Here is a 57,671-nt window from a genome sequence, read left to right as displayed (position 1 = left end):
GACACGCAAACAGAAACAATATCACATAATTCATAAAACCTCTCCCCAATCCTGAGAATTTATATTTTTTAACACCTCCAAATTATAATATATTTTCACATATAACCTCCTAATATTATGTTAAAAATATATAGGATAATAAAAAAGGCCTCTACTTTTTAGTCAAAGTTAGAGGTCTTTTTATGTATAAGAAACTTCTATTCGAAAATTTCGATTCCGGTAATTTCATCTAAAGATGGACGTTCAATTCGTTCTTCGGAGATAATTTCATACATATAAGCGGCATCTTGTTTTTTCGTTGAATCTTTGATATCTGTCACGCGTACTTTTAAAATTTTATTTCCATAATACAGCGTTAATTCATCACCTAATTTAACAGTCGAACTTGATTTGGCGATTTTTCCGTTAATTTCAATACGACCTTTATCCGCTACTTCCTTCGCCAACGTTCGACGTTTCACTAAACGTGAAACTTTTAAATATTTATCTAAACGCATCGTTTACATCTCCTTCTCTTCATTCACCATTAACGACTAATTTTCCTTTTTAGGGGGAACATAAATCGTTGTTAAATTATCTAATTTAAAGTTGTGATCTAATTCGTAAAGCTTCACCCATTTCAGTTCCTGTAAAGAACTTCCCGCTGCCTTCACAATACAAACTTCATATTCGTCATCATAAACTTCCATCAAATCTAATTTTAAGTTAGAGGCTGTTAACTGGTCAAATACCTGTGGAATAATCAGGTGTTGCTTAGGAGCAATCGCTTCATAATCAAAATCTAAGGCATCCATCACTTGTAATCCCTCAATCGGGTCAATGGCAAGTGCCGCAAACATCGGATCTAAGAAACTCTGCCCTCCTAATACAACAGCATCTGCCTCATCCACTAATCGCTTGACTGCATATTCCGCAACACATGGATGACCTGGAGTCGCATAAATCAAATCTCCCTTTTTAGCTTCTTCCTTAATCGTCTCAATAATTTCTTCATAAACAGCCTCAAATGTTTCATGCTTCATATAAACATCATCGAAGGCACGATAAGCAATTTGATTTTCCTCTAAAAAATTAATCATCGGGTGTTCCGCTGTTCTTAAAAATAAAGGTAACCCAGATGTTAACTTTGCCACGACTCCTCGTGTTAGCTGAGAATCATCCCCAGCTCCTAATCCTACAATATAAATCATTGACTACCTCTCCTTCTGTTTAACTTAACACTTCATCTTCTACTAATATTGGTCATAATTCAGACCTTTATTCAATTTCCGTTTGAACCGGCTTCACCTGTGAACGAGCCTTCTTTTTTTTCGCTTTTTGCTTCCGTTTGCGAGAACGTCGTGATGCTGCCTGAGAGGTCATCAAGAAAACCCCCATTAGAACGGCGTAAACTAATACTCCCGCTAAAACCTGAATCACAAGTGAAATCATATTATAAATTCGTACATCGTCTAACCCGGATAAAAGTTTAGGAATTTGTGGTTCAATATACGTTAAAACGAGCCACAATCCCGCTGTAGAAAAGCTAACCTTTAAAAAATTAACGAACGAAGTCTTATACATCATCTTTCTAAACTGGTATAGGTTAATGAGCGCCATCACTCCAAGCGATGCCACCGATGCAATAGCTGTCCCTGATATTCCTAAACTAGTCGTTAACGGCGCTGTTAATGCTACTTTTACTAGCACACCTCCGAGTACCGAAATTAACAACTTCGTATATTGCTCCTCTTGTTGCATAATCGCCATACATAGGAAAATAAACGGATAAAAGAAAACCTGTAAAGTTAACAATCTTAAGGCTTCAATCCCGCTATTATCCTTAAATAGCGCAATATTGAGTTCATCCACCACGTTAAATAAGCCTACACAGGCCGGAACAGATAGTGCAATAACCATAAACAAGGATGTATTAAATACCTTTTTCCGCTCTTTTTCGTCCCTTAATCCTGCCAATTGAGGAACAGTCGAAGAAACAATGGCGCCTGTAAATACGGTTGCTGTCTGTACAATAGGGAGTCCACGATCGAAACTTCCCTTAAGGCCCATCGCCTCTAACGACGGAATCCCACTGTTAACTAAAGAATTAAAAACGAAGAAGCTATCGATTAATTGAAAAATAATCAATATTCCAGCACTTAAAAATAAGTAAATCGACTTCTTTAAAAATCGTGGACGCCGTTTCATTTTTAAAAAGATTTGAGGTTGATCATCCAAATGCTTCACAAATAAATACACAATGGCAAGAAGCGGACCAAATAACCCGCCTAAATAAGCGAAATAAGCTAAGCGATAAATATTCTGTCCTTGGATCATAATCAAAGCGAAAATAATCGCTGCAACCCGAATTAATTGTTCAATCGTCGTCGAATAGGCAACAACTTGAAGTGTATTCGCCCTCGTTTGTGCCACTCCACGCCAATAAGAAATCGTTGGAATTAACAAGAATGCCAATGCAACGACACGCACAATCCACGTTAACTGCATATCCCCCATCGTATAGGCTATCAAATGGCTCCCCAAAAATAATCCTACAAACGAGACAAGCCCAAAAATCCACAATGAATTTTTGATATATCTTTTAATATCCTCACTGTATTGATGAGTCAATAATAACTCTGAAATAATCGTTGGTAATACAACACCATTAAGCGTCGTATAAACCCCGATTAAAGGATAAATCTGTTGAAAGACATAAAGCCCTTCATCACCTGAAATATTTTGATACGGAACTTTATATAACAAACTTAACAACTTTACAAAAAAAGCTGTGATTGTTAAAATCATCGTCCCCTTCATCCAGCCCGATTTCATATCATTTAAGCCCTCCCTAGCTTTCCTTATCAACTTCTTATTATATCATCAAAATGGACTCCTTGAAAAAATGATCACTCATTTTTTGAAAAATATTCCCTTTATTTTTTTATTCCATGCTACAGATTCACCAAATTCTTCATCAATAAATGAACAATTCTAAATTCATTAAAACATCAAACTCTTTTTATTAAACGGTCATTTTTTCCTTTTGATAAAAAGAGGTAAAAAAGATATAATAATAAAGTTGCACAAAAACGTTTAATACAATTTATATTTAGCTTTTTATAGAGGTGATATCACGTGAGAACGATTGGAGATTGTCCAATGTGGACAAAAAATATGGAAAAAAAGAAGACCTATCCTACTTTATCAAAGGATATTAAAACAGAGATCGTGATTGTCGGTGGTGGAATCACAGGTGCACTCACGGCCCATTACTTTATGAAACAAGGCATGAGGTGTGTTTTAGTTGATAAAAGTAACATCGCCACTCATGCAACTTCCGCCTCAACGGCCATTTTAAAATATGAAATTAATCAGGGATTAAAAAATCTCATGTCACAAGTTGGAGAGCAAAATGCCCAACATGCCTTCTTATTTGGATATCAGGCTGTCATGGAAATAAGCCAAATCGTTAAAGAAATTAACAGCTCATGTGATTTCTCATTTAAACCTGCCTTTTTCTACACCGAGGATCCGCGACAAACGGATGCCATGGAACAAGAGTGTACGGCGCGACAAGCGATTGGAATTCACTGTGAATTATTCACACAGGAAAACAATAAAGATGAGTTTAGTTTCAATTTTGAATCAGGTATTTATTCCCACTATGGGGCCGCTATCATGAACCCCGTTCAATTTACCCACGATCTCATCAAATTTAACGTCGACAAAGGATTAGAAGTATTTGAAAATACAACCATTGTGGATTATAATCTATCATCCCATCAAAGCATCCTCACGACAGAAAATGAATTTACTATTACGGCAGATAAAGTTATTATTTGTACAGGAGTCAATGCACTAGAATTTTTCAATCATGAAAAACCATTCTGTCAACTTTATCGTACGTTCTCGATTCTAACAAAACCTGTGGATAATTTTATTGGGTGGAAAGACAGTTGTATCATCCGTAACGATCAAAAACCTTATACCTATGTTCGTCCAACGCTTACTAACGAAATTGTTATTGGGGGAGAAGATTTAGCAATTGATCGCTTAGATGGTGACATCGCCAATATGGGAGATCGTGATCCTCTAGCCCTTCAACACTACCACCAATTATTACGCCGTGTAAGAAAAATGTTCCCACAAATTAATGAAATAAAAACAGCATGCTGGTTCCATGGGTTATTTATCGATACAAAAGATGGCCTCCCATTCATCGGTAAACATCCTGACTATCCAGGGGCCTACTTTAATCTAGGTTACGGATCAAATGGAATCCTCAATGCACTTATTGGAGCCAAACTCATTTCACAAGATGTAGCAGGAAAAAATCCTCGCGAATTAGATATCTTCAAATTTAACCGTTACTAAACCCAAACCCTTTCAAAGGGTGTGAACGAATAAATTCTAAACATATAAGCAAGAGGAATTAGACCATCCCTTAGGTGGTTTAATTCCTCTTCTTTTTGTAGACATAACGTCCCCTGTTTCATCTTCACGACGGATGTTAAGACTATCGATTGGGACAATAGGAGACATTTGTTTAATACACGCCTAGGAACGATAAATTAAAGCACTTGAGGACCCCATTTATAAATATTAACCTCCAATATCTCCTATCAACACCTATAACTTAGAATTCAAAATTCCATTTGGCCAAGGCATATTAGCCCCTCCTTTTATTAATCAAAAAAGTAGAAAAGAAGCGAAATACCCCAAAGAAATCAATACCCCGATGAGGTAGAAAATGTAAACATCTAACATTGATCACCATTAAATGATCGATATATAGGTCACATCCTCCCTACTACACGGTATTAAACCTAAAAAAATCTTTGGTGTCCCTTTTTTCATATTTTTTTCAAAACCGCATACCTTTTAATAACTAGTCATCTAAAAAGGAGGAAGCCGGAAATGGCTAAACAAGCATATAAAAAAAACATTGCCTATAACCGCGCCCGAAGAAGCATGATCGCCATCCTAATTGGGCTCATTGTCCTCTTTGTAATCGGCATCTTTATGTCCTAAAGGATAGAGAAATCGTGCACCTTCTTATTCAAACGTGCGTCTATCTACGATTCCTCTATAGGTTTTAATCCTATTACGAAATAAATAACCATAACAAAAAAGGAGGTACCCCCATGTCCTTGAAGGAAAAAAGTTCCACCGTTAAATTAGAATATTTTTTATACGGATTAATTTTCGGGATCTTTATCGTTCCTAAATTTAAGACAATAGGCTCACATAATGACCCCACTTAAAAAATAGCCCCGTTGCATCTTACAATGGAAATACTTATTACTTTATTAACCATCAAAAAGAGGATTAATTAGAATTAATCCTCTTTTTTGTGCTATCATATAAACAAACTGATAGCGTCTAGACAATCCGCTACTTTACCTCTATTTTATTGAAAGGATAGATTCAATGATTAAACTCGAAACCAAACATTTAATTCTCTACCCATTAACGGCGCAAAGGATTAAGGACATTTTAAATGATGAGCCCCTTGAATATTCTACAAAAATTTGGTTAACACCTGATAATACAACTCTATTAACGTGGATGCTTGAAGAGCTTTACGCATTTATGCCGCCTAAATTAGGCTTTACCTCTTGGATATTTATCGAAAAATCGTCCAATGAAGTAATTGGAGATGGAGGCTATAAAGGAAATCCAGACGATTCAGGACAAGTTGAAATCGGCTATGAAATTATTGAGTCCAAACGTAAATTAGGATATGCCACAGAAGCCATAGACGCACTTCTAAATTGGGCATTAACCCAACAAGAAATTAAAACAATTATCGCCAAATGTCACTATGAAAACCTCCCTTCTCAAGGATTACTAGATAAAATGGGATTTCAATTCATTGGCGAAGAAGATGAAATGGATATTTATCAAATTAAGCTTGAAAATTCTGCTTTAACTCATATCAAGCAGTATCTAATAAAATGTACCCTACTATCCGGAGGGATTGCCCTTCTAACCCTCCTTATCAAAAAAATTCGAAAAAAAACACTTGATTAATCAAGTGTTTTTTCATCATCCCTTAATATATAATTAATAACTCGCTTAGCATTCACATGGGTGATTCCGTCAATATCCATACTACTATATCCGCGATTGATCAACTCATCAATGACTAAGCTAGCAGATGCGGCACTTTGACAGTCAATTAAGTTTGCCTCTCCTGCATTCAGATAATTCATAAAATCAAACCCAAGCGAAATATGACGTGTTCCTACTAGATCCCTTAAATAATCAATATGATTCACCAGTGATGCAACATCCGGCTTTAAAGGATTTGTAAACTTCGACACTGCTGTTACCCCAATAACCCCGTCAACAATGGCAATTTCTTTAATTTGTTCATCTGTTAAATTTCGTGGGTGTGGCTCTAGCGAATAACAATTTGAATGGGACGCAATGACTGGTGCTGTCGTCACAGATAAAATATCTTCAAACGTTTGAACATTAGCATGGGATACATCAATCACCATCCCTAACTCATTCATTTTTTTTACTAACTCACATCCAAGACGTGTTAATCCCGCTTCTTCTTCACTTCCAACACCCGTCGCGAATTGATTTTGTTCATTCCATGTTAACATGGCATGGCGAAAACCCTTATTATAAAGTTCAACGATATGATTAATATCCCTAATGCTCGCTAATCCTTCTAACCCTAAAATAACATTAACCTTATGGTCTGCCCAATCACTCTTAGTTGTCACGACTTGAACATTTTCTGAACCTTGTAATTCATCTATAATGTATTGAATAGCCTGGTCAAAATCAGTAAGTAACTCGTTGTTGATATCCGTATAATACGTCCAAATTCCTCCGGTAACATTTCCCTCTAACAATTCAGGGATATGATAATTCTCAACAACACCACGCTCTCCCTTGAGACGGTGTTTCACAATATTGTACAAAATGTCAGTGTGCGTATCGAAAATCAAAGGTCAACCCCTCCTTATAAACGCAATTGAACCTTCTAATCACTATTAATTATATATTATCTAGACTAAAAAAAAAGCAACTATTATCACACTTTTTCCGACAAAATAACCAAAAGGTCTATGAAACTAAATTTCATAGACCTTTCTTCACTAAGCCTCTTCCTCTTCTTGATTAAATTGACTATTATATAAATCCGCGTAAAAACCATTTTGCTTCATTAAAGACTCATGATTTCCAGTCTCAATGACATCTCCATCTTTCATCACTAGGATAACATCCGCCTCACGGATTGTCGACAAACGATGGGCAATCACAAAACTTGTACGCCCCTTCATAAGGGTCTTCATAGCAGTTTGAATTTGCAGCTCTGTTCGTGTATCGACACTACTTGTTGCCTCATCTAGAATCATAATTTCTGGATCAGCAAGTAGGGCACGAGCAATTGTTAATAACTGTTTTTGTCCCTGAGAAATGTTCGATACCTCTTCGTTTAAAATAGTATCATAACCATCTGGTAAAACACGAATAAAGTGATCCGCATGGGCCGCCTTTGCAGCCGCTACAATTTCCTCCTCTGTAGCGTTCTCTCGACCATACGCAATATTATCTCGGATTGTTCCATTGAAAAGCCAAGTATCTTGCAGTACCATTCCGAACTTTTTACGTAAGGCTGCTCGGGTCATGTTCGTAATATCTACCCCATCAACTAAAATTCGTCCACCGTTCAATTCATAAAAACGTAAGAGTAAGTTAACTAGGGTCGTTTTTCCTGCCCCAGTTGGTCCAACAATTGCCACCATTTGCCCCGGCTCTGCCTTAATATTCATATCATTGATTAAAATACGATCTTCTCGATAACCAAACTTAACATGTTCAAACTCTACTGCCCCTAAGTCCTCTTTTGGACACTGAGGCGTTGTTGGATCAGGAATAACTTCTGATTCATCTAACAATTCAAAAACACGTTCTGCAGATGCGACAGTTGATTGAATAATATTTGAAATCTGTGCAATTTGAGCAATAGGTTGGGTAAATTGACGATTGTACTGGATAAAGGCCTGAATATCTCCGACGGTAATTCTTCCTTTTGTAACAAGGACACCTCCGATAACAGCCACTAAAACATATCCTAAATTTCCAATAAAGCTAATAATCGGCATCACTAACCCTGATAAAAATTGAGCTCTCCATCCGACGTTGTATAAGCGGTCATTAATTTCCTCAAATTCATGGATTGCCTGATGTTCATGACCAAATGCCTTTACAACATTATGCCCTGTATACATTTCTTCAATATGTCCATTTAAATCTCCAAGTTCCTTCTGTTGACCAATGAAATACTTTTGTGAACGTTTAATCACTAGCATCATTAAAACACCTGATAAAGGAATAACAATAATTGAAACAACAGTTAACAACGGACTAATAGTTAACATCATAAATAATACACCAATGACCGTTGTCACCGATGTGATAACTTGTGTAATAGACTGTTGTAAAGTCCCACTAATATTATCGACGTCATTCGTAAATCGACTTAATAACTCACCATTCGTATGCGAATCAAAAAACTTTAAGGGTAAACGGGCCAGTTTTTCATCAATATCCCGTCGCAAATCATAAACCACTTTTTGGGAAATACCAGCCATTATAAATTGTTGTAAATAGTTAAAGGCTGCGCTTAGCACATATAATCCAATTAAGATTAAAATTATTTTAAAAATATAAGAAAAATCAATTGGTAATGGCGAAACATTGCCACCAACCATTTCTAAAATGGGGCGCATTAATTCATCCGTAATCTTTGCCATGATTTTTGGAGAAACAATTGAAAAAACAACACTCATAATTGCCGCTACAAAAACGATGACCAAACCTACACGATATGGTTTTAAATATTTTCCTAAACGAAGTAATGACCCTTTAAAATCTTTTGCTTTTGCTCCACCCGGTTTTGGGCCTCCCATAGGTCCTGCCATAAATTATTCCTCCTCCCCTTTTTTAAGTTGTGATTCAACAATCTGTTGATAAATTTCGTTTGTTTTTAATAACTCTTCGTGAGTTCCCATCCCTACGATGCGTCCCTCATCCATAACTAAAATGCGTGTTGCATCCATAACCGTGCTGACGCGTTGGGCAACGATAATCACTGTAGAGTTTTTCGTTTCCTCTCGTAAAGCTTCACGTAATTTAGCATCTGTTTTAAAATCCAGTGCTGAAAAGCTATCATCGAATAAATAAATCTCTGGTTTACGAACAACTGCCCTTGCTATTGATAGTCGTTGTTTTTGTCCACCTGAAACATTTGTTCCACCTTGAGATATTTGAGATTCTATTCCTTCTTTCATTTTTGAAACGAAATCTGTTGCCTGGGCAATATCCAAAGCATGACAGATTTCTTCATCTGTTGCATCTTCTTTCCCGTATAAAATATTATCTCGAATAGTCCCTGTAAACAGCATAGCTTTTTGAGGAACATATCCAATTTTAGAACGAAGTTCTTCATCATTCATCTGACGAACGTCTATCCCATCGACTAATACCTCTCCCTCGGCAGCGTCATAAAAACGAGGGATCATGTTTAAAATTGAAGATTTTCCAGAACCTGTCCCCCCAATAATTGCTGTTATTTCTCCGGGACGAGCTGAAAAGGAAATATTCGAAATAGCATATTCTTCTGCCCCTTCATATCCAAAAGAGACATTTTTAAACTCAACATATCCTTTTAATTGTGGTTGCTTAGCGTGAGTAGGACTAACAATAGATGGGTCCATCTCAAGCACCTCATTAATACGAACAGCTGATGCTTGTGCACGTGGAATTAATACAAACATCATTGTTAACATCAATAATGAAAACATAATTTGAGTTAAATATTGGATAAAGGCCATTAGATCTCCAACCATTAAATCTCCACTATCAATACGAATTCCACCAAACCAAATAACAGCAATGATTGAAAGGTTTAAAATAAGCATCATTAATGGCATTAATGCCCCCATTAAACGATTGGCTATTGTAGCAATTCGAGAGACTTCTAAACTCGCCTCATTGAAACGCTCCTGTTCCTGAGAGACTTTATTAAATACTCGAATAACACGGATTCCTGTTAGATTTTCACGAACGACTAAATTCAATCTATCAATTCGCTTTTGCATCTTTTTAAACATTGGCATTGTAAATCGAGCAATAATAATAATCGTAATGATAATAATAGGGATGACAACGAAAATAACCTTTGACAACTCAATATCCTTATTAACTGCCCGAATAAGCGCCCCAACAATCATCAATGGGGCACTTAACATCATTCGCATCATCATAATTACAACAAGTTGAACCTGATTAATATCATTTGTTGTTCGTGTAATTAAAGATGCTGTTCCAAATTCGTTAACCTCGGCTAGTGAAAATGATTCAACTTTAGTAAACACCTTTTGACGTAAATCTCGGCTAAATCCCATACCAATTTTAGCTGTTAAATAACTTGTTAAAATGGTACACCCCGTTCCTAATAGGGCAACAAGTAACATAATTCCACCGCGGCCTAAAATATAAGGGATATCCCCTTGAACAATTCCTGTATTAACAATTTCCGACATTAAATCGGGTAATTCTAAATCTGTCATCGTTGAGACAAAGACAAGAACTAAAACACATGCTATTAGGGCTGCATACGGTTTTAATCCCCTAAATAATTTCAACATCTCTAACTCCTCCTCCTTTAATCTTGTAGATTCTCTAATAACTTTCTAAAAATGAATTTAGCTTGGTCGATTTCATCTTTAGAAAAATTTCCAAATGCACGAAAATTAAGTTCACGGAAAATTTCATTCACAACTTTGGCCTGTTCAATCCCACTCTCAGTTAAACAAACATACGTTACTCGTTGATCCGTTAAACTACGTTGACGCTCAATCAGCCCATCTCGCTCCATTCTTTTTAGCATGGCGCTAATCGTCGCCGGGGTCACATTTAGCTTATTTGCTAACTCAACCTGAGTCGCCTGATGACACTGCGATAACACATGAATAATCCCTGGTTGTGATGGACATAAGCCTTCCTCCTCTAAAACCCGTTTAACGATCGATAAATGACTTCTTATTAAATGACCAAATATCTTAGCTACATCATTAATCTCTTGATTATCCACATTATCACCTCTTATTAGCTAAATAAATCTTACCTTACTCTTCATAGTTAGTCAACTAACTATTAGCTAACTAATCATTTTTTTATTTTATAATTATTTTTATAGCAAAAAACACTGATTCTAACTAGGCAATTTAATCTTCTGCCCTTAGTGTGGAGAATCATTTAGAATTTTAATCTTGAAAAACAAAAAAGACAGAAAATGATTAAACACTCTCTGTCTTTTTCATTTAAAAAATAAAATGGGCAATTACTGCGATAATCGGTAATGTGATTAATGTCCGTTGAATAAAGATAATAAACAATTCCTTCAAATTCACTGGAATTTTTGAAGAGAGCAATAGTGCACCTACCTCTGACAAATAAATCAATTGAGAAACCGAAACTGATGCAATAATAAAACGTGTCATATCGCTTTTAATAGTTGAGGCAAGGACGGATGGGAGTAACATATCCGCAAATCCAGCGACTAAAGTTTGCGATGCCGCAATTGGCTCAGGAACTTGCAATAACATTAAAATAGGTAAAAATGGTAATCCTAAAATTTTAAATACTGGAGTATATTCGGCAATAACTAAGGCAATTGTTCCTACGGCCATTACGATTGGAATAACAGCTAGCCACATATCTAACACATTCTTAAATCCATCTATAAAAATGACCTTTATAAAGGCTTGTGATTTAGCTTTTTCTATCGCCTGCATAAACCCATATGAAACATAATTAAATCCAGTTGGAATCTTTTCATCCGATTCCTTCTTTGTTCCATCAAAAAATACGTCCTCTTTTTTAGATAAGGGTGGCATTTTGGGTAGTATAATAGCGGCTAACAAACTTGCAATGGTGACAGTTATATAAAATGGAATAAACATATGCCCAAGATTAACTGTATTAATAACAACTAGACTGAATGTCACCGAAACAAGTGAAAAGGTCGTACCAATCACCGCAGCCTCGCGTTTAGTATAAAAACCGTCCTCATATTGCTTACTTGTCAACAACACTCCAATGGTTCCGTCACCTAGCCATGAGGCAATACAATCGACTGCTGACCTTCCCGGTAAATTAAAGATGGGGCGCATCACCTTAGATAATAACGAACCTACAAACTCCAATAATCCGAAATTTAATAATAAAGGTAAAAAAAGTCCCGCAAATAAGAAGACTGAAAAGAGAATGGGTAGTAGATCACTAAACACCAATCCCCCCGTATTCGAAGAGATTAAAAATGGAATCCCTTGATTAGTGTATACCATAACCGTAAATATAGCTGCTAAAAATCTAAGAATCGACCAAATAGGGGTTACGTCAAATAAACTATTTAGAAATCTATTTTTCACGATGAATCCCGGTTTCAATAGTTTAGTAACTGCTGTCCCAGCAGCTGTGATAAGCACTAAAACTAATAATATAGTCGGTAGAATACTCTCTAAATGATGTTTCAGTCCATTTGATAAAATGGCAATAGGAATCGTGATTCCTTCCGCTGTAGAAATAGGACACATAAATAAGATAACTCCAATGAAAGAGGGTATCATAAATTTCAATTTTTCTAACTGGTTATATGAGCTACACGAGCCTTCGTTTTTTATATTTTTATCTTTACTCATTTCTATTACCGCCCTTACTTTTTCTCTGATTTTATAAGTATACTTGTTAGAATAAAACTTATCAACCTTTTTAACGACAATAATCGCTCTTTATATAGAAAAAAGTCCTTGATAAACGAACAAGGACCTTTTGGATATCATGAAACCTATAATTTAAAATTTTCTTCTACACCGTAAACTTCCGTATTTAAAATTTGTCTAAATTTCCTTAGACGTTCATCACTTAATTGACAGGATGACATAATTCTTAACTCTACAGTTCCCGTAGTTAAATTAAGTGGCGGTTGATAGTGAGGAATATCATTTAAGATGAATCCTAATCTCTTGTAAAATTCTACTCTTCTTTTCGTTAGGGTATCTATTGGAGGTTCTACCTCTAAAATAATCGGTCGTTGTTTTGCCTCTAACATAACATCTCTAATCAATTGAGTTCCGATTCCCTGTCCCCTCACTTTTTCCGTACAAGCTAAATGTTCAATATATATAAAATCATCAAATTCATAATAAGCACAAAAAGCAGTTACTTCATCATGATGTAGGGTTGTTTTTAAAAAGTAATTAGGACGTGATAAAAGCTTTTTCTGCTCTTTATATTCCCTGAACTCATCTACCGGAAAAGATTCTTTCATTATCTCATAAACTTCATCAAACTTTGAAATCAAGCAATCACCCTCTGTATAAAATATAATAATATTGCATATAATAACATGACTCATACACTTTTACAAGAAAGTTATTATATGGAGGCCCAAAATGAAAATAAATCCTGATTTATACCATGGCCACGATCAATATACTAATTTTTTTGAGGGTTGGTATTTTAAAATCGTTGATGCTACTGGTCGTTATTCGTTAGCTTTTATCCCAGGTATATCTCGTACTGAAGATGCAAAAAAACATCATAGTTTTATTCAAGTCATTGATTTAGTTAACCATTCCTATCATTACTGCAAATATAGTGTTGACGATTTCTATTCTAATAATCGACACCTCAAAGTAAACATTGGGTTAAACGAATTTAGCTTTCACAAAATTTATGTTGATTTTGAGAAATTTCATGGACTATTGTATCTGGGTCCTCCTAAAAAATGGCCTCATACGAAACGTAGTCCAAACATGATGAGATTATTAAATTATATTCCCTTCCTAGAATCGCATAGTCATGTCTGTGCCATTGACGGAAATATTGAAGAAGGGCACCTTAAAATTGGAAATCAAATTATTGATTTTAGTAACGGAAAGTATTATATTGAAAAAAATTGGAGAAAGAGCCATCCGACTCCGCGTATTGGAATTCAAAGTAATTACTTTGAGGATGGACGGGCGACACTCACCTGCTCATTAGAAATTATCCCTCTCCCTATTATTAAGGAGTTTTTAGGGTTTGAAATAGGAGTTACCGTTGATCAAAAATTTTATTCATTCACCACAGCAAACCATAGCAAATTGAATATATCCTTCTTTGATCGTGATATCTTATTGTGTGTAACAAAAGATAATGTACAGTTAATCCTAAAAACAAAAAGTAAATCAGAGGATTTTATTGATTGCCAAGAGTTAAATCATCAAAATACCTCGTTTCTATATGAAGCAATTTTAAATGCTGAGGTGGAACTAACCTTACTAAATAAAAAAAATAATACCCTTATCTATCATGGAATAGGAAAAGCATGCGGTATTAAATATAGAGGGGACCTTAGCAGATTTTATACTACCGCAAAAATATCTTAAATATATCCACATTTTACTGTGGATTTTCTTTTTTTACAATCTTTTATTAGAATTCCCAAAATAATCATAATTATACCCTGTTTTATTTACTCCTTCTCATAAATAGCGATATAATAATGGAAAATATACTCATGGAGGTAGGACAACTATGTTAAAGCCACGTATACTTATAGTTGATGATGAACGTGAAATTCGAGAAGCTATTCGTATCTATTTAAGAGGAGAGGATATCGAAACAGTCATGGCTAGTAATGGACAGGAGGCAATTGATTTAGTCAAACAAGAAGAAATCCATCTTGTTTTAATGGATGTCATGATGCCTGGAATTGATGGAATCGTAGCCACCAGCCTAATCAGAGAGTTCTCTAATGTACCTATCATTATGCTCACCGCAAAATCTGAAGATACCGATAAAATTATGGGCCTCTCAATTGGAGCGGACGATTATATTACAAAACCATTTAACCCTATGGAACTCGTTGCACGTGTTAAAAGCCAGTTACGTAGATACCTACAATTTAATTCTCCACAAAGTACGCCAAATAAAGATTTATTAGAGGTAGGGGGACTTAGTATGAATATAGTTACTAAACAAGTCAATGTAGATGGGAAAGAAGTCCGGCTAACACCGACAGAATTTAAAATTCTCGCCCTTTTACTGAAAAATAAAGGACGTGTATTTTCAATCAATGATATTTATGAAAATGTCTGGGACGAACCTGGATATAATGCAGAGAATACAGTTGCCGTACACATTAGAAAAATTCGGGAGAAAATCGAAATTAATCCACGCGATCCAAGATATCTTAAAGTAGTCTGGGGAGTTGGCTACAAAATTGAGGCATAGATTTACCTCATAATAATTAAGAAATACATTCATCTTAAAAAGTAATTCACGGTGACCATAGCATTAAAGGCTATGGTTTTTTTCCACCTCATATTAAGAATTTTTTAAGAAAATTAGTAACTAGATATTAAGAACGTTATGTTATCTTTATAATAAAAGAATGGAGTTGATATAATGAAAAGTAATGATTCACCTAATCAAGTAAACCAGTTATTAGATAGTCAAAAAAATTGGATCAAATTTTTAATTTTAATCGGAACATTTATTCTATGTTTTAACTATATAACGATCCAGTTACAATATCGAAATATCTTCCCTTTAAATTATTTTGAATCTTTTCAATATGCATCGCAAGTGGAGGACTTTTTAAAAGATTTTTATACAAGTCAAATCGAAATCCCTCAACTCAAAAAACCTATAGAGGAAATTCCCGTTACCAAAGAGGAAATTTTAGATGCAAAATTTGATAATAACCTATACTCTCGGTATTTATATGATGATACTACAGGCGAATATCACCCTATCTCATCTTTAACCGATGAACAAATTACAGAAATCATTCGCTATCATAGGTACCAGGAAAATAAGGATAAAATTTATGATTATTATAATTACAACTCTCATAATCAAGGGAATGCCTTTTATTATAAGATCGTTGATAGAAATGGAGAAACGTATACTAATGTTCCCGACGAAGACATAAAGTATCTCAATGTACTCGAAATTCCTTATTACGGGAAAAACAATGAAAATTTCAAAAATTCGGTTAACTCATTTGCTTCCGATCAAGGATTAACAGGAACCCTCTATTTACCAAAATATCCAATGGGAAACTCCACGATCCAAAGCTCCTTTATTCAAAATACTATCATCAAAATTATTTGGTTTGTTGCAGTTGTACTAAACATTTTTATCCTATTTCCTATCTACTCGTATTTTAAAAAAGTTAGACATACTCCTCTAACAATTCCGGATCAATATACTTGGATAGGGAAAAAATATTCCCAATTACCTATTGAATTTAAGGCTAGTATTTTCTTTGCTACTTTATTGTTCATTAAAGGTTTTCGAATCAATTTTCACGCTTCACCTACAGCTTTCTATATTTTTAAAATAGCCTTTCAAATTATAGTCCTTATCTTTGTGATTTACATTTTTACGCTTCAGGTCCAAGGAATAATAAATAGATTAAAAAACCCTCAGATTATCCAAGAAGAGTGGAACAATGGGTTTTACATGAGCAATAAGGAAGCCTGGAGCCAATTTCCTCTCTATCGAAATATCTTCTTTAAGCTATTTATTTTTACAGCACTTATTGGATTTTGGGGTGTTATTTGGGGAATATCTACTGTAGCTTTTGGAAGCTTCGTTATAGTGACCCTTATTAGTCTTTTACTTATCCCCATATTATTATTTTCTATTAAAAGATGTTCTCAACGTCTTCAGCTTATTGTGGACACATTATCAAAACTAGCACAAAATAAAAAAAGTCCTCAGATTATAGTTAAAGGCCATGATCTTATTTCAGATATATCAAGAGATATTAATACAATTCAAGAGGGGTTCGCATTGTCGAGCCAAAAGCAGTCGGATAGCGAACGGCTTAAAACGGAATTAATCACAAATGTTTCCCATGATTTAAGAACTCCTCTTACAAGTATTCTAAATTACGTAGATTTAGCAAAAAGGAGCAATATAAGCGATTTAGAGCGTCAAGAATACCTCAACATTATCGATAACAAATCTAAACGATTAAAGGTTCTTATCGATGATTTATTTGAAGCTAGTAAAATGGCTAGTGGAGCTGTCGAATTACATAAGGAACGAGTAGATTTAGTCGCCTTAATCTATCAGTCATTAGCAGAATACGATGACCGCTTTAATGACCAAGGATTAGCCATTAAAACTAAAATGGTTGAACAACACATGTATGCCTATTGTGATGGAAGAAAAATGTCGCGGGTATTTGAAAATTTATTTAATAATATTATTAAATACGCCCAACCAGCAACTCGAGTTTATATTGAAATGGAGTACGAAGAATCAGACATTGTTATTACTTTAAAAAACATCTCAAATTACGAATTAGGGTTTGATGTGTCTGAATTATCAGAGCGATTTAAACGTGGGGATAGTTCTCGTCACACCGAAGGATCAGGATTGGGGCTCTCTATCGTGAAATCTATCCTAGAATTACACGGAGCAATATTCGAGCTATCAAAAGATGGTGATTTATTCAAGGTCATTATAAAAGTCAAAAAATACTCCTAAGCAGAGACAGATATTAAAAAGAAACCATTAGCTATATGGATAGCCCAATGGTCTCTTTGGTACTATAAAACTCGTAGAAACTACACCGGTATTTATGTGTAGATTCTACGAGTTTTATTTTTTATGGTTAATAGGTGATGCGGTAACGAAGCTCTCTTAGGATTAAAACATCCGTTAAAAAAAGTGTTGCCTCACCCTATTCATTCCCCATTCGATTAAGCAAGTTGAAACTACTATGTAACAAATCAAAATGAAACAAATAAATAGAGATGAGAACCTATCATATATAAAAAAAACACCCCGAAGGATGTTGATTGGCTATTTGGAGCGGGTGAAGAGAATCGAACTCTCACAGTCAGCTTGGAAGGCTGAAGTTCTACCATTAAACTACACCCGCATTTTTTTCGGCCTAGCGACGTCCTACTCTCGCACTTGCGTACTACCCTCGGCGCTAAGGAGCTTAACTTCTGTGTTCGGTATGGGAACAGGTGTGCCCTCCTTGCCCTTATCACTAGACCTTCTGTCAGATTTCATCAATCTCACAAAACTAGATATCTTCTGCTTACTTCTTCTTGTCCGGCAACTCTCGCATCACAGTGGTAAAGTTCAATAACTGTTCATCACCTTCGTGATTCCTCAGTTCTTTTCACTTTCTGCCTGTGATAATCGCTCGTTTTTGCCTTTCCTATTTAGTTAAGTCCTCGATCGATTAGTATCAGTCCGCTTCATCTGTCACCAAACTTCCACTCCTGACCTATCTACCTCGTCGTCTTCAAGGGATCTTACTTCTTTCGAATGGGAAATCTCATCTTGAGGGGGGCTTCACGCTTAGATGCTTTCAGCGTTTATCCCTTCCACACGTAGCTACCCAGCTATGCTCCTGGCAGAACAACTGGTACACCAGCGGTGTGTCCATCCCGGTCCTCTCGTACTAAGGACAGCTCCTCTCAAATTTCCTACGCCCACGACGGATAGGGACCGAACTGTCTCACGACGTTCTGAACCCAGCTCGCGTACCGCTTTAATGGGCGAACAGCCCAACCCTTGGGACCGACTACAGCCCCAGGATGCGATGAGCCGACATCGAGGTGCCAAACCTCCCCGTCGATGTGAACTCTTGGGGGAGATCAGCCTGTTATCCCCGGGGTAGCTTTTATCCGTTGAGCGACGGCCCTTCCATTCGGTACCGCCGGATCACTAAGCCCGACTTTCGTCCCTGCTCGACTTGTAGGTCTCGCAGTCAAGCTCCCTTCTGCCTTTACACTCTTCGAATGATTTCCAACCATTCTGAGGGAACCTTTGGGCGCCTCCGTTACTCTTTGGGAGGCGACCGCCCCAGTCAAACTGCCCACCTGACACTGTCCCCTGACCAGCTCATGGCCACGGGTTAGAACCCCAGTAACACAAGGGTAGTATCCCAACAGCGACTCCTCCAAGACTGGCGTCCTGGTCTCTTCGTCTCCTACCTATCCTGTACATGTGTCACCAGTGCTCAATATCAAGCTACAGTAAAGCTCCACGGGGTCTTTCCGTCCTGTCGCGGGTAACCTGCATCTTCACAGGTACTATGATTTCACCGAGTCTCTTGTTGAGACAGCGCCCAGATCGTTACGCCTTTCGTGCGGGTCGGAACTTACCCGACAAGGAATTTCGCTACCTTAGGACCGTTATAGTTACGGCCGCCGTTTACTGGGGCTTCAATTCAAAGCTTCGCTTGCGCTAACCTCTCCTCTTAACCTTCCAGCACCGGGCAGGCGTCAGCCCCTATACATCACCTTGCGGTTTAGCAGAGACCTGTGTTTTTGATAAACAGTCGCCTGGGCCTTTTCACTGCGGCTTGCTTTCACAAGCACCCCTTCTCCCGAAGTTACGGGGTCATTTTGCCGAGTTCCTTAACAAGAGTTCTCTCGCTCATCTTAGGATTCTCTCCTCGCCTACCTGTGTCGGTTATCGGTACGGGCACCTAATAAATTATCCCTAGAAGCTTTTCTTGGAAGCGTGACATCAGCTGACTTCACCCTTGCGGGCTTTCGGCATCACAGCTCAATGTTTCGCCATGCGGATTTGCCTACATGACCACCTCACTGCTTACACGTGAATCCATTCACACGCTCAACTTAGCCTTCTCCGTCACTCCTTCAGTTTATTAAGTGGTACAGGAATCTCTACCTGTTGTCCATCGGCTACGCCTTTCGGCCTCACCTTAGGTCCCGACTTACCCAGGGCGGACGAGCCTTCCCCTGGAAACCTTAGGCTTTCGATGGATAGGATTCTCACCTATCTTTCGCTACTCACACCGGCATTCTCACTTCTAACCGCTCCACAGCTCCTTCCGGTACTGCTTCTCCGCTGTTAGAACGCTCTCCTACCACTGACACTTCGTGTCAATCCGCAGCTTCGGCGGTCCGTTTAGCCCCGGTACATTTTCGGCGCAGAGTCACTCGACTAGTGAGCTATTACGCACTCTTTAAAGGATGGCTGCTTCTAAGCCAACCTCCTAGTTGTCTGTGCATCTCCACATCCTTTTCCACTTAACGGACACTTGGGGGCCTTAGCTGGCGGTCTGGGCTCTTTCCCTTTTGACCATGGACCTTATCACCCACAGTCTGACTCCCGATCATATCTATCTGGCATTCGGAGTTTGATTGAGATCAGTACCCCGAGGTGGGGCCATCACCCATTCAGTGCTCTACCTCCAGTAGACTCTTATCGAGGCTAGCCCTAAAGCAATTTCGGAGAGAACCAGCTATATCCGTGTTCGATTGGAATTTCACCCCTAGCCACAAGTCATCCAAGCACTTTTCAACGTGCCCTGGTTCGGCCCTCCAGTCAGTGTTACCTGACCTTCAGCCTGCTCATGGCTAGCTCACACGGTTTCGGGTCTACAACATCGTACTCCTCGCCCTATTCAGACTCGCTTTCGCTTCGGCTCCGTCTCTTCAACTTAACCTTGCACGATATCGTAACTCGCCGGTTCATTCTACAAAAGGCACGCCATCACCCTTTAACGGGCTCTGACTAGTTGTAGGCACACGGTTTCAGGTTCTCTTTCACTCCCCTTCCGGGGTTCTTTTCACCTTTCCCTCACGGTACTGGTTCACTATCGGTCACTAGGTAGTATTTAGCCTTACGAGATGGTCCTCGTTGCTTCCGACGGGATTTCTCGTGTCCCGCCGTACTCAGGATCCCTTCCCTGCTTCACACAATTTCACCTACGGGACTCTCACCCCCTCCGGTTGGCCTTCCCAGACCATTCGGCTATCATGTTCAGTCATTTCTGAAGGTCCTTCTACCCCGGATTACTCCGGTTTGGGCTCCTCCCTGTTCGCTCGCCGCTACTTGGGGAATCGATGTTTCTTTCTTTTCCTCCAGGTACTTAGATGTTTCAGTTCCCTGGGTCTGTCTCCTCTATGGCTATTGATTCACCATACGGTGCTAGCGTATGACCACTAGCGGGTTTCCCCATTCGGATATCCCCGGCTCTTTGCTTACTTACAGCTCCCCGAGGCGTTTCGCCGTTTGTCGCGTCCTTCTTCGACTCCTAGTGCCTAGGCATCCTCCGTGCGCCCTTTATTACTTAACTTTTCTTCTTCAGAAGATATCTAGTTTTCAAAGATCAATTCTAGGAAAATCGAAATTCTCCCAAAACTAAACAGAACGTCTCTTTCTCCATAGAAAGGAGGTGATCCATCCCCACCTTCCGGTAGGGATACCTTGTTACGACTTCACCCCAATCATCTACCCCACCTTAGGCAGCTCCCTCCTTGCGGTTAGGCCACTGACTTCGGGTGTTGTAAACTCTCGTGGTGTGACGGGCGGTGTGTACAAGACCCGGGAACGTATTCACCGCGACATTCTGATTCGCGATTACTAGCGATTCCAACTTCATGTAGGCGAGTTGCAGCCTACAATCCGAACTGAGATTGGCTTTATGAGGTTTGCTCCACGTCACCGCTTCGCTTCTCTTTGTACCAACCATTGTAGCACGTGTGTAGCCCAGGTCATAAGGGGCATGATGATTTGACGTCATCCCCACCTTCCTCCAGTTTGTCACTGGCAGTCTCGTTAGAGTCCCCATCTCACTGCTGGCAACTAACGACAGGGGTTGCGCTCGTTGCGGGACTTAACCCAACATCTCACGACACGAGCTGACGACAACCATGCACCACCTGTATCCATTGTCCCCGAAGGGAACCCTCTATCTCTAGAGGCGTCAACGGTATGTCAAGACCTGGTAAGGTTCTTCGCGTTGCTTCGAATTAAACCACATGCTCCACCGCTTGTGCGGGTCCCCGTCAATTCCTTTGAGTTTCAGTCTTGCGACCGTACTCCCCAGGCGGAGTGCTTAATGCGTTAACTTCAGCACTGAGGTTCGACCCCCAACACTTAGCACTCATCGTTTACGGCGTGGACTACCAGGGTATCTAATCCTGTTTGCTCCCCACGCTTTCGCGCCTCAGTGTCAGTTGCAGACCAGGAAGCCGCCTTCGCCACTGGTGTTCCTCCATATCTCTACGCATTTCACCGCTACACATGGAATTCCACTTCCCTCTTCTGCACTCAAGTCAACCAGTTTCCAATGACCCTCCACGGTTAAGCCGTGGGCTTTCACATCAGACTTAATTAACCACCTGCGCGCTCTTTACGCCCAATAATTCCGGATAACGCTTGCCACCTACGTATTACCGCGGCTGCTGGCACGTAGTTAGCCGTGGCTTTCTCATAAGGTACCGTCAATTGATAGTCATTTCCTCCTATCACCTTTCTTCCCTTATAACAGAATTTTACAACCCGAAGGCCTTCTTCATTCACGCGGCGTTGCTCGGTCAGGCTTTCGCCCATTGCCGAAGATTCCCTACTGCTGCCTCCCGTAGGAGTCTGGGCCGTGTCTCAGTCCCAGTGTGGCCGTTCACCCTCTCAGGTCGGCTACGCATCGTCGCCTTGGTAGGCCTTTACCCCACCAACTAGCTAATGCGCCGCAGGCTCATCCATCAGTGATGCCAGGAGCATCTTTAAACTTTCGTCCTATCCGGTATTAGCGATCGTTTCCAATCGTTGTCCCCGTCTGATGGGCAGATCACCTACGTGTTACTCACCCGTTCGCCGCTTCCCACCGAAGTGGTTCGCTCGACTTGCATGTATTAGGCACGCCGCCAGCGTTCATCCTGAGCCAGGATCAAACTCTCCATAATTGTTTGTTTCCTTAGCTTGCGAAATTTCTTTCGCTCATGATTCTTGACGTTCTGTTTAGTTTTCAAAGAACCTCTCTCGCCTTTTGGCGACTTCTTTATCTTACTACATTCGACTTTTTCTGTCAAATGTTTTTTATCTTTTTTTGTAAGATTTCTTGTCCACCTCTCTTGGCGACTCATTTATAATACCACTCCAATACAATATTGTCAAATCATTTTAAATATAATTTATAAATATACCTCTATTCCCCCTCCATATAAAAAAAGAAGATTTCAGGATGCCCTCAACCTTAAAAATCAATTAAAGGTTAAGACGCACCCCGCACTCCCCTTCCTCTTTATCTTTGTTCATTAATAAATTCTAATAAACGTTCCGCTGCCTTACGTGGACCTGTATGCTCTTTTCCTGGAATAGCTAGACGGGTACGTATTTGCCCAACATTAATATTTTTATTAAATAGTGCTTCAAAGTATTTATTAATTAATGGATCTGTCTGTTCTTTTAACTGAACCGGCCCAAATGGATTTGCAAAATACGACTCTACTAATCCGGTTTCCGTAGTCGTTCCTTTTGCCTTTCGTGCCCCTCTTATAAAGACCTCTTTTGCCTCTTCCACACTATTAAAAAATTCTAGTTCATCAAATTCTTCTTCATAGTTATTCGCATAAAGGAACATGTCAACTGGTCTTCCCGTTGTTATCTCCTTATATGTAGAAACAGGTATAACGATACGAGCATTAGTCTTGTCTGGGTTCATAAAAATACTGCGGTCAATAGTTCGATAAGCATATCCTGTATCCAAATCGTCTAGTCTGACAAAAGCCCCAATCTCTGTTCCATACGCACGAATTTCACCGTGTTCTAATGCTAGGGTTCCCATATCATCAAAAATAGTTTTCATATCTTTAATTTCTTCACCTGCGATCATACGCACAGCTTCTAATGTTTCCGACTTTCCTGCCCCGCTATCGCCGATAACGACAATATTACGCTGTTTTCCGTTTTTTAAAGTTAATTCAATCATTGCACCATGTAGCGGTAACTTTTTCTCATTAATCATTTTAACATTGTACAGTGTTAACACCATCTTTTTCATATAGCCAAAGTAGTCGTGTTCCTCACTATAAGAAGCATAACCAATCATAATATCATTAGCCTTATCTTGATAAAACACTGCTTTATCCTCTTTATCCTTATTTCCATAAACATAAATTAAATCTGGCTTTCTATTATCACATTCCTTTAGATCTGCCAATTCAAATAAATTACACATCGTCACCCCTTGGGCCATGAAATCTCGATGGAAATAAACATACGCTAAAGCCGTTCCCACTTTAGCAGGATACACAAACCAATTATTAGGATCTAAATATAATCCATCTAGCGGATTTTCAAACACTTCCTCGAAAATTCCATCTCTTTTTGTCCGTTTAGGATAAGTAATAAATGGCGGAGTTAACACAATAGACTCGATAAAAGCCGGATATCGTAACCCCATATATTGAACCGGAATATCCCACTGAATCTCATTTAAAACTAATCCCGCATTGGCACCTACAATTAATTGACGATACACATTCTGATGATGCCCCATTAAGCGCTCTTCAATAATACGATAGACTTGTAAAACTAAATTAGTAAATGCATTATTAGCCTCGATAAATTTAATTTTTTGGATTCCTGTACCTTCAGTGCTATTATAAATGACACTATATCGTTCAAGTTGTCGCCAGTAATCATAAAGTTCCTCAATAAAATTAATTAGAGCATCCTTGTGTTGTAATAAAACAATAAATGATCGGTTCATTTTCATGATTTCATCTATTTCTAAAACTAATAATAATTTAAACAAGGAAATTAATTCGCTCGCAATCAAGCATTCTCCACAAACATATGAAAGTTGTTCATAAATTGGTGATTCCTTCTTCTTTAACTGTTTTAAAAATCTACTTAAAACACGCTCAAATCCCTGGCTATTTAATAATTCATCCGCTGTATTACAATAATGGGCGGAAAAATTAATTACAGCTGTGTTTCGTTCCAATTCAAATTGCGGTTTCATTAGTCAGTCCCCCTTTTTACTTTTTATAATCCTTTAAACTCTCTTTCAGATATGATACTAACAAGTCAATTTCTTTCGTTGTAATGTCGCTCAAAATTCCAACACGTAACATTTTCCCTGCATAACTCCCCATACCGCCTGCGACAGTAAAATTATGACGTTCATCAATTGACGATGTTAGACGTTTTCCATCTACCCCATCCGGAACAATAACAGGGATAAGGGCATTCCCTCTAATCGACTCATCTTCAATAAATAATTTAAACCCGAGCTCCTGTAATTTCTCCTCGGCATACCTTCTAAGCATTCTCTTCTCATCAACGACTGTTGTTACACCTTTGTCTAGCAAGTAACTTAACGATTCCTTTAAAGCAACGACAATCGAAATAGCTGGCGTAAAAGGTTGTTCGCACTTTTCATTAAAAGAATTAAAATATTTTTTATAATCCCAATAATATTTAGGTAAACTCGATTGTTCCATGGCATCCTTTGCCTTATCGCTTAAGGCGACAAAACTTAATCCCGGTGGAAGCAAGAATCCCTTTTGACTACTAGCAACTGCACAGTCGACTCCCCATTCATCCATGTGAAATTCATGAACAATCATCCCGCTAATGCAATCTGTAATTAATAGGCAGCCTCTATTTCGCGTTAAATTCCCTAACGGTTTCAAATTGTTCAAAACACCTGTCGAGGTTTCATGATATGTCACAAAAACTCCTTTAATTTCCGGGAATTTATCCAAAATATTTTCAACTTCGTCAATATTATAACTATTTCCCCACTCATAACATAATTCATGAACAGTTAACCCATAAACCTGGCAGATTTCAATAAATCTTTTCCCAAACCATCCCGTATTAATAACCAGTACGGAATCACCTTGTGAAAAAAGGTTAACAACGGTTGATTCCATTGACCCTGTTCCAGAAGATGTTAAAACTAAAACATCGTTCGATGTACCGAACACAACTTTTAAATCTTCGTTGATTTCCTTTAGTAACTCGTGATAGTCTGCCATTCGATGATGAATTAAATCTCGTCCAAGAACCTCTCTAATAAAATCAGGAACATTCGTCGGTCCTGGTGTAAATAAAACTTTACTCATTCTCCTTCACCCTCTTTTCATTTATCACATAATCTTAGAAGCCTATTATCTCCAATCTTATAAACATTCATTAACTAATCTATGCAATTAAAGGGAGATAAAATGATATCTCCCTTCTATTTTAATTAACTATTTATCACTTTTTTTGCGATATCTGTACGGTAGAACAAATCTTTACAGTCTATTTTTTTTACTTCTTGATAGACTTTTTGACGTGCATCTTCAAGCGTATCGCCAGTTCCCACAACAAACAGAACACGCCCGCCATTTAAGGAGATTTGATTATCAATTAATTTCGTTCCCATATGACAAACATCTACATCGACTAATTCGTCTAATCCTTTAATTGGTGTTCCTTTTACGTAAGCACCTGGATATCCCTTAGCAGCCAAAACGATTCCGACAGTGGCTTTATCATTCCAATGACACTCAATATCTTTACCTTCTAATAAGGATAACATAATATCAGTTAAGTCTGTTTCAAGGCGTGGGAGTAACACCTCCGTCTCAGGATCACCGAATCTGGCATTAAATTCAATAACCTTAATCCCTTCCGCTGTCTTCATTAAACCAGCATATAAAATTCCTGTGAAAGGGATTCCCTCTTCAATCATCGCCTTTGTCATTGGTTCAATCACTTGGTTAATTGCATCTTCATAATCAGTGTCAAAAATTAATGGGTGAGGACTATGATTTCCCATTCCTCCCGTATTTAATCCCAAATCACCATCATGAGCACGTTTATAATCACGTGCGATAGGCATTGCCTTATAAATTTCATTTGAAACAAAAGCCATTAAAGAAAACTCTTCTCCGTCTAAAAACTCCTCAATAACAATTTTAGATGATGCATCATCAAATTTTCGATCAAGAAGCATTTCCTTGACAGTAGCTTCAGCTTCTTCCAACGTTTGACAAATCACGACTCCCTTTCCAGCCGCCAATCCGTCAGCTTTAATTACAATTGGCATCTTTTGTGTTCTTAGATAAGCCGTAGCCTCTTCTATATTAGTGAACTCTCCATAGGCCGCCGTCGGAATATCATACTTTTGCATCATATATTTTGCAAAGGCTTTACTACCTTCAATTAAAGCTGCCTCTTTAGTAGGACCAAAGATAGGTAGCCCTAATTGATTAAACTCATTAACAACCCCTGCCATTAGAGATACCTCAGGACCGACAATTGTTAAATCAATCTGATTTTCTTGAGCAAAAGCCGCCAATTCCGCAACATGAGTCTCCTCAATTGGAACAAGGGTTGCTTCACTCATTCCATCGTTTCCTGGGGCACAAAAAATTTGAGATGCCTTACGATCACGTACTAATTTTTTTACGATGGCATGCTCACGTCCACCGCGTCCAATAACTAAAACTTTCATAGCCTACTCCTCTTATCACTCATCCATTAATGTTTAAAATGACGAACCTTTGTAAATACCATGCATATTCCATGCTTGTTACATGCATCAATTGAATCTTGATCTTTAATTGATCCACCTGGTTGAATAATAGCTTTGATACCATATTTTGCAGCTAACTCCACCGTGTCAGACATCGGGAAGAAAGCATCTGATGCCAAATAAGCCCCTTGTGATAACTCTCCGGCTTGTTCTAACGCAATCTTAGCTGATCCTACACGGTTCATTTGTCCTGCACCAATTCCAATAGTCATATCCTCTTTTACTAAAGTAATTGCATTTGATTTTACATGCTTGCACACATTAAACCCAAACATTAATTGTTTTAAGTCCTCGCTTGTTGGTTGAACTTCAGTCACACACTCTAATTCTTCTTTGTTAACTTGAAGCGTATCAAGATCTTGAACAAGCACTCCACCTTTAACTGATGCTAATTTCATTCCATTTTCTAATCGTTTTGACATATCAGTAATTAAAAGACGAAGATTTTTCTTTTGTTTTAAAATCGCTAAGGCTTCCTCACTAAAGCTTGGTGCGATAACGATTTCTAAAAATAACTGATGTAATTTTTCAGCTACCTCTTTAGTCACCTCTTTGTTCAATGCAACAATTCCACCAAAAATAGATACTGGATCCGCTTGGTATGCTTTATCATATGCTTCTTCAATCGTTGAACCTAACCCAACACCACATGGATTCATATGCTTAACCGCAACGGCTGCTGGTCCTTCAAATTCTTGTAAAATTTCGAGTGCAGCATTTGCATCCGCAATGTTATTATAAGACAATTCCTTCCCATGTAATTGTTGACTATTAACCACACTATATGAAGGCTGTTGTAACGTTTGATAAAACGCCGCCTTTTGATGAGGGTTTTCACCATAACGTAATCCCTGTTTTAAGTCATAAGTTAACGTTAATTTCTCTGGAAATTCGATTTCATTAATTTCATTAAAATAATTAGCAATCATCGCATCATATGCTGCTGTATGATTAAACACTTTTCCTGCTAACATTTGACGTGTTTTTAATGTTGTATTTTGATTCTCTTCAATTTCTGAAATAACTAAATCGTAATCTTTTGCATCGACAATAACTGTCACATCATTAAAGTTCTTAGCGGCAGAACGTAACATCGAAGGTCCACCAATGTCGATATTTTCAATTTTATCCTCATGAGTTGAAGCCGTATTTTGAATAGTTTTAGCAAATGGATATAAGTTGACACACACAAGATCGATATACTTGATTTGATTTTCATCCACCTGTTGTTGATGAGAACGATCCCCACGTTTTGCTAATAGGCCTCCGTGAATCATTGGATGTAACGTTTTAACGCGCCCTTCTAATATTTCTGGAAATCCAGTCACCGCATCAACTGCAATAACTTCCACACCGGCTTCCTCTAAAGCCTTTTTAGTTCCACCTGTTGAAATAATCTCATAACCTAATTCTACTAATCTTTTTACAAAAGGTACTAAATTTGTTTTATCTGATACACTAACTAACGCTCGTTTCATTCCCTAAACGCCTCCTATAACTCTAAAAGTCTTTCAATAACTTGTGGATACAATTCATGTTCTAACTCATGAATACGATTTATTATTTCTTCCTTAGATTCTTGACCTGAACGTTTAAAACAAGATTGATCAATAATTTTCCCTGTATCTATTCCTGCATCGACGTAGTGAACCGTGACACCCATAATCTTCACACCATAATTCAAGGCATCTGTAATTCCATCACGACCTGGAAAAGCAGGTAATAATGCTGGATGAATATTAACGATCTTGCCTTCATAGGCATCTAAAAGTGTCTGACCAATAATACGCATATATCCCGCTAAAACGATTAAATCGGGCTCCACCTTTGATAGCTCCTGACAAATTATCTTTTCAAAGTCTGCCTTTTTAGCATAATCCTTCGGATGGAAGACGAAAGTCGGGATTCCAAGCAGTTTGGCACGCTCTACACAATAGGCTCCTTCTTTATCGCAAACTAACAAGGCTACTTCACATTTTTTTAGATGTAATTTTTCAACAATAGTTTGAAAGTTGCTTCCACTCCCAGATGCAAAAACAACTATTTTCTTCATACTAATTGAACTCCTTCTCCCTCAATGACCTCTCCAATAATATAAGGTTCCTCATCACAGTTTTTCAAAATTTGCATTGCCTTTTCTGCATCCTGACGATCAACAATAATAACCATTCCAATCCCCATATTAAAGACATTGTACATTTCACGTTCTTCTAAGTTACCTAAATCTCTTAGGTAGTTAAAAACTGGAGGTATAGGATAAGAGTTCTTATCGATCTTCACACCACAACCTTTAGGTAAAGCACGTGGGATATTTTCATCAAATCCTCCACCTGTAATATGTGCCATACCATGGACACCGATTTCCTTAATAAGCGATAAAATAGGTTTTACATAAATCTTTGTAGGGGCTAAGACAGCTTCTTTCACTGTCATACCTAATGAATCTTCATAACGATTTAAGTCAATGTCATTATCTTTAAATAAAATCTTTCGAACAAGAGAATACCCATTTGAATGAATTCCACTCGATGGTAAACCAATTAGGACATCGCCTGCTTTCACCTTTTCACCGGTAATCAACTGGTCTTTTTCAACAACACCAACTGCAAATCCTGCTAAATCGTAATGATCTAAGTCATACATATCCGGCATTTCTGCTGTTTCACCACCAATTAATGCGGCACCAGCTTGTTGGCACCCATCAGCTACTCCCTTAACGATAGCTTCAATTTTTTCAGGCTCATTTTTGCCAACAGCGACGTAATCTAAAAAGTAAAGGGGTTGAGCTCCTTGCACAACGATATCATTTACACACATAGCTACGCAATCAATTCCAATTGTATCGTGAACATCAGCTTTAATAGCAACCATTAATTTAGTTCCTACTCCATCAGTCCCCGAAACTAATAACGGTTTTTTATAATTTAATTCTGATAAGTCAAACATTGCTCCAAAAGCACCAATTCCTGAGAAAACTCCTTGTCGATGCGTTTTTGCTACATGTTTTTTAATTCGATTTACACTTTCATAACCCGCTTCTAAGCTAACACCAGATAACTCGTATGCTTTACTCATTTCTCTTTCACCTCTTATTTAACTTCCTTATTGGCACTTTTTACATCTTCATATAAGTACGTCGGGTAGTCCCCGTTAAAGCAGGCCACGCATTGACCACAGTTCTTTCCAAGTTTAGAATCACGTCCAATACCCTTTGTTAAACCGTCAACTGAGACAAACGCTAATGAATCCGCTCCAATTAACTCACATATTTGATCCGTTGTATGTGTAGCCGCCACTAATTCATCATAAGTTGAAAAATCTACCCCGTAAAAACAAGGAAACTTTATCTCGGGTGAAGCAATTCTCACATGCACTTCTCGAGCACCGGCCTCACGTAACATATCAACCATTCGTCGTGAAGTCGTCCCACGAACGATTGAATCATCAATTAGAACAACTCGTTTATCTTTAACGATTGAATGAACAGCTGATAACTTCATTTTAACTCCCTGTTCTCGAAGAGACTGTGAAGGTTGAATAAAAGTACGTCCGATGTATTTATTTTTGACCATCCCAATTTCAAATGGAATCATCGATTCTTCTGCATACCCAATCGCCGCACTCAATCCCGAATCAGGCACACCAACAACAATATCTGCCTCAATAGGAGCTTCTTTAGCTAAAATACGTCCACAATTTTTTCGCGCCTGATGAACATTAATTCCCTCAATATCACTATCAGGACGAGCGAAGTAGACATATTCCATACTGCACATACTCTGCTCACACTTCACCGCATAACTTTCTGAAGTCATCCCCTCTAAATCAATACGGATGACCTCACCCGGTTTAACATCACGAATATAAGTTGCTCCAATCACATCGAAAGCACAAGTTTCTGAGGCAACAACAAATCCATTTTCACCAATTTTCCCAAGCGATAAAGGGCGCAACCCTAATTTATCCAAAGCAATATACATTTCGTTTTCCTTTAATAATAAGAAAGCAAAGGCACCCTCGATATAAAGCAATGATTCTTTTAGGGCACTTAACATATCGCCACGTTGTCTTTTTAACAAATGCGCTAAAATTTCCGAATCAGATGTTGTTTGAAAAATACTACCTTCATTCTCCAAATATCCTTTTAATTGATGGGCATTAACTAAATTACCATTATGACACAACCCAAGTCTCCCCGTTTGAGATTGGAATAAAAAAGGTTGCACATTCATGATACCTCCACCACCTGCTGTTGAATAACGAACATGACCGATGGCATGAATTCCTGCTAATCGATTAATATCTTGTTGTGTAAATATGTTATGCACTAACCCTTCACCCTTATGTTGGTGAAGAGTTTTTCCATCACTTGTAACAATTCCGGCTCCCTCTTGCCCACGATGTTGGAGGGCATGTAACCCGTAATAAGTTAACTCTGCCGCATTTTCGTGATTAAATACACCGAACACGCCGCATTCTTCATTCATTTTATTTTCAAAAAATAAGTCTAATTCTGACATTCCACTCACCCTATCGACTGACACGATTTAAAATTTCAATATACGCTTCTTCTACATTCCCAAGATCTCGTCGGAAACGGTCTTTATCTAATTTTTCGTTTGTCTCTTTATCCCATAATCGGCATGTATCTGGAGAAATCTCATCTGCTAATACAATGGTTCCATCATTTTTACGACCAAATTCGATTTTAAAATCAATTAATCGAATCCCTTGCTTATCGAAAAACTCAATAAGTGCTTGATTAATTTCTAATGTCATTTTTTTAATTGTGGCTAATTCCTCGTATGTTGCCAATCCTAATGCCACAGCATGATCATCATTAATTAATGGGTCACCATACGTATCGTTTTTATAGCATAATTCATATACAACGTTACTTGGTACTGTCCCTTCTTCAATTCCTAAACGTTTTGCCATGCTTCCAGCAATAACATTACGAATAATCACCTCTAAAGGAATAATTTCTACTTGATGGCATAATTGATCACGTTCATTTATTTTTTCGATAAAATGTGTCTTAATTCCACGTTTTTCTAACATTTCAAAAATGATGGTTGTAATAGCGTTATTTAAGATTCCCTTATTAGCGATACTCGATTTTTTTACTCCATTAAACGCTGTTGCGTCATCTTTATAATGAATAACTACCTTTGCTGCATCATCTGTTTTAAAAATTTGTTTCGCTTTTCCTTCATATAACATTACACGATTTTGACTCATTATAATCATCCTCCGTCTTCTCTATATACCTCTATATAATATAGAAAGGAATTTGAGGGGATTAGACTGATTAATCCCTCTCAATCCTTCACGTAAACCGTAATTAAATGACTTCTATTTAAAATATTTGACTCCACTTTCAAAAATTAACTGATCATAGTCCCCTGGGACATTTTTGAAAATTTGGTCTCCCATTCGCTCTGAGTGCCCCATTTTACCAAGGATTCGTCCATCTGGACTCGTAATCCCCTCGATAGCCATAATAGATCCATTTGGATTATAAATACCATCCATGGTCGCTTGATTATTTAAATCAACATATTGCGTTGCAATTTGACCATTTTCAATTAATTGTTTAATCATTTTATCATTCGCTACAAACTTACCTTCACCATGAGAAATTGCCACATTATGAATAGCCCCTACCTCAGTTTGCGATAACCATGGCGATTTATTAGATGCGATTCTTGTACGAACAATTTTAGAAAGGTGGCGATTAATATCGTTCTTTACTAGCGTCGGTGAATCCTCTGTTACTTGATTAAATTTTCCATAAGGTAATAATCCAGATTTGATTAATGCTTGGAATCCATTACAAATTCCTAAGATTAATCCGTCACGCTCGAGTAATCCTTCAACACTTTCTCGAATTCGTTCATTCATTAAAACAGATGTAATAAATTTACCTGATCCATCTGGTTCATCTCCGGCACTGAATCCACCTGAAAGCATTAAAATTTGTGATTGATCAATATGTTTCACCATACGTTCAATGGAAGACTCAATATCTTGGTGATTTTGGTTACCAAAAACATCGATAATAGTTTGAGCTCCCGCCCTTTCAAAAGCTCGTGCTGTATCGTATTCGCAATTTGTTCCAGGGAACACAGGTAAAAATACTTGTGGAGTCGCTCCTAAAGGAGAGGTTTTAATATGTCTATTCGTGTAGTCAACTGTTTGAACCATTTTTTCCGATGATGAAGAGGCAATCGGATAGACGTGTTCAAATTTCCCTTGCCATGCTGCCAAACACTCATCAATCGTTAATACCTCTTGATTAACAATAATTAACGGATCTTTCGTCGTTTTCCCTAATAAATGAGCATGTTCAAATAATAGTGGGCGATCTGTTTCAACGATGATCGATCCAAAATCTATATTAAATAAATCATAACCTGTCTTAATGCTTGCCCCAATCTTATTACCAAACGACATTTTGGCAATCGCTTCAGCAATCCCCCCCTGTTTAATACTAAACGCAGATTTAATATGACCAAGCGTCACCATGTCGTAAATAAAATTATAATTTTCTTTTAATTGTTCAATGTTTGGCATTAAATCCTTCGTCGGATTATGCTTAATTAAATAAATGTAGTTATCTACCTCCTTAAATTCAGGAGATAAAACTTTAGACGCCTTTTCAGTTTGCACTGCAAATGAAATAAGTGTTGGTGGGACATGTAAATCACCAAATGATCCACTCATACTATCCTTTCCACCAATAGCCGGTAGATTAAATCCTTGTTGAACATAGATTGAACCTAATAGCGCGGCGAATGGTTGACCCCAATTTTCTGGATCTTGACCTAAGCGACGGAAATATTCCTGGAATGAAAAACGAATTCCTTGCCATTTTCCACCTAACGCTATAATACGTGCGATCGATTCAATTACTGCGTAAGCCGCCCCATGAAATGGTGACCAAGTTGTAATATCTGGATTATATCCATGTGTTAACATACTTACTGTATTTGTCACCCCATGACGAAGTGGAATTTTATGTACAGATCCCTCTGTTTCAGTTAATTGATACTTTCCTCCATAAGGCATTAAAACACTTGTTCCCCCAATTGTTGCATCAAACATTTCAACCATCCCTTGTAAAGATGCGACATTAGGTTGTCTTAAGTTATTTAAAAACTTTTCCTTAATGGTTTCTCCTTCAATTTTACTCGCAAATGGATCTTCTTCCTTTGGTGTGACAACTTTGACATCCATGTATTGACGTGCACCATTCGTATCTAAAAACTCACGTGATAAGTTGACGATCACCTTATCATTCCAATACATTACTAGTCGGTTTGTATCAGTAACCTTAGCAACCACTGTTGCCTCTAAATTTTCTTCAGTAGCAAATCCAATGAACGTGTCTAAATCCTTTGGATCAATTAAAACAGCCATACGTTCCTGAGATTCTGAAACGGCTAATTCTGTCCCGTTTAACCCTTCATATTTTACTGGAACTTTGTTTAAATCAATCTCAAGTCCATCTGCTAACTCACCAATGGCAACACAAACCCCACCTGCTCCAAAGTCATTACATTTTTTAATTAGACGTGTTACTTCTCCATTTCTAAATAAACGTTGAATTTTACGCTCGGTTGGCGCGTTCCCTTTTTGAACCTCAGACGAAGCCGTTTGAATAGATGTTTTAGTGTGAGCCTTTGATGATCCCGTTGCTCCACCAATACCATCGCGTCCTGTTCTTCCACCTAATAACACAATGATATCCCCTGCTTGTGGTTTTTCACGACGAACATCACTAGCCTTAACTGCACCAACTACAGCCCCTACTTCCATGTGTTTTGCCTTATACCCTTCATGGTAAATTTCACGTACAAAGGTTGTTGCTAAACCAATTTGATTTCCGTAAGAACTATTTCCATCAGCCGATCGTTTAGAGATGACTTGCTGTGGAAGTTTACCTTCCATCGTTTCTTCGATTGTTTCAAGAATATTTGCTCCACCACTGATACGCATCGCTTGATAAACGTATGAGCGTCCAGATAGTGGGTCACGGATAGCCCCACCAATACAAGTTGAAGCTCCACCAAATGGTTCAATTTCAGTAGGGTGATTATGCGTCTCATTTTTAAACATTAATAACCATGGTTCGATTACACCATCTACATCAACATCGATGAAAATACTACATGCATTGATTTCGTCTGAAACTTCTAAATCTTTTAATAACCCTAACCTTCTTTGCTCCTTCATTGAAATAGTCGCCATATCCATTAAAGTCATCGGCTTGCGATTATGATGTACACGTTGACGCATCTCACAATACTCGTTGTAAGTTGACTCTAAAATTTCATGAAAACGTCCACTTTCAAACGTTACGTTTTGAAGAACCGTTTCAAAGGTCGTATGACGACAATGGTCAGACCAATAAGTATCAAGCACCTTTAATTCAGTTTCTGTCGGATTTCGGTGTTCTTTTCGACAAAAATACGCTTGAATTAACTTGATATCATCTAAAGTCATCGCCATATTATGTTCGTGTAAAAATTGATCTAATTGCTCATCATTATAATCGATAAAACCTAGATGAATTTGTACATCTTCAATCTCAACTGACTCATCTAATTTCAAAGGAGAATCCATATCCTTTTCACGCATTTCAATCGGATTAATATAGTAATGTTTAATTTTTTCTAAATCCTCGTTAGAAGTATCTTCATCTAGAAGAATTACTTTACCACTTTTAACACGAACTTCGTCATTTCCTGTTAAAAGTTGAATACACTGCATAGCAGAGTCGGCACGTTGATCATATTGTCCCGGTAAAAATTCAACAGCAAAGTAAACCTTATTTTCTAGATCTAATGTCTCGCTAACCACATCCGTTACTTTTTCAGACAAAACATTTTGTTTCGTCACTTCTAATTGTTGATCATTAATATTAAACACGTCGTACACATTAACAATACGAACATTTTTTAATGCAAGGTGCAAGTTCTCGTTCAACTCATGCGCTAAGCTCATAGCTTCCGTTGCGTAACTCTCTTTCTTTTCTACATAAACGCGATACTGACTCATTTCTCATCCTCATCCTTTACTTGGGAAAATTATTTAAAAATTGATTAACCTGTTCTAATACTGTTGCTTCACACGGATTAACAAACGTGAGGTGCCCCATTTTACGATTTCTTTTTGCTTCTGCTTTTCCATAAAGATGAAGTTTAGCCTCTGAAAACTCGGGCTTTTTCCACATCTCTAACGCATAATCTACATGTTGGCCTAGAAGATTTAACATCGTCGCAGATTTAATTAATTGTGGTTTGATCAAAGGCAATCCACAAATGGCACGAATATGTTGTTCAAATTGAGAAACATTACACGCATCAATCGTATAATGACCTGAATTATGAGGGCGTGGAGCTAACTCATTAATAATAAGCTCATCTCCTACAACAAACATCTCAATCGCAAGTGTTCCCACAAAGTCTAATTTCTCAATTAATGTTTTTCCAATTTCCTCTGCTTGTAATTGTTGACGTTTATCTATTCGGGCAGGCACAACACTTAAGTGCAAAATATGATTGTGATGAATATTTTCAACAATCGGAAAAACCTCAACTTGTTTGTTCGTTCCCCGCGTCACAATAACTGAAATTTCTTTTGTAAATGGAACAAAACCTTCTAAAATACAAGGTTGAGTCGCTACAACGGATTGGACATTTTCTAAATCTAAATCAGACTTTAATGTCCATTGGCCTTTTCCATCATAACCTCCACTTACTGTTTTAAGAATACATGGGTAACCAATATTTAACACTGCCTGCTTTAATTCATCGACTCCTTCTACTTTTTCATAAGGGGCCGTTTGAAACCCACACTTATTAATTGCTTTTTTTTCGATATACCTTTGTTGGGTCAACATTAAAGGACGCTCTCCCTGAGGTAAATACCCTCTAGCTTCTACCCTTTTAATTTGACTTCCATCAATATTTTCAAACTCATACGTGACAACATCACTTAAATTTAATAACTCTATTAAAGCCTCTTCACAATCATAAGGGGCATTGATTTCATAATCAGCGATTTGAGCGAGGGGGCCATTTTTTGAAGGCTCCAACACCGCTATTTTATATCCCATTTGTTTTGCCGATATTGCCATCATTCGTCCAAGTTGCCCGCCACCAATAATCCCAATAGTAGCACCGGGTAAAATCACTCTACTCACCTAGATCACTTTCCTTTAACACAGATTCCGTCATTTCTTCACGATATTCATCTAGCTTTTTTGTAATCGTAGCGTTACTTGTACTCAAAATAGAAGCTGCAAGCAATCCCGCATTTTTCGCACCTGCTTTACCGATTGCAACAGTGGCAACTGGAATTCCTCCAGGCATTTGAACGATTGAAAGAAGCGAATCTATCCCATTTAACGTTCTAGACTGAACAGGAACACCGATAACAGGAAGTGTCGTTTTAGCTGCAACCATTCCAGGTAAGTGAGCAGCTCCTCCTGCTCCAGCAATAATCACCTTAATCCCTCTTTCTCGCGCAAGTTCAGCATATTCGAACATTTTATCTGGCGTACGATGAGCGGATACAACGTGTGCCTCATATGAAATTTGCAATTCGTCCAATACTTTCATCGACTCTTGCATCGTTTCTAAATCGGATTTACTACCCATGATAATTCCAACTAATGGTTTACTTGAAATTTCATAAATTCTCTCCATAAGTTTTTTCCTCCAAACTAGATCAAAACTCTATCCTTATATTTATTAAGTTAGAAGGAGGGAACCGTTAGCCCCGTTCCTTCCTATTTTAACCTCAAAATATATCGAGCGGATGCTTATTACTCTCTAGAATAATCCGACACATTCTCCCTCTGGCGTCACATCCATTTTAAGTGCAGCTGGTTGTTTTGGTAAGCCTGGCATCGTTAATACATTTCCTGTTAAACATACAATAAACCCTGCACCTGCCGAAATGCGAATTTCACGAATCGTAATATCAAAGTTTGTTGGACGTCCTAATACCTTTGGATCATCGCTTAACGAAACTGGTGTTTTAGCCATGCATACTAGGAAATCTTCATAACCTAACTCTTTAATTTTTTGAAGTTGATTTTTAGCTTCATCTGTATAAACAACTCCACGAGCTCCGTAAATGTTTTTTGCAATAGTTAAAATTTTGTCCTCTAACTTTGCCTCACGCTCATATAAAACTTTAAATGTTTGGTCATTATTCTCAACTAATTCAATAACACGATTAGCTAACTCCTTAGCACCTGCTCCACCATTTAACCAAACGTTAGCAATCTCGCATGGGTGGTTATTTTCCTCACACCATTTTTTTAGGAATTCTAATTCTGCTTCTGTATCGTGAGTAAACTGATTCACGGCAACCACATACGGTAAGTTGAATTTTTGAATAGAGTCGATATGTTTCGCTAAATTTTCAATTCCTTTTGCTAATGCCTCAACATTTTCTTCTTTTAAATTGTCGTATTCTACCCCACCATGCATTTTTAACGCACGAACTGTCGCAACAATAACAACACAATCAGGTGTTAATTTACCTTCACGACATTTAATATCTAAGAACTTTTCAGCACCTAAGTCAGCACCAAAACCAGCTTCAGTTACAACATATTCCCCTAATTTTAACGCCGTTTTAGTCGCAATAATTGAGTTACATCCGTGGGCAATGTTTGCAAATGGACCTCCATGAACAATTGCAGGTGTATTTTCACACGTTTGAACTAAATTTGGCTTTAAAGCATCCTTTAATAACATCGTAATCGCACCTTGGATTTTTAAATCCTTCACAAATACCGGTTGATCATTTTTTGTATACGCAACAATAATGTTACCAATTCTTTCTTTTAAATCCTCTAAACTAGTTGCCAAACATAAAACAGCCATAATTTCAGAAGCAACAGTAATATTAAATCCATCTTTACGTTCAATTCCATTAACATGTGACCCTTGTCCAATTGTAATTTCACGTAACGTACGATCATTTAAATCTAGGCAACGTTTAAACACAATTTTGGTTGGATCAATCTCACATTCATTTCCTTGATAAATATGATTATCTAACAAAGCACAGATGGCATTATTAGCACTTGTAATAGCGTGAATATCACCAGTAAAATGCAAATTCAAATCTTCCATCGGTAACACTTGAGAGTAACCCCCACCAGCTGCTCCACCTTTTAGTCCCATAACCGGTCCTAATGATGGTTCACGTAAAGCAATCACAGACTGTTTGCCAACATGATAGAAACCTTGTCCTAATCCAACTGTCATCGTTGTTTTTCCTTCACCAGCTTTCGTTGGACTAATCGCTGTCACTAAGACCAACTTTCCATCTTTACGTTGATTATTCATGACACTTAAATCAATTTTAGCTTTATATTTACCGTAGCACTCAATATCATCTAAGATATTTAGTTCCTCCGCAATTGTTGTAATCGGTTTTAATTCAATCTCTTTAGCAATTTGTAAGTCGTTTTTCATTTTAAATACACTCCTTTTCACATCATAAGAAACTGCCCTACCCATTTAGAATAAACAATATCGGTCAAAACATAAACAAAAGGCACCTCTAGCTAATAACTAAAGGTGCCTAAAACATTACATAAGTTTTAAAAATTCTCCCCTGGATAAAAAGCATTAACTCTACTTCATCCTGTATTAACGAATTTTCATTGTTTCTTCAACTTATTTAACTTTATTTTATGCAACCTTCATAGTCCCTAATTTTACGGTAAGGGGTAGAAACTTTCGAACCATATTATCGATGATATATGAATGTTGTAATATTTATTCAATTAAAAAGACTAAAAAACATACACGTTAAAAAACGCAATTAACCCTTATGCCTTTTAGTCTCTTTATTAATATTGTATTGAGGACATGATAAAATTGTCTGCTTTTTCTTTACTTTTCGAATATACATACAATTCATCCCAATGACCTCCTACAAATTTTTTCATTTAATAACAAAATATTTACAATTGAATTATAAACCAATTATTTGAAAATATCAATCATAATTTTCAAAATAACTCTATATTGTTTACCTAATCCATCCATTTTATTCTCCCACAACATGATTTTTCCGTTATTCATTCATTATATTATTTTTTGTAGTTGCACGCTACTACCAATTATGCTATCATGTTTACAAATTTAACAAGGCACACAAAATATACTATGCACGCCGAGGACATAAAATAACCAACTATAGGAGGACCTACTATGAATTCATTAAACGGAAAGGTTGTTTCAACAGGATTAACATTTGATGATGTATTGTTAATCCCTCAAAGAAGTGAAGTATTACCTAAAGATGTATCGTTAAAAACAAAATTAACACGTCAAATCGAATTAAATGTTCCTATCATCTCTTCAGCGATGGATACAGTCACTGAATCTCGTTTAGCAATCGCCCTGGCTCATCAAGGAGGAGTTGGATTTATCCACAAAAACATGACAATCACTGAACAGGCCGAAGAAGTGCGTCGTGTTAAACTTTATCAAAACGGAATGATTTCAGACCCAGTAACACTTTTAGAGGATGTAACACTTGAAGAAGCTAACGAGAAATGTAAACATTATAAAGTATCTGGATTCCCAGTTGTCGATGAATTTGGAATTTTAAAAGGAATCGTAACAAATCGTGACTTAAAATATCGTAATAACCATACCTTAAAAGTTAGTGAAGTTATGACAGGACGCGATAAGTTAGTGACTGCCCCTATCGGAATCACTTTAGATGAGGCAAAAGAAATCCTTATGAACCATCGCATCGAAAAACTACCTCTAATCGACGAAAATGGAGTCTTACGTGGACTAATCACTATCAAAGATATTGATAAAACAATGTCATATCCTAATAGCTGTAAGGACGAACATGGACGATTACGTTGTGGTGCTGCAGTTGGAATTGGTTTAGACACAATGGAACGTGTATCAGCTTTAGTCAATGCCGGTGTAGACGTTATTACGGTAGACTCAGCGCACGGTCACTCATTAGGAGTTATTAACACAGTTCGTCAAATCAAAGAAGCTTTCCCACAATTACAAGTAATCGGTGGAAACATCGTCACACCTGAAGCTGCTAAGGACTTAATCGCTGCGGGTGCTGATGCTGTAAAAGTAGGAATCGGTCCGGGATCAATCTGTACAACTCGCGTCGTAGCTGGTGTAGGTGTACCTCAAATTTCAGCTGTAAACGACGTTTACGAATACTGTAAAACTGTAGGGGTTCCAGTAATTGCAGATGGTGGATTAAAACTAAGTGGAGACTTTGTTAAAGCAATTGCTGCGGGTGCTGACTGCGCTATGTTTGGTGGATTATTCGCCGGATGTGAGGAGGCTCCTGGAGAAGAGATTTTATATAATGGACGTCGCTATAAAACTTATGTAGGAATGGGATCTTTAGCTGCTATGAAACGTGGATCAAGTGATCGCTACTTCCAAGGAAAGCAACAAGAAGCTAAAAAGTTAGTGCCTGAAGGAATCGAAGCCCGTGTTCCGTATAAAGGTAAATTAGAAGATGTAATCTATCAATTATGTGGTGGATTACGTGCAGGAATGGGTTACTGTGGAACAGCAACTATTGAGGAATTAAAAACAAATGCTAAATTTGTTCGTATTACCAATGCGGGTCTACGAGAATCACATCCACATGATGTTGAAATCACACAAGAAGCACCTAACTATCAAAAATAAAAAAAGAGTGTGGATTATCCACACTCTTTTTTTGACCATAAATTAATAAAACAAAATCATTTCATAAAATTTATCATGAATTTTAAAGGACATTAGCTTTTAATCAAAGTTAATGTCCTTTTCTTTATTATCCCTCTAAATATTTTCCTAAGAAGGCTGTTGCAATTTTAGCGCTATTAATATCTAATTCATTAACGAATTCATCTTCTTCAGTTCCAACTAAAATAACGGCACCTAAGCTATCACCATTTGAAATAATAGGAACCATAACAAATGAACGTTCTGTTGTCTCACCGTCTACGATTTCTAACACTTCTTTTCCTTCAGCAATTTTAGAGGTACGATTTTCAATCATATCGCTTAAAGGACGGCTTACTCGGCGATTTAAATATTGTTTTCTAATTTCACCCGAAGCAGCAATAATATCTTCGCGATCAACAATTAAAACACCTTTTTTAGTTGAACCTTGTACTGCATCTGCATATTGTTGAGCAAAAGCAGAAATATCTGCAATAGGAGAATATTTTTTTAAAACGACCTCTCCTGATTGATTAACGAAAATTTCTAAAGAATCCCCTTCACGAATACGCATTGTTCTACGAATTTCTTTTGGTATTACAACTCGACCTAAATCATCTATACGACGTACGACTCCTGTAGCTTTCATCTTTCTCAAAACCTCACTTTCGGATTATCTAACATTAGTTTTTATGTTTTTTTATAAATTATACCTTTTTTACATTATTTTTGAATCTTTCAAAATCTTTAAAGAGGTCCAATGCATATTCGAACCATTGTAATCTTTTTACAACAGGTAAATCAAAAATAATATTGATTCTTCCCTCTTTGTAAGCTAAGCGAATCATTGAACCAATCTTATGAACAGCCTCAAATAGCTTCTGTCCATTAATATCTTGTGTAATTTCTTCCTTTAATATGAATTCTATCGTATTTTTAGTCGATTTTGTTTTTTCAATATATCCTTCTGTTAAGTTTTTTAAATAAGTTAAATCAATTAAATACTTAACCTCATCAGGAAAATCTCCAAAACGGTCAATTAATTCATCGATAATATCATTATAAGAATGATCATTGGTAATTTTTTTAATTTTTTGATAAATTTCTATTTTTGTTGATTCATCACTAATATAAAAGTCTGGTATATAGGCATCGACTTTCGTAGGAAAGTCAAACTCTACCTTTGGTACTTCAAATGAAGCGACTTCAAAATCGCTACCTTCTCTAGCATGAACGACTGCTTCACTTAATAATTGGGTATATAAATCTAATCCGACCGTGTCAATAAACCCATATTGCTTCGCACCTAACATATCTCCGGCTCCCCGTATCGCCAAATCACGCATTGCAATTTTAAAACCTGATCCTAATTCAGTAAATTCCTTAATTGTCTGTAACCTTTTTTCAGCATTTTCAGTCAACACCTTATTTCGTGGGTACATACAATAAGCATAAGCAATCCGATCACTACGACCCACACGCCCTCTTAACTGATAAAGTTGTGATAATCCTAGGCGATATGCATCAGAGATAAGCAGTGTATTTGCATTAGGTATATCGATCCCTGTTTCAATAATCGTTGTACAAACTAAAACATTAAATTTCTTTTCTTCAAAATCTGCCATTGTTTGTTCAAGCTGCTCTTTACTCATTTGACCATGTGCATATTCTACAACTGCATCTGGAACTAATTTTTGTATTTTCGCAGCCCGCTTCTCTATATCAGATACTCTATTATACAAATAGAATACTTGTCCATCCCTCGCCAATTCACGCTCAATCGCATCTCGTATAACCCCATCGTGTTCCTCTAAAACATAAGTTTGTACAGGATAACGATTCATCGGGGGAGTTTCAATCAGCGATAAACTTCTAATTCCAATCATCGACATCTGTAATGTTCTTGGAATGGGTGTTGCAGTCAGCGTTAAGACGTCAACTTCAGTTTTAAACTCTTTGATTTTTTCCTTATGTTCAACCCCGAAGCGTTGCTCTTCATCAATAATCAAAAGTCCTAAATCTTTAAAAATAACATCTTTTGATAAAATCCGATGAGTTCCGACAACGATATTTATTTTACCACTTTTTATACTTTCTAGCAATTCCTGTTGTTCTTTTACTGAAATATATCTGTTCAGTAAGCCCACCTTGACATCAAAATCCCGAAAGCGCGAAACAAATGATTCATAATGTTGTTTAGACAAAATGGTTGTGGGTGCCAAATAAGCAACCTGTTTACCATCTTGAACGGCCTTAAAGGCTGCTCGCATCGCAACTTCCGTTTTACCATAACCTACATCCCCAATTAACAAGCGATCCATTGGATGTGGGGCTTCCATATCTTCCTTAATTTCACTTGCAGCTCTTAATTGATCGTCAGTCTCCACGTATGGAAAGGCATTTTCAAAGGCATGTTGTTCAATCGTGTCTTTCGCAAAAGCGTAACCCGGAAGATGTTCCCTTTTGGCGTAGATTTTAATCAACTTATCCGCAATATCTTTAACGGTCTTCTTAACTTTAGATTTCGTTTTCTCCCACTCGGATGTCCCTAATTTGTTAATTTTCGGCTTGGCTCCCTCGGAACCTACATATTTCTGAACCATCTGAATTTTATCAATAGGAACATATAGCTTATCGTCCCCGCGATAGGCAATCATTAAAAAGTCTTTACGCGCTCCATTAGTTTCTAATGTTTCAATTCCAATGTACTGACCAATTCCGTGTTGAACATGAACGACATAATCTCCCAGTTGTAGTTCATTATAATCTTTCATTTTTTTTCCTTCTTTAAAGTTGCTCTTATACGCCGTAGATTTCTTACGCTTTGTATGGACCTCATAATCGGTGTAGACAACAATATGTGGCTCTAATAGTTCATATCCTACCGCCAAGCAATCACAAATAAGATGAATAGACCCTTCGCGAATCTCGTCAATGGTTGTAGGGAATGCTACACCAACACCTAATTCATCCAAATAGTTCGCCAAATTATTCCGTGCTTCAACACTCGAAACAGCCACAAAAACCGTCGCGCCATTTTCTCTTAAACGTTTACATTCCTTAGCAAAGAATTCTAGTTGTCCATGAAACTCCGATACACTTTTCGTTGCCAATTTAACATGTTGGTCCAATTCCACATTAGGTAACGTACCAAGATGTTCAGATAAAAATAACTGATGAGCTACTGAAATGGTCGTGATAGGTTGATACAGATTTAACCCTTTGACTGTTTTTCCATTTTCAATCGCGCCTTCTTGCCAAGCTAACGCATCTTCATTCATATGCTCTTGATTTTCCAAAACACGGGCATAATCAATATAAATAACAAGCGGATTGTCTAAATAGGATAATAAAGTATCCGGATCCTTATATAGAAGCGAAATATATTTATGCATTAATTCTAAATCCTGATGATTTTGAATTTTTTCGATATCTTGATAAATTCTCGCATATAACATCTCTCGTGCTTCCCCATCCACAAGAGGTAACGTTTTGTTCAAAAGATCCTTTATGCTTGATTCAAAGGCCTTAATCTCCTGATCCGAATATACCAACTCAAAGGTTGGAACAATGACAGCCCGCTCAACTTTCTTTATCGAACGTTGTGTATCCGTTGTAAAATAGCGTATCGTGTCAATCTCATCGTCAAAAAATTCTATACGTAATGGATTTTCTTCCGTCATTGGAAACACATCAATAATTCCACCGCGCACACTAAACTCTCCCATATGTTCCACGGCACGTACAGATTGGTAGCCAAGTTCAATTAGCTTTCTTTTTAATGTATCTAAATCGTAACACTCACCAACCTCTAATGAAATATCCGCCTGTTGAAAAACTTCCTTAGGCGGTAAAAAACGGGCAGCACCTGCGACATGAGTAACGATGATCCTGTTAGGATCCTCAATAATCGAAGATAATGTATTCATCCTTTCAATACGTAATTCAGAACTTGAAGCTAGCATTTCCGCTGTGATAAATTCGTCCATTGGAAAAAGACGGACCAACCCTTCGTCCATCAACTCCACTAACTGATCATACAAACGCTGGGCCTGATATAAATTTTGCATCATAATAACTACAGGCCTTCTTTTATTCTCATACAACATTTGCATTAATGACGCATAAAAAGACGGAGTTACTCCGCTAAGTAAAACGTTTTGATGCTCACCATCTAACGCCTTTATCAAAGTTTGGATTGCATCCGACTTTGAAATATACTGATTCATTATATTCATTCTTCCATCCACCTCTTAGTTAAAACTACTTACTATACTCTGTCATCACCTTATTAAAAGATTCAGTTAATGTCATTTCACATGCTTTCACTGATAAATCAATCGCTTGATTGACTAATGCCAGTTCATCCTCTGTAAATTTTCCTAAAACATAATCCACAACAGGAATCTTAGGATGACGGTCAATTCCAATACGAATACGTTTAAACTCCTGAGTTTTAAGGTGTGCAATTAATGACTTAATACCATTATGCCCCCCTGCACTCCCCTTTAAACGCATTCTAATTTTTCCATGAGGTAAATCTAAATCATCATAAATTACAATAATATCTTCTACATCAATATCGTAAAAATCAATAAGTGCACGAACGGACTCACCTGATAAATTCATAAACGTCGTCGGTTTCAGTAATATAACTTTCTCACCCTTTACAATTCCTCTTCCCATCTCACCTTTAAACTTTTTCTCTTCTATTAAGGGAATATTCCATGCTGAACTTAGTCTATCAATCACCATAAACCCCGCGTTATGACGTGTTCTTTCATATTTTGAACCTGGATTTCCCAGACCTACAAACAATTTCATAAAAATCACCTCGTCTTGAGTTTTAATAGCCTCTTCTATTTTACATGAACCTTATATATTTTACCAATCATTATTCAATCATCGATTAGCTTTTTCCATACCTCAAAAAAATGTCCTTTAATTCCTACTCTTTTTCTAAAATAAAACTGGAAACCTTGATAAGCCACGCGTCCCCTCTCTCATCCATTTCTTGCCCATTAATTTGTTCATCAGGCTAGTCACCCTCTATTACTAGGGCCCCATTCTTAACTGGCATTCACTCATAGAGCACATAAAAAGGCAAAGCTAATGATTAGCTTTGCCCCCTCAGTTCATCATTTAATTAAAAATTATATAAGTCACGATTATAGACAAATAAGTCTGATACCGGCTCATCATTTAAAATATGTAAAATACCTTCTGCTAATAATTCGCCAACAGATAATTGTGTAATTTTAGAACTTCGTTTTTCTTCTGGTAGGTTAATTGTATTTGTAGTAACTAATTCTTTAATGGCTGAATTTTCAATACGTTCAACAGCTGGACCCGAAAGAATTGGATGTGTACAAGCCGCATAAACAGATAACGCCCCACGCTCTTTTAACGCATTCGCTGCAATCTGAATCGTTCCCGCTGTATCAATCATATCATCGATAATAATAGCATGCTTTCCTTCAACTTCTCCGATTAATCCCATAACTTCTGCAACATTTGGTTTCGGACGACGTTTATCAATAATTGCGATAGGAGCATCTAAATATTCAGCAAGTACGCGAGCGCGAGTTGCTCCTCCATGGTCTGGCGATACAACAACAATATCATCTAAGTTTTTATCAATAAAGTATTTTGCAATAATAGGCATTGCTCGGAAGTCATCGATTGGAATATCAAAGAATCCTTGGATTTGCGTCGCATGTAAATCCATTGTCATCACACGTGTTGCTCCTGCAGCTTCAATTAAGTTCGCTACTAATTTCGCTGTAATTGGCTGACGCGCTTTTGCTTTTCTATCCTGACGAGAATATCCATAATAAGGCATGATTACATTAATGGTTTTAGCTGATGCACGCTTTAAAGCATCGATCATAACTAAAAGCTCCATTAAGTGATCATTTACTGGATTATGTGTTGGTTGTACAACGAAAACATGATGTCCACGTACAGTTTCATTAATATTAACTTGTACCTCACCATCTGCAAAACGATTAACTGTTAAATCCGATAAAGGAACACCGATACGATCTGCAATTTCTTGTGCTAATGGACGATTAGCATTTAAACTAAAAATCTTAAACTTTTTACGATTAATTTCTGCCATGCTGATTTAACCTCCTAGAATAAACACACTTCAGACAATATTTTACACAATTTCGCATTTATTTTCAATTATTTCAATAAATGTTTAAATTTAATCTTTTTGTTAAATTATTTTTGTCGAATAATCTTAGCGTAGCCCTCTTTATTTTCTTGCTTTGAACGAGCAATCGCAAGCGCATCCTCTGGTACATTTTTTGTAATTGTCGAACCAGCCGCTAAGTAAGCATTAGGCTCAATTGTCACTGGTGCAACTAAATTCACGTTACATCCAACCATCGTATTAGCTCCAATTATGGTTTGATGTTTATTCTTTCCATCGTAGTTAACAGTAATTGAACCACATCCCATATTTACATTCTCACCTAAAATTGCATCACCAATATAACTTAAGTGTGCGGCTTTTGCCCCATCTTTAAACACTGATTTCTTAATTTCTACGAAATTTCCAATACGTGCATGACTTCCAACCTCAGCGTGCATACGAATATGAGCAAAAGGCCCTACTGTTGTATTCGCACCAATCACCGAATCTGAAATAACTGAGGCATTAATCGTTGAATTTTTTCCGATAACCGATGAGTTAATTTGTGAATTAGCACCAATGATAACCTCATCTTCAATTTTTGAACATCCCGTAATCATTGTTCCAGGATAGATAATAACATCTTGCCCAATTTCCACTTCAGTTCCAATATACGTAGCCTCTGGGTTAATAATCGTAACACCATTTCTCATATGCTGTTCATTTACACGTTTTCTTAAAACTTTTTCAGCATAGGCTAACTGAACACGGTCATTAACTCCTAATGTTTCTTCAAAATCTTCATTCTCATAGGCAACAACCTTTAATCCCATGTCGCGAATAATCCCAACTAAATCTGTTAAGTAGTATTCTCCTTGTGAATTGTTGTTCGTGATTTTCGTTAAGGCCTCAAACAATACCTTATTATCATAACAGCAAACACCCGTATTAATTTCCTTGACTAATAATTCTTGCTCATTTGCATCCTTTTGTTCAACAATTCGTAAAACATTACCCGCTTCATCACGAATGATACGCCCGTATCCCGTCGGATTATCTGTCGATGCAGTTAAAATAGTAATTGCTGCCTCTTGTTCTTGATGATAGTCAAATAAATTAGAAATAGTTTGTTCTGTTAATAACGGAACATCACCATAAGTTACAATCGTTACCCCTTCAAGACCTTCTAACAAATCTTTCGTCATCATCACAGCGTGCCCCGTCCCTAACTGTTCCGTTTGCATCGCATATTCTACGCGGTCTTTCAATTCTGCACGAACTGAATCCGCTTCATAACCAATCACCGTTACAATTTTATCTACCCCAATTTTTTCTAAGTTTGTAACTGCGTGGTCCACCATCGATTTTCCTAATACTTGGTGTAATACTTTATGTAAATTAGACTTCATACGGGTTCCTTTTCCCGCGGCTAATACAACTGCATACTTATTCATTAAAATCCCTCCGTTAATCTAACTTCTTTATTTAGTATAGCACAATTCAACACTTCATTACATTTAATTTTCCATCCAGTGTAAGCCTCTCTGTTATATTTTAGTTTAGAATTTTAAAAAAAGCTACTCTTCTAAAAGAAGGTAGCTTTTTAAACATTCATTCATGACGCTTTTTTTATGTGTCATAATACGCCCATAACCTTTCAGTCTAAGCATTCACTCTCTTATTCTGCTTCCTCATAGGCCTTAATAACAAAGTCTTCTACTTCCTTACGGGTTTCATGATTAATTGGATGTGCAATGTCTTTAAATTCCCCCGTTGACGTCTTACGACTAGGCATTGCCACGAATAAGTGTTCATCCCCCTGAATGACTCTTAAATCATGGATAACAAAGCACCCATCTAAGGTAATTGATGCGATTGCTTTCATTCTATTATCTGTCTCTACTTTTCGAATTCTAACGTCTGTAATATTCATTCTCTCATCCTCCTAAGTTGTCCATATCACCTCTTCATTATACCACATACTGTAAGTGCTTTTTATGTCATTTGTGTGTTTTTCTTACAATTATATACATTCTCATGAATTTTTTTCCGATACTCTTTTAACTGTTTTGTTAATCCGACAAAAAAGCATCTTAATCGATAAACAATTAAGATGCTTTTCATACTAGCCAATTAATCTAACTGCATAAACTTCATGCTCTCTTAGGCAACCATTAATACTATTTATAATACGCCTTAACTTGTACTCTTTACGAACAAGAGCAAAAACTGTCGGTCCACTCCCACTCATGAGTACGGCATCTGCTCCAAATTGAATTAATTTATTCTTTATTTCTTCAACGACCGGATACCGTTCAAACGTTACGCTCTCTAACGAGTTACCTAAACGATTACAAATCCCCTGATAGTCCTGTAACTCGATACAGTCTAACATCCCTTTAATATCTAAATGTTGAACCTCATTTGCGTTGAGTGCCTCATAAATCTCTTTTGTTGACACGCCAATTCGCGGTTTAATTAAAATAACCCAACATTTTGGAGGGGACGGAATCGGATGAATAATTTCTCCACGACCTGTTGCTAATGCGGTCCCACCATAAACGCAAAACGGAATGTCTGACCCTAATCGTGCACCTAATTCGGCCAACTCATCCATCGTACAATCTACTTTAAAAAGTTCCCTTAGCGCCTTTAAAGTCGCCGCTGCATTACTACTTCCACCAGCTAAACCAGCCGCTACTGGGATTTTCTTTTTAATATAAATTTCAACCCCTTGCTTAATGTTAAAATGTTTTCTAAAAAGTTCAGCCGCTTGATAGGCTAAATTCTTTTCATTCAATGGAATTGTAAACTCATTTGATTGAATAACAATTTTATCGTCGTTACGGGGAGTGACTGTAATATAATCTGCTAGATCAACAGTTGTCATAATCATTTCAACCTCATGATAATTGTCATCTCGTTTATAGAGCGTATCAAGTGCCAAATTTATTTTTGCTGGAGCTTTAATTGTTACCATAGCCATTCCTCCAATCAGTATGATTTTATTTTATCATACAAAAAAAAGTAGTAAACATCGTCAACTACTTTTTTTTAATATTAATTAAACTTTAATTCTACCGATCCCGTTAAAACATCAATATAACTATAAGAAACTCGGTCAACTGAGTCGCGTTGACTATCTAAATCAATCACAAAAATAGAAGGATACGTATTCGATAAAATACCTGTATGTTCTACCACTCGATTACGACTTTCATAAGCGGTTAATTTCACTTCTTTACCGACTTGTTCACTCAACTCTTGACGAATATTAACAATATTATTTGCCAAAACATCACGACCTTTCTATCATAAAGCATACCATAAAAAGAAAATTTTTTCAATATTATTATATGCTAAAGGGTTGAAATTATTCATTATCAATGATAAAATAAAATATTTTTACATTTTCCTGATTCCATAGCGAAGGGTTCCCTTCGTTTGAAGACCACCAATTCCCGCTATTTTAGCAATCGTTTTTTCAATCGCTTCCCTTAAATCCACTTGTTCCTCGTAAGGGGTTAGGGCAATCGTTGCCGCAATAATCGCTGGATCAAGCGCGTGTATATTAATACGTTTAGGCGATGATGCAAAATTTGCTCCAGAACCAATCAACGCCTCAAAATGCGATTGGCACGCCCCAGCTATAACGATCAAATAATCAAGCGAAGGTTCGATTTCACGCAATGCATTAACCGTCTCTACAAAGTATTTTGAACTTCTATACGCCATCAAATCATCTTCATGTTCTTTATCTTCTAATGCATCATGCCCCGTAATAACAACAATATTTGGTCTTAACCGTTTAACTAATTCAGGAACTTTAACCTTCATATCCTTCTCAGGAACCGCAAATGCCTGTGCATAAACTTTTGCATATTTATACAGTTTGATACTTTTCTGGAGGTACTCTTCATCCCCATCAATGTGTAAAATCCGTCCACTAATATAAAAATCTCCATTATCATAACTTCTCATATTATCCATAACAGGGGGGAGAATGGTTCGATATTGATCAAACTCCACCTGCTCTGCACGTTGATACTCCTCACGCGAAATAATTTCTAAATCACTTAATGGGGCATCCGCCGTCAAACGAAAGAAGATTCCCTTTAAATGGGCGACGTCTCCCGTAATTTCCTCAATACGAAACATCGTGTCAGATCCATAAGAACGACGGCCTACAATATCCCCTACTTTGACTTCTTCATCCATCCTTATCACCTCACGTTATTATATGCCCCACCCCTTTAAATGTGCCTACACAAAAAAGCATAAAAAGATTCCTCTTCCCATGCTTTCAAATAAACTTAAAATGAATTGATTCCAGTAACCTTTATAGTCTAAAAGCCCCTTATAATAAGGGGCTTTTAGACTATAAAGAGAGAATTTATGCCTTTAAATGACGATAAAACACATTAGATAGATGGGCGAACTCCTCAATGGATAAAGATTCCCCACGGCGGTTCGGTAAAATATTGGCCTCTTCTAGAATTGCTGTCACTTCTTCCTTCGATAAAGAAGTAAAGTGTTGATTTAAATTATTTTGTAATGTTTTTCTTCGTTGCCTAAAAGCACCGTGAACAACTTCCATAAAGAAATCCTCATCTAAAACATCAACTGCTAACTCTTTACGTTTTGTTAAACGAACAACCGCACTATCAACATTCGGAGCGGGAATGAAAACAGTCTTTGGAACTGTTAAAGCAATTTTAGCCTCCGTATAATATTGAACGGCAATTGATAAAGCATTATAATCTTTTGATCCCGGAGAGGCTGATAAACGTTGCGCTACCTCTTTTTGCATCATAGTCACGTAACGATCAATAGGTAATTTCTTTTCGATGAGTCCCATCAAAATAGGAGTTGTAATATAATACGGTAAGTTAGCAACTACCGCAATTTCCTTCACATCTTTAAACTCTTCCTCAATCATCGATGCGACATCTGCCTTCAAAATATCTTGATGGATAATCTTTACATTATCATATGGGGCTAATGTTTCCGCTAAAATTGGAATTAAACGCGGATCGATTTCGTAAGCCACCACTTTTTTTGCCTTACGCGCAATAAACTCAGTTAAGGCCCCGATACCTGGCCCAATTTCAATGACACCCACCTCATCTGATAAATCAGCGGCATCTACAATTTTATTTAAAATATTTGTATCTGTTAAGAAGTTTTGCCCAAAGCTTTTTTTAAAGGTAAACCCATGTCTTTCTATAATTTCTCTTGTGTTTGACTTCGTTGCGATATCTCTCATACTTAATAGCTCCTTTATTTTAGACACTTTTTGGTTCTTCTGCTAATGCATTAACAACTTGTTGTTTAGTAACTCCAAACATCATTAAACGCTTTTGAAGTTGTTTTCCGTTCACATAGCCGATTCCTAACACTTCGCCTAGCTTTTCCCGTATTTTTGCACTATTTGGATGACCAATTAATCCTAAATCAAACAAAAATTCTGTTTCAATCTCCTCCGTCACCTCAGTTTTAGGCGTGATGACATCTTGTAAAGCCCGCTTAATCGATTCGGCGCTTGCATGCTCAACCCCGACTCCCTTATCATTTTTAGCAATTGCCTCCCGTTTAGGAAGGTGGGCATGTTTACAAAGTGGCACCTCTTGCATAATGCGTTGACGAATTTTATTTCCCGGAAAATCAGGATCGGTAAAAATAATCACTCCACGTTTTTTCTGCAACTCCTTGATGCGTGAAATAACGTCCTCATTAATAGCCGATCCGTTTGTCTCTAACGTTTCAATTTCTGGATATACCTCTTTTAATCGCCTCGTATCATCCCGACCTTCGACTACAATAATCTCTTTAAACATCTTTTTTCCTCGATTTCTATGTTAACTTTTACTGAATATTTTCAGGTAATAGCTCTAAAATTTTATTTTTTATCTCTACATTCCCACTCGCTTTAATTAAATCTAGCGGAAAATAAATTTTATATTCCTGTTTTGGTTTAACGGCAATAATCCCCTTAATAATCGTTGATACTTCCGATATTTCTTTAATAGAACCATCACGCATCAACAATTCGATGCAATCCGGTAAACAATTCGTCTTATGACCATAATAATCATACGGTGTTTTAACACTATGATCGGTAATTAAATAGTAGGTTGGATTGATACCTAAGATGGACATATATTCCCCGATTTTTATTAAATTTTTGTTCACTTCGTCATTTGGTACATAATGCATTTCCTTTAATAAACGACGATGAATAAAGCGATCCGCAAAATCGCTCAATATCTCATCTTCCTCTTCAACAAATAACGACGCATAGTGACTAATTGTCGCATCATCAAACTTTAAATACGTTTCAACAGATAAGTCCTTCTCCAAAAACAGGTCTGCTAACGCCCCAATAGGATGTCTAAATTGATACCCTGATAAAACAAGTTCTCGAACACGTCGTAACATATTTTGAATCACTAAGTCAAAGCTACGCCCTGTTGAGTGTAAATAAACTTGCCAATACATTTGATAACGGCTCATTAAATAATCCTCAATAGCGTGCATCCCCGAAACTTTATAAACAATTTTGTTATTAACAACCCTCATCGTCCTTAAAATACGTTCAACATCAATTTCACCATATGGGGCGCCTGTAAAATAGGCGTCTCTCAATAAATAGTCCAATCGGTCCGCATCTAACTGACTAGAAATAATGTTGATTACTAGTGGGTTTTCATACGTTTTATTAATGACATCACGAACCTTCGTCGCAAATCCTTTTTGATAGCTTTCCAACACCTGATTAACTTCTGTATCTTCCATAATAATACGTTCAGTAAATAGTTCATGACGAACATTAAAAACGGATTCAAAGGAATGTGAAAACGGACCGTGGCCTAAATCATGCAACAATGCCGCGGATAAGACTAGCAAACGCTCCTCCTCCTCTAACACCGTCCCACAATACATAAGCGCCCGGATAATTTTACGCGCCATTTCATACACCCCTAAGGAATGTGAAAATCGACTATGCTCAGCCGTATGAAAAACCATGTAGGTTCCACCTAATTGCTTAATACGCCGTAAACGTTGAACTTCCTTCGTTTGAATCAAATCCCAAATTAATTTATCAAATACATGAACATATCCGTAAACTGGATCTCTAAATACTTTTTCTTCTAATTTTACCATTGGCACCACCGTCTATATCTGTATATCTCATCATTATTTTATAAAATAATGCAAAACTTTTACTTTTTACAAGCTTAGTATACCACATTATGATTCGACATGAACGTCATGGCCATATACTAAATATAAAAAAACAAGCAACACTTTAACAAATACTAGAAAATATGATATAATAGTGTTATGAAAACGTTTTATAGGATGTGATACTATGTGTTTGAAAACACATGAGAGTTTTGTAACCGATCAGGAATCTTTCCTTAAACACCATAAGTTGTTTTCTATGCTTATTTGTGAAATTTATGATCTTTTAACACTCTATCAACCATCCCCACTTAGTTCTGAAGAAATATTTGAAAACTTAACTCCCTTTTTACAGTCTCGAATTCGATTTGTACTGAACCATGAACCGCATGCCCATCACTTCTTTATCGATGAGCAGGCGATTATACACTATATTATGCAACTCTTGACGAATAAAATTTCAAAAATTCGTTCAACTTCTAAAGGGGCCTATTATATTGACCCCGTAAAATAAAAGAGATGGGAATGTCACTTTATGATGACTTCCCATCTCTTTCATTTTCCTAAAAACTCTTTAACTTTTTGAATTAATTCGTCTTCATTATCAGCTAAGATTGGTTTATTGTTAATAAACACAAACGAACGATCACGACCAGGACCACAATAAGATTGGCATCCTTGATAAATCTTAGCTTTCGGATCAATTTCTTTCAAACGTGGTAATAATGTATTTAAATTAGTTGCCTTACACTTATCGCAAACACGAAACTCGTTTGGCTCTGCAAATAAATCATCTAAATTAAACATCGACTACACCTTCCCCTTTTTATCAATTTTTTTAAAGTGTATCTTCAACGATTTTATAAAAAATCGGGCTTCATGTCAAATAAAACACAAAGCCCGCTTCCCTTATTTTATAATAATGTCTGATTCGCTGTAATAACTGCTGTTTTGTAGACATCCTCTGGTGAACATCCACGTGATAAATCATTCACAGGTTTATTCAATCCTGCTAAAATAGGCCCTACCGCCTCAAACCCACCTAATCGTTGAGCAATTTTATAGCCGATATTTCCAGAATTTAAATCTGGGAAAACAAATACATTCGCTTGTCCTGCTACTTTTGAATCTTTTGCTTTTGTTTTCGCAACGGCAGGAACAAAAGCCGCATCAAACTGTAACTCACCATCATAATCAAAATCAACTTGCATCTCGTCTAACACTTTAACCGCATCCGTCACTTTTTTCGTTTCTTCTGTTTTCGCTGATCCCTTTGTTGAGAAACTTAATAAAGCTACTTTAGGTTCAATATCAAACATACGCGCTACGCGAGCCGATTCCAATGCAAATTCCGCTAAATCATTGCTTGACGGATTTGGATTAATCGCACAATCTGCAAAAATTAAACGCTCATCCCCACGTAACATTGCAAAATATCCAAATGTTTTTCCTATTCCTGGTTTTGTTTTGATGATTTGTAAAGCTGGACGAACTGTATCCCCCGTTGAATGAATCGCCCCTGAAACCAATCCCGCTGCTAAGCCCATATGAACTAACATCGTTCCAAAATAGTTAACATCTAAAACGAGTTCACGCGCCTTTTCTTCTGTTACTTTCCCCTTACGTACCGCGACTAACTCAGCAATCATTTCCTCTAATTTGTCATAATGTTTTGGATCAATAATCTCGCAACCTTCTAATGAATAATGCCCTGCTGCCGACTGCACCTCTTCAATTGACCCAATTAAAACCGGCTTTAACATATTCTCACGTGCAAGTAGGCTCGCTGCTTGAACAACACGTGGTTCATTCCCCTCCGGAAAAACAATGCGAATGTTTTTCCCAATAATTTGATTCTTTAAACTTGTCATGATATCCATTCAATTTACCACCTTTTGATGTTGTGTTAACCCTATTGTACTATTATTCTTAAAAAAATAAAAGGTTAATACCTTTTATTTTTTTAAGAACAATCGTCGTTTTTTGAATAGCAAAATTTTCACTTTCCTATATATAAAAAGGCCCCCTTTTATTGATCCATCAAACTTGAGATAATATATTCTTCCTAACCCCTCAACAACGAACGATGGGTCATCGGATACAACCTCCTTTTCAATTCATCCACTTCCCTCTTGTTTCACTCATTAACTTTTATTTTTTCATCACCTTTATTCATATTTTCTCCTCTGAGGTCGTATGATGAAACGAGAGGTGATTA

At 37.2% G+C, this 57,671-nt stretch carries 43 protein-coding genes, 1 tRNA gene, 3 rRNA genes and 1 riboswitch (1 of these 48 cut by a window edge); of the genes, 7 read left to right on the top strand and 40 right to left on the bottom strand.

Annotated features, from left to right (window positions below; translation table 11 throughout):
* From AC6I0I_RS00785 to AC6I0I_RS00770, 4 genes are all read right to left on the bottom strand, one after another.
* Nucleotides 1-34 carry the beginning of a VanZ family protein gene (locus AC6I0I_RS00785; protein ID WP_262953470.1) on the bottom strand. The gene continues 1,061 nt to the left of window position 1, outside the view, so only the first 34 of its 1,095 coding nucleotides appear in the window; it begins with the start codon at nucleotides 32-34; its stop codon lies beyond the left edge, outside the window.
* A 163-nt stretch (nucleotides 35-197) separates the two neighbouring features.
* Nucleotides 198-497, bottom strand: coding sequence for an RNA-binding S4 domain-containing protein (locus AC6I0I_RS00780; protein WP_161832219.1), 300 nt, complete (start codon nucleotides 495-497; stop codon nucleotides 198-200).
* A gap of 36 nt (nucleotides 498-533) precedes the next feature.
* Nucleotides 534-1,190 carry an SAM-dependent methyltransferase gene (locus tag AC6I0I_RS00775; protein WP_161832218.1) on the bottom strand — a complete coding sequence of 219 codons (657 nt, stop codon included), beginning with the start codon at nucleotides 1,188-1,190 and terminating at the stop codon, nucleotides 534-536.
* Between the two features lie 67 nt (nucleotides 1,191-1,257).
* The gene (locus tag AC6I0I_RS00770) at nucleotides 1,258-2,787 is read right to left on the bottom strand and encodes an oligosaccharide flippase family protein (RefSeq protein WP_338506649.1); all 1,530 of its coding nucleotides are present in this window, start codon (nucleotides 2,785-2,787) and stop codon (nucleotides 1,258-1,260) included.
* 354 nt (nucleotides 2,788-3,141) lie between these two features.
* Between AC6I0I_RS00770 and AC6I0I_RS00765 the strand changes: the two genes are divergently transcribed.
* Together AC6I0I_RS00765 and AC6I0I_RS00760 are read left to right on the top strand one after the other, a co-directional pair.
* Nucleotides 3,142-4,356 carry an NAD(P)/FAD-dependent oxidoreductase gene (locus AC6I0I_RS00765; protein WP_262953469.1) on the top strand — a complete coding sequence of 405 codons (1,215 nt, stop codon included), beginning with the start codon at nucleotides 3,142-3,144 and terminating at the stop codon, nucleotides 4,354-4,356.
* 1,056 nt (nucleotides 4,357-5,412) lie between these two features.
* On the top strand, nucleotides 5,413-6,015 hold the full coding sequence (locus AC6I0I_RS00760) for a GNAT family N-acetyltransferase (RefSeq protein ID WP_202618768.1): 603 nt from the start codon (nucleotides 5,413-5,415) through the stop codon (nucleotides 6,013-6,015).
* On the opposite strand, the gene AC6I0I_RS00755 is transcribed toward AC6I0I_RS00760, so the two are convergent.
* The 6 genes from AC6I0I_RS00755 to AC6I0I_RS00730 all read right to left on the bottom strand — a co-directional run bounded on the left by AC6I0I_RS00755 (nucleotide 6,012) and on the right by AC6I0I_RS00730 (nucleotide 13,375).
* Nucleotides 6,012-6,950: a dipeptidase gene (locus tag AC6I0I_RS00755; RefSeq protein ID WP_262953468.1), complete on the bottom strand. Its 939-nt coding sequence runs from the start codon at nucleotides 6,948-6,950 to the stop codon at nucleotides 6,012-6,014. The two genes, AC6I0I_RS00760 and AC6I0I_RS00755, sit on opposite strands and share 4 nt — an antisense overlap.
* A gap of 150 nt (nucleotides 6,951-7,100) precedes the next feature.
* Entirely contained in the window at nucleotides 7,101-8,930 is a 1,830-nt protein-coding gene (locus AC6I0I_RS00750; RefSeq protein WP_262951165.1) for an ABC transporter ATP-binding protein, read from the bottom strand.
* Nucleotides 8,931-8,933: 3 nt separating this feature from the next.
* Nucleotides 8,934-10,658 (bottom strand): ABC transporter ATP-binding protein, encoded by a 1,725-nt coding sequence (locus tag AC6I0I_RS00745; RefSeq protein WP_262951166.1) that lies wholly within the window; start codon nucleotides 10,656-10,658, stop codon nucleotides 8,934-8,936.
* A gap of 17 nt (nucleotides 10,659-10,675) precedes the next feature.
* On the bottom strand, nucleotides 10,676-11,104 hold the full coding sequence (locus AC6I0I_RS00740) for a MarR family winged helix-turn-helix transcriptional regulator (protein ID WP_262951168.1): 429 nt from the start codon (nucleotides 11,102-11,104) through the stop codon (nucleotides 10,676-10,678).
* A gap of 229 nt (nucleotides 11,105-11,333) precedes the next feature.
* A complete protein-coding gene (locus AC6I0I_RS00735; protein ID WP_338506642.1) occupies nucleotides 11,334-12,713 on the bottom strand; it encodes a YjiH family protein in 1,380 nt (459 codons plus the stop codon).
* 146 nt (nucleotides 12,714-12,859) lie between these two features.
* Complete coding sequence (locus AC6I0I_RS00730) at nucleotides 12,860-13,375, bottom strand: GNAT family N-acetyltransferase (RefSeq protein ID WP_262951170.1); 516 nt, start codon at nucleotides 13,373-13,375, stop codon at nucleotides 12,860-12,862.
* Nucleotides 13,376-13,466: 91 nt separating this feature from the next.
* Between AC6I0I_RS00730 and AC6I0I_RS00725 the strand changes: the two genes are divergently transcribed.
* The 3 genes from AC6I0I_RS00725 to AC6I0I_RS00715 all read left to right on the top strand — a co-directional run bounded on the left by AC6I0I_RS00725 (nucleotide 13,467) and on the right by AC6I0I_RS00715 (nucleotide 17,562).
* Nucleotides 13,467-14,444, top strand: a complete 978-nt coding sequence (locus AC6I0I_RS00725; protein ID WP_161832209.1) for a tocopherol cyclase family protein — start codon at nucleotides 13,467-13,469, stop codon at nucleotides 14,442-14,444.
* A gap of 148 nt (nucleotides 14,445-14,592) precedes the next feature.
* Entirely contained in the window at nucleotides 14,593-15,291 is a 699-nt protein-coding gene (locus AC6I0I_RS00720) for a response regulator transcription factor (RefSeq protein ID WP_161832208.1), read from the top strand.
* A 174-nt stretch (nucleotides 15,292-15,465) separates the two neighbouring features.
* Complete coding sequence (locus AC6I0I_RS00715; protein WP_161832207.1) at nucleotides 15,466-17,562, top strand: sensor histidine kinase; 2,097 nt, start codon at nucleotides 15,466-15,468, stop codon at nucleotides 17,560-17,562.
* A gap of 323 nt (nucleotides 17,563-17,885) precedes the next feature.
* On the opposite strand, the gene AC6I0I_RS00710 is transcribed toward AC6I0I_RS00715, so the two are convergent.
* The 16 genes from AC6I0I_RS00710 to AC6I0I_RS00635 all read right to left on the bottom strand — a co-directional run bounded on the left by AC6I0I_RS00710 (nucleotide 17,886) and on the right by AC6I0I_RS00635 (nucleotide 39,888).
* Nucleotides 17,886-17,959: transfer RNA gene (locus tag AC6I0I_RS00710), tRNA-Gly, on the bottom strand.
* A 10-nt stretch (nucleotides 17,960-17,969) separates the two neighbouring features.
* Nucleotides 17,970-18,078, bottom strand: a 5S ribosomal RNA gene (rrf, locus tag AC6I0I_RS00705).
* Between the two features lie 173 nt (nucleotides 18,079-18,251).
* Nucleotides 18,252-21,145: ribosomal RNA gene (locus tag AC6I0I_RS00700) — 23S ribosomal RNA — on the bottom strand.
* A gap of 92 nt (nucleotides 21,146-21,237) precedes the next feature.
* Nucleotides 21,238-22,754, bottom strand: a 16S ribosomal RNA gene (locus tag AC6I0I_RS00695).
* The 16S, 23S and 5S rRNA genes sit together here with 1 tRNA gene alongside, the layout of an rRNA operon.
* Nucleotides 22,755-23,092: 338 nt before the next feature.
* A complete protein-coding gene (locus AC6I0I_RS00690) occupies nucleotides 23,093-24,817 on the bottom strand; it encodes a P-loop NTPase family protein (RefSeq protein WP_161832473.1) in 1,725 nt (574 codons plus the stop codon).
* A 16-nt stretch (nucleotides 24,818-24,833) separates the two neighbouring features.
* Nucleotides 24,834-25,925, bottom strand: a complete 1,092-nt coding sequence (locus tag AC6I0I_RS00685) for a pyridoxal-phosphate-dependent aminotransferase family protein (RefSeq protein ID WP_262951162.1) — start codon at nucleotides 25,923-25,925, stop codon at nucleotides 24,834-24,836.
* Between the two features lie 125 nt (nucleotides 25,926-26,050).
* Entirely contained in the window at nucleotides 26,051-27,304 is a 1,254-nt protein-coding gene (gene purD / locus AC6I0I_RS00680) for a phosphoribosylamine--glycine ligase (RefSeq protein WP_161832471.1), read from the bottom strand.
* 26 nt (nucleotides 27,305-27,330) lie between these two features.
* Complete coding sequence (gene purH, locus AC6I0I_RS00675) at nucleotides 27,331-28,863, bottom strand: bifunctional phosphoribosylaminoimidazolecarboxamide formyltransferase/IMP cyclohydrolase (protein WP_161832470.1); 1,533 nt, start codon at nucleotides 28,861-28,863, stop codon at nucleotides 27,331-27,333.
* Between the two features lie 14 nt (nucleotides 28,864-28,877).
* Entirely contained in the window at nucleotides 28,878-29,438 is a 561-nt protein-coding gene (purN, locus tag AC6I0I_RS00670; protein ID WP_161832469.1) for a phosphoribosylglycinamide formyltransferase, read from the bottom strand.
* Nucleotides 29,435-30,460: a phosphoribosylformylglycinamidine cyclo-ligase gene (gene purM / locus AC6I0I_RS00665; RefSeq protein WP_262953619.1), complete on the bottom strand. Its 1,026-nt coding sequence runs from the start codon at nucleotides 30,458-30,460 to the stop codon at nucleotides 29,435-29,437. Before purM ends, purN begins: the two co-directional genes overlap by 4 nt.
* Nucleotides 30,461-30,474: 14 nt before the next feature.
* A complete protein-coding gene (gene purF / locus AC6I0I_RS00660) occupies nucleotides 30,475-31,905 on the bottom strand; it encodes an amidophosphoribosyltransferase (protein ID WP_161832467.1) in 1,431 nt (476 codons plus the stop codon).
* 10 nt (nucleotides 31,906-31,915) lie between these two features.
* Nucleotides 31,916-32,626, bottom strand: coding sequence for a phosphoribosylaminoimidazolesuccinocarboxamide synthase (purC, locus tag AC6I0I_RS00655; RefSeq protein WP_161832466.1), 711 nt, complete (start codon nucleotides 32,624-32,626; stop codon nucleotides 31,916-31,918).
* Between the two features lie 114 nt (nucleotides 32,627-32,740).
* Nucleotides 32,741-36,448: a phosphoribosylformylglycinamidine synthase gene (locus AC6I0I_RS00650; RefSeq protein ID WP_161832465.1), complete on the bottom strand. Its 3,708-nt coding sequence runs from the start codon at nucleotides 36,446-36,448 to the stop codon at nucleotides 32,741-32,743.
* A 16-nt stretch (nucleotides 36,449-36,464) separates the two neighbouring features.
* Nucleotides 36,465-37,595, bottom strand: coding sequence for a 5-(carboxyamino)imidazole ribonucleotide synthase (purK, locus tag AC6I0I_RS00645; RefSeq protein ID WP_161832464.1), 1,131 nt, complete (start codon nucleotides 37,593-37,595; stop codon nucleotides 36,465-36,467).
* Complete coding sequence (gene purE, locus AC6I0I_RS00640; RefSeq protein ID WP_161832463.1) at nucleotides 37,588-38,100, bottom strand: 5-(carboxyamino)imidazole ribonucleotide mutase; 513 nt, start codon at nucleotides 38,098-38,100, stop codon at nucleotides 37,588-37,590. The genes purK and purE overlap by 8 nt, the downstream gene beginning before the upstream one ends.
* A gap of 126 nt (nucleotides 38,101-38,226) precedes the next feature.
* The gene (locus AC6I0I_RS00635) at nucleotides 38,227-39,888 is read right to left on the bottom strand and encodes a formate--tetrahydrofolate ligase (protein WP_161832462.1); all 1,662 of its coding nucleotides are present in this window, start codon (nucleotides 39,886-39,888) and stop codon (nucleotides 38,227-38,229) included.
* 213 nt (nucleotides 39,889-40,101) lie between these two features.
* Nucleotides 40,102-40,202, bottom strand: a riboswitch (purine riboswitch).
* A gap of 430 nt (nucleotides 40,203-40,632) precedes the next feature.
* Between AC6I0I_RS00635 and guaB the strand changes: the two genes are divergently transcribed.
* Complete coding sequence (guaB, locus tag AC6I0I_RS00630; protein WP_161832461.1) at nucleotides 40,633-42,108, top strand: IMP dehydrogenase; 1,476 nt, start codon at nucleotides 40,633-40,635, stop codon at nucleotides 42,106-42,108.
* A gap of 127 nt (nucleotides 42,109-42,235) precedes the next feature.
* Here the strand turns inward: guaB and AC6I0I_RS00625 are convergent, their stop codons facing one another.
* From AC6I0I_RS00625 to AC6I0I_RS00570, 12 genes are all read right to left on the bottom strand, one after another.
* Nucleotides 42,236-42,775 (bottom strand): stage V sporulation T C-terminal domain-containing protein, encoded by a 540-nt coding sequence (locus AC6I0I_RS00625; RefSeq protein ID WP_161832460.1) that lies wholly within the window; start codon nucleotides 42,773-42,775, stop codon nucleotides 42,236-42,238.
* A gap of 58 nt (nucleotides 42,776-42,833) precedes the next feature.
* A complete protein-coding gene (gene mfd, locus AC6I0I_RS00620) occupies nucleotides 42,834-46,364 on the bottom strand; it encodes a transcription-repair coupling factor (protein WP_262953618.1) in 3,531 nt (1,176 codons plus the stop codon).
* Nucleotides 46,365-46,389: 25 nt separating this feature from the next.
* On the bottom strand, nucleotides 46,390-46,950 hold the full coding sequence (pth, locus tag AC6I0I_RS00615; protein ID WP_161832458.1) for an aminoacyl-tRNA hydrolase: 561 nt from the start codon (nucleotides 46,948-46,950) through the stop codon (nucleotides 46,390-46,392).
* Between the two features lie 322 nt (nucleotides 46,951-47,272).
* Complete coding sequence (locus tag AC6I0I_RS00610) at nucleotides 47,273-48,247, bottom strand: ribose-phosphate diphosphokinase (RefSeq protein ID WP_161832457.1); 975 nt, start codon at nucleotides 48,245-48,247, stop codon at nucleotides 47,273-47,275.
* Nucleotides 48,248-48,354: 107 nt separating this feature from the next.
* Nucleotides 48,355-49,722, bottom strand: a complete 1,368-nt coding sequence (glmU, locus tag AC6I0I_RS00605; RefSeq protein ID WP_161832456.1) for a bifunctional UDP-N-acetylglucosamine diphosphorylase/glucosamine-1-phosphate N-acetyltransferase GlmU — start codon at nucleotides 49,720-49,722, stop codon at nucleotides 48,355-48,357.
* 224 nt (nucleotides 49,723-49,946) lie between these two features.
* Nucleotides 49,947-50,201 (bottom strand): septation regulator SpoVG, encoded by a 255-nt coding sequence (spoVG, locus tag AC6I0I_RS00600; protein WP_161832399.1) that lies wholly within the window; start codon nucleotides 50,199-50,201, stop codon nucleotides 49,947-49,949.
* A 192-nt stretch (nucleotides 50,202-50,393) separates the two neighbouring features.
* The gene (gene ispE / locus AC6I0I_RS00595) at nucleotides 50,394-51,248 is read right to left on the bottom strand and encodes a 4-(cytidine 5'-diphospho)-2-C-methyl-D-erythritol kinase (protein WP_161832400.1); all 855 of its coding nucleotides are present in this window, start codon (nucleotides 51,246-51,248) and stop codon (nucleotides 50,394-50,396) included.
* Nucleotides 51,249-51,328: 80 nt separating this feature from the next.
* Complete coding sequence (locus tag AC6I0I_RS00590) at nucleotides 51,329-51,562, bottom strand: Veg family protein (RefSeq protein ID WP_161832401.1); 234 nt, start codon at nucleotides 51,560-51,562, stop codon at nucleotides 51,329-51,331.
* A gap of 111 nt (nucleotides 51,563-51,673) precedes the next feature.
* Nucleotides 51,674-52,486, bottom strand: a complete 813-nt coding sequence (gene yabG, locus AC6I0I_RS00585; RefSeq protein WP_161832402.1) for a sporulation peptidase YabG — start codon at nucleotides 52,484-52,486, stop codon at nucleotides 51,674-51,676.
* Between the two features lie 175 nt (nucleotides 52,487-52,661).
* Nucleotides 52,662-53,534, bottom strand: a complete 873-nt coding sequence (gene rsmA / locus AC6I0I_RS00580) for a 16S rRNA (adenine(1518)-N(6)/adenine(1519)-N(6))-dimethyltransferase RsmA (RefSeq protein WP_161832403.1) — start codon at nucleotides 53,532-53,534, stop codon at nucleotides 52,662-52,664.
* Between the two features lie 19 nt (nucleotides 53,535-53,553).
* Nucleotides 53,554-54,105, bottom strand: coding sequence for a ribonuclease M5 (gene rnmV / locus AC6I0I_RS00575; protein ID WP_161832404.1), 552 nt, complete (start codon nucleotides 54,103-54,105; stop codon nucleotides 53,554-53,556).
* Between the two features lie 28 nt (nucleotides 54,106-54,133).
* Entirely contained in the window at nucleotides 54,134-55,432 is a 1,299-nt protein-coding gene (locus tag AC6I0I_RS00570; protein WP_161832405.1) for an HD domain-containing protein, read from the bottom strand.
* A gap of 208 nt (nucleotides 55,433-55,640) precedes the next feature.
* On the opposite strand from AC6I0I_RS00570, the gene AC6I0I_RS00565 reads away from it, so the two are divergent.
* A complete protein-coding gene (locus AC6I0I_RS00565; protein ID WP_161832406.1) occupies nucleotides 55,641-55,967 on the top strand; it encodes a hypothetical protein in 327 nt (108 codons plus the stop codon).
* A gap of 41 nt (nucleotides 55,968-56,008) precedes the next feature.
* Here the strand turns inward: AC6I0I_RS00565 and AC6I0I_RS00560 are convergent, their stop codons facing one another.
* A complete protein-coding gene (locus AC6I0I_RS00560) occupies nucleotides 56,009-56,260 on the bottom strand; it encodes a YuzB family protein (RefSeq protein ID WP_161832407.1) in 252 nt (83 codons plus the stop codon).
* Nucleotides 56,261-56,367: 107 nt separating this feature from the next.
* Nucleotides 56,368-57,333 carry a phosphate acetyltransferase gene (gene pta / locus AC6I0I_RS00555; RefSeq protein ID WP_161832408.1) on the bottom strand — a complete coding sequence of 322 codons (966 nt, stop codon included), beginning with the start codon at nucleotides 57,331-57,333 and terminating at the stop codon, nucleotides 56,368-56,370.
* Between the last annotated feature and the right edge of the window lie 338 nt (nucleotides 57,334-57,671).

Source organism: Turicibacter sp. St.80E1, assembly GCF_059728495.1.
The sequence above is the reverse complement of the archived record's forward strand: the minus strand, read 5'-3'. Positions and strand labels throughout refer to the sequence as shown.

What these genes read in the sequence shown, in the direction of transcription:
- purN (WP_161832469.1), bottom strand. Translation starts at nt 29,438, where the DNA reads ATGAAGAAAATAGTTGTTTTTGCATCTGGGAGTGGAAGCAACTTTCAA.
- AC6I0I_RS00610 (WP_161832457.1), bottom strand. Translation starts at nt 48,247, where the DNA reads ATGGCAGAAATTAATCGTAAAAAGTTTAAGATTTTTAGTTTAAATGCT.
- pth (WP_161832458.1), bottom strand. Translation starts at nt 46,950, where the DNA reads ATGAAATTGTTTGTAGGTCTGGGAAATCCAGGTTCAAAATATGAAAGA.
- AC6I0I_RS00625 (WP_161832460.1), bottom strand. Translation starts at nt 42,775, where the DNA reads ATGAAAGCTACAGGAGTCGTACGTCGTATAGATGATTTAGGTCGAGTT.
- purH (WP_161832470.1), bottom strand. Translation starts at nt 28,863, where the DNA reads ATGAAACGAGCGTTAGTTAGTGTATCAGATAAAACAAATTTAGTACCT.
- mfd (WP_262953618.1), bottom strand. Translation starts at nt 46,364, where the DNA reads ATGAATATAATGAATCAGTATATTTCAAAGTCGGATGCAATCCAAACT.
- rsmA (WP_161832403.1), bottom strand. Translation starts at nt 53,534, where the DNA reads ATGAGAGATATCGCAACGAAGTCAAACACAAGAGAAATTATAGAAAGA.
- AC6I0I_RS00775 (WP_161832218.1), bottom strand. Translation starts at nt 1,190, where the DNA reads ATGATTTATATTGTAGGATTAGGAGCTGGGGATGATTCTCAGCTAACA.
- AC6I0I_RS00745 (WP_262951166.1), bottom strand. Translation starts at nt 10,658, where the DNA reads ATGTTGAAATTATTTAGGGGATTAAAACCGTATGCAGCCCTAATAGCA.
- glmU (WP_161832456.1), bottom strand. Translation starts at nt 49,722, where the DNA reads ATGAATAAGTATGCAGTTGTATTAGCCGCGGGAAAAGGAACCCGTATG.
- AC6I0I_RS00760 (WP_202618768.1), top strand. Translation starts at nt 5,413, where the DNA reads ATGATTAAACTCGAAACCAAACATTTAATTCTCTACCCATTAACGGCG.
- guaB (WP_161832461.1), top strand. Translation starts at nt 40,633, where the DNA reads ATGAATTCATTAAACGGAAAGGTTGTTTCAACAGGATTAACATTTGAT.
- AC6I0I_RS00685 (WP_262951162.1), bottom strand. Translation starts at nt 25,925, where the DNA reads ATGAGTAAAGTTTTATTTACACCAGGACCGACGAATGTTCCTGATTTT.
- AC6I0I_RS00725 (WP_161832209.1), top strand. Translation starts at nt 13,467, where the DNA reads ATGAAAATAAATCCTGATTTATACCATGGCCACGATCAATATACTAAT.
- purF (WP_161832467.1), bottom strand. Translation starts at nt 31,905, where the DNA reads ATGTCAGAATTAGACTTATTTTTTGAAAATAAAATGAATGAAGAATGC.
- AC6I0I_RS00765 (WP_262953469.1), top strand. Translation starts at nt 3,142, where the DNA reads ATGTGGACAAAAAATATGGAAAAAAAGAAGACCTATCCTACTTTATCA.
- AC6I0I_RS00770 (WP_338506649.1), bottom strand. Translation starts at nt 2,787, where the DNA reads ATGATTTTAACAATCACAGCTTTTTTTGTAAAGTTGTTAAGTTTGTTA.
- purD (WP_161832471.1), bottom strand. Translation starts at nt 27,304, where the DNA reads ATGAAAGTTTTAGTTATTGGACGCGGTGGACGTGAGCATGCCATCGTA.
- purC (WP_161832466.1), bottom strand. Translation starts at nt 32,626, where the DNA reads ATGAGTCAAAATCGTGTAATGTTATATGAAGGAAAAGCGAAACAAATT.
- AC6I0I_RS00570 (WP_161832405.1), bottom strand. Translation starts at nt 55,432, where the DNA reads ATGGTAAAATTAGAAGAAAAAGTATTTAGAGATCCAGTTTACGGATAT.
- rnmV (WP_161832404.1), bottom strand. Translation starts at nt 54,105, where the DNA reads ATGTTTAAAGAGATTATTGTAGTCGAAGGTCGGGATGATACGAGGCGA.
- AC6I0I_RS00690 (WP_161832473.1), bottom strand. Translation starts at nt 24,817, where the DNA reads ATGAAACCGCAATTTGAATTGGAACGAAACACAGCTGTAATTAATTTT.
- yabG (WP_161832402.1), bottom strand. Translation starts at nt 52,486, where the DNA reads ATGGATGAAGAAGTCAAAGTAGGGGATATTGTAGGCCGTCGTTCTTAT.
- AC6I0I_RS00635 (WP_161832462.1), bottom strand. Translation starts at nt 39,888, where the DNA reads ATGAAAAACGACTTACAAATTGCTAAAGAGATTGAATTAAAACCGATT.
- AC6I0I_RS00650 (WP_161832465.1), bottom strand. Translation starts at nt 36,448, where the DNA reads ATGAGTCAGTATCGCGTTTATGTAGAAAAGAAAGAGAGTTACGCAACG.
- AC6I0I_RS00750 (WP_262951165.1), bottom strand. Translation starts at nt 8,930, where the DNA reads ATGGCAGGACCTATGGGAGGCCCAAAACCGGGTGGAGCAAAAGCAAAA.
- purE (WP_161832463.1), bottom strand. Translation starts at nt 38,100, where the DNA reads ATGGAGAGAATTTATGAAATTTCAAGTAAACCATTAGTTGGAATTATC.
- AC6I0I_RS00720 (WP_161832208.1), top strand. Translation starts at nt 14,593, where the DNA reads ATGTTAAAGCCACGTATACTTATAGTTGATGATGAACGTGAAATTCGA.
- pta (WP_161832408.1), bottom strand. Translation starts at nt 57,333, where the DNA reads ATGGATATCATGACAAGTTTAAAGAATCAAATTATTGGGAAAAACATT.
- AC6I0I_RS00560 (WP_161832407.1), bottom strand. Translation starts at nt 56,260, where the DNA reads ATGTTTAATTTAGATGATTTATTTGCAGAGCCAAACGAGTTTCGTGTT.
- spoVG (WP_161832399.1), bottom strand. Translation starts at nt 50,201, where the DNA reads ATGAATATTACAGACGTTAGAATTCGAAAAGTAGAGACAGATAATAGA.
- AC6I0I_RS00735 (WP_338506642.1), bottom strand. Translation starts at nt 12,713, where the DNA reads ATGAGTAAAGATAAAAATATAAAAAACGAAGGCTCGTGTAGCTCATAT.
- ispE (WP_161832400.1), bottom strand. Translation starts at nt 51,248, where the DNA reads ATGGTAACAATTAAAGCTCCAGCAAAAATAAATTTGGCACTTGATACG.
- purM (WP_262953619.1), bottom strand. Translation starts at nt 30,460, where the DNA reads ATGAGTAAAGCATACGAGTTATCTGGTGTTAGCTTAGAAGCGGGTTAT.
- AC6I0I_RS00715 (WP_161832207.1), top strand. Translation starts at nt 15,466, where the DNA reads ATGAAAAGTAATGATTCACCTAATCAAGTAAACCAGTTATTAGATAGT.
- AC6I0I_RS00565 (WP_161832406.1), top strand. Translation starts at nt 55,641, where the DNA reads ATGTGTTTGAAAACACATGAGAGTTTTGTAACCGATCAGGAATCTTTC.
- AC6I0I_RS00780 (WP_161832219.1), bottom strand. Translation starts at nt 497, where the DNA reads ATGCGTTTAGATAAATATTTAAAAGTTTCACGTTTAGTGAAACGTCGA.